The organism is Microcoleus sp. D2_18a_D3 (genome assembly GCF_036702455.1).
Lineage (GTDB): Bacteria > Cyanobacteriota > Cyanobacteriia > Cyanobacteriales > Microcoleaceae > Microcoleus.
The window spans coordinates 28,723-86,393 of the sequence record NZ_JAUBTK010000014.1 but is presented as its reverse complement, the minus strand read 5'-3'; the positions used below and the strand labels follow the sequence as shown (position 1 = coordinate 86,393).

Below are 57,671 nucleotides of genomic sequence, written 5' to 3'. Positions count from 1 at the left end.
AACTACCTGATGCTTTTCCAAAGTCAAGCGAGACTGCGACGAACCAGACAATCTTTTCAACAATTTCGGTGTCGGATCGTACAGCAAATAAATAATTCGATCGCCTGCTTGCCAAATCTGGGTTGCCGACACTACTTGCAAATACCCCTGCCTTTCCAGCAGCAGCGGCGCCAACTCCCCGGCTTGAACCAAAGCTTGCAAGTGAGCAATCTGAAACTGCAATCCCTCACTTTTTAACTCAGTTTCCCCCAATTTTACTTCGCCGTCGCTTAAATATTCGTTCCAATCCTTCAGCGACAAATCGGAGACAAAAGCTTGATTGATTTTAGTCGGGTTTGCAGGCGTATTTGCTTGCGGATCTTTGGGGAATATTGCCAAAACCCTCGGCGGTGCAAACTCTTCGGCCGCTCGCTGAGCTAACACTAAGTTTACCTCGCCGTTGTTAGTCATTGCCAGAAAAGTTCCCATCGACTCCAGTCCGGCTTCTTCTAACACGCTGTGATCCAGAGCACTGCTTAAAAACACCCGCAAACCCTCTCGTTCTGCTTGTTCGCAAGCTTCGGGATTTGTGTCGATAATTGCCACCGATTCTCCGCGTTCTTGAAACAAGCGAGCAATTAATCTGCTCAAAGGATTTGACCCGACAATTGCAGCACCGGTTGCGGATTTTGAGGTGATGCCCAACAGTTGAGCGATCCGTCCGGCCGTTAGTCCCTGGACGAAAACTGTCATAATAATTGTTAGGAAAACTAAGGCTTTAATCGAGTCGCCGCCGTTGATTCCCCGCTGGGTGAGCAAAATTGCAAATAAAGATGCGATCGACGCTGAGACAATTCCCCTCGGCGCTACCCAACAAACAAATAATTTCTGCCGCCAATTCAGTCCGCTGTTCCAAGTACACAGCCAAACGTTGATCGGCCGCACTACCCACATTAAAGCTAAAACTGTAAACAAACTTCCCCAACCGAGGGCGACCACACTAGCGAGGGATAAATCGGCCGCCAGCAGCACGAACAGCATGGAAATAGCCAGGACTGTGAGTTGACCTTTAAACCTCCTCAGCAGCCTTTCTTCCGGCACAGCAGCGGCTCTGAGGACGATGCCGGATAGGACTGTTGCCATCAGTCCGGATTCGCTGCGGATTTCTTCTGCTAAGCCAAAAAATCCCCACAAACCGGCTAAAACTACTAAGTTTTTGAGGTCTTCGGAGAGAAATTGCGATCGCTTGAGAATGAATCCCAGCAGCCAACCTCCTGCAACTCCGATGACTGCGCCAACGAAGAGTCGGACGATTAAATCTCGGAACACAACCAGCAAATCAGCATTGCCGTTCAAAATAATATTCAGCACCAATACTGCCAGAATGGCCCCGACAGGATCGATTAAAACGCCTTCTGCTTCTAGCAAGGCGGCAACTTTTTTGTCAACGGATACTTGTTTGAGCAAAGGGCCGATTACTGTCGGGCCTGTGACGACTACTAGAGAAGCATACAAAAATGCGATCGGCCAGGGAAATTCCCCCAACCAGTGTGCGGCCATTCCGCCGCCAATTAGCGTAATTAAAGTGCCTACGGTAACTAAATTGCGGATGCTGCCGGAAACTTTGCCTAAGTCTCGCAATTCCAAATTCAAGCCGCCTTCAAACAGAATTAAGGCTACGCAAAGGGATACCATAACTTCCAAACCGCTGCCCAGCAGATTGGGGTGCAGCACTCCCAAGCAGTCTGGGCCGGCTAAAATGCCAAACAACAGCAAAAAGACGATCGCCGGAACTTTCAGATAAGCGGCGAGAACTTGAGCGCTGATGCCACAGAGGACGGTCATGACCATCAACTGGGTGATGTTAAAGGGGATTTCCATAGATATAATTGTTACAGGCTGCCCGCTTAGTTTTAAATGTTCGATCGCGGGTAATTGGAGTGCAGGCGCTATTTTCGGCGCAGCTTACAAACTCGGCACGGCCCTGGATTTTTCCCAATAAGATTAAAAAACCTTGATAGTCGCTATAACTTTATCAGATAATTCTCTTGGCGTCAAAGATGGCAGCTAGCTGTAGCTAAGCGAGAGATGGTCTGTTATGTTCGAGAGTATGTTAGAGAGTTCGATGGGATGCGGGCACAGAGGGAGAGGATTTGACGAATTTTGATGGGGAGTCAATCTCAAATCTCAAATAGCAAGATTTGCCAGCTTTTCCATTATAGAGCCTTTCAACCCCAGATTCATCTGTGGAGTCAATCTCCAATCAAAAAGCTCACATCTCAAATCGATCGCCCTCAGACTCATCTTTAGAGTAGATTTCCCATCTAAAATCAATCTAAAATCCCAAGATTCATCTGTAGAGTCCATCTAAAATCTAAAATCTAAAATCTATAATCTATAATCGATTGGCATTCTGCCACCTGCGAAGAAACTCCGATAGAATTGCCGGCGAAACTCGCCCTTCCAGCCAATCTAAAGCCTGGTTTTGCTGGGGTGCGGCCCGATAAAATTTGCACGCATCTATCAGCCGAATCGGAGAATTAGTGACAATAGATTGAGAGCGCCATTTTTGTGCAAACTCGGTAATAATAGCCGGAGAAAGTTGTTTTTGCAGCCAATCTAAAGCTTGGTCTTGTTCTGCTAAACCGCGATAAAATTTGCCGACATCTATCAATCGCAAATTAGTGTCTTGAGGTAAGGTAGTTGCCCGCCATTTTTGAGCAAATTCCCCTAAAACAGAGGTAGAAACTTGACTTTGCAGCCAAATTAAGGCAGTATCTTGGCTAGCCTTAGCTTGATAAGACGAGAATACCTGAGTCAGCCGCACGCCTGATATGGGAGCGGGTGTCGGAGCGGGTGTCGGAGTGGGTGTCGGCCGCGGAGTGGGAGTCGGGGTTGGAGGGGGGACAACTACTTTGGGAGATTTTCGCATCAAAGCGGCCCAGGTTTTGAGCCCTGCAATGCCATCTGCATTCAAACCTTGAGATTTCTGAAACGAGATGAGCGCCGCTGTGGTGGTGGCTCCAAATTTACCGTCCATCGCGCCTTGATAGAAACCTTTAATTCTTAATTCCTTCTGGATGTCTGCAACTTTATAACTTACGGCGCCTTCTCGGACGCTTTCATAAATATTGGTGTCTACATTGCCCGATACGCCGGAGACGCTGCCGCTGTCGCTGTACTGCCAAAAAGTCCAAGTTTTCCAGCCGCCGGGAACCCAAGGTTCCTCAGCAGTGGTATAGTGAGCAATCCACAGCGGGTAATCGGCAAACCGTGTTGTCCCCAGGTTGTCCCAGAAACCGGGGTAAGTGTAGATAATTGGCCGCATCAAGGTGGCTTTTTCGACTGCTTCTAACCAAATTGCGGCTCGATCGCACAATTGATCCACACTCAAACCGCCTGTAGTTTCGATATCCAAGACTGCGGGCAAATCCCCCGCTTCGAGTTTTACAGTTTTCAAGAACAAATCTATTTGTCCTTGAATGCTGCTTGCAGGTCGAAAAAAGTGGTAAGCACCGCGTTGAATCCCCGCCGCTTTCATGGCCGCCCAATTGCGGGCGAAACTTTGGGCAACGAACGTTGCACCCTCGGTCGATTTGACAAAACTGAAGGTAATACCATCCCTGGCAACTGCTTGCCAATTGACATTGGGCTGGTAGTCGGAAACATCTATACCGCGAATACTCATATTGCGAAGAGTTGAAAAAAGCTGGTTTGCTCTGAAGCTGCGACTCGATTAAGGGTACATTAAATTGTAATGCTAAGTCGCTAAGTGTTTTTTTTGCAGGGGAGATTGTGCAAATGAACTTCGATCGAATAGAGCCCGGCCCTGGTCAAGAGTCTGTTTGGGATTACCCACGTCCCCCTCGGCTTGAGGAATCGACCAAACACGTACAGATAATTTTTAATGGAGTGACGATCGCCGACACGCGCCGTCCTCAGCGGGTATTGGAGACCAGTCACCCTCCTGCCTACTATATCTGCCCCGATGACATCAAAATGGAATATTTGCACAAAACTTTACGAGGCTCTTGGTGCGAGTGGAAGGGACAAGCGGGTTATTACAGTGTGACGGTAGAGTCGAAAGAAGTAGTAAATGCTGCTTGGTTTTATCCCAATCCTAATCAGGTTTTTGCAGCTATTAAAGATTATGTGGCTTTTTATCCGAGCAAGATGGATGCCTGTTATGTGGACGGGGAATTAGTGCAATCTCAACCAGGGGATTTTTACGGCGGCTGGATTACCAAAGATATTGTCGGCCCGTTTAAGGGAGGGGAAGGAACTTGGGGGTGGTGAGGGAATGTTGAGTTTTGAATTTTGAGTTGAGGACAGGGGCAGACACCGCTTTGTTTTACGCAAAACCTCGTTACAGCCTCGACCTCGGTTTCAAAACCAGGTTTCTTGAGTTTGTGTACACCGTCAATCGATTTTAGATTTTAGATTTTAGATTTTAGATTGAAGCATTGACCCCAGGGATAAATTCGGGGGACTTGTTTATCGGATACAGGTTTTTTATTTCTGGACGGATGAGTACGGGGGCTTGTATCCTAGATGCTTTCGGTCAATGAGTTGAGGAATGGCGCCGAAATCGTTTTTTTTACGCCGTAAAAAGCCCCTAGTCAACAATCGAGGAAAAAATCTAGAATAATTCAATAAATCTGTAATTTAGTGAGCATGAATCAATACAATGCAGCTACGGCAAAAACTCAGGCAGCAGATTCCATTATTTAAAAATAGTGTAGTAAATAATACAACCAATGGTAAGAAATAAATAATTATATAATTTAAGAGCTGACACTAGCTTTGTTGCTGGTTTATTGTTTATTCGGATCTGCGCTGTGTCTGTTGAATTTATTGAGCCGTCTAACTCGCCAGAAAACTCACCCCAAAATTTATCTTTAGAGTCTACCCTTAAGGATCTGGCTCTATTCAATTTTCAGGTTGACTCCTCATATCTAGCCAAAGAAGTAGCTCGGTTGTTTCAATCTCACCCGCTGCTTCCGGGAGTTATCTTGACCGTAAATGGGGAATTTTTAGGGATGATATCGCGTCGGCGATTTATGGAACGCATGAGCCGCCCTTACGGAGTAGATATATTTGCTTGCAGGCCGATTATAGCCTTCTATCAAATAGCTCAAACCGATATTTTAATTTTACCAGGAGTAGCCTTAATTGTCATGGCAGCTCAGCGCTCCGTGCAGCGACCGCCGGAACTGCTTTACGAGCCGATTGTTGTGCAGTTAGAACCTCAAGTTTACCGACTTTTAGACGTGCACCAACTCTGGGTAGCTTTATCCCAAATTCACCAACAAGCTACTTGGTCTATGAGCGAACTTTATTACAATTTATCGCTCACGCAATCCGAGTTAGAAGCAGCTAATTCTCAATTAAAAGCAGCTAATTCCGAATTGTATCGCCTTGCCAACTTAGATGGCTTAACTCAGATTGCCAACCGCCACTGTTTTAACGAATACTTAGAGAAAAAATGGCAAGAATTGGGAGAAGCAGCAGCAGAACTATCTTTGATTTTATGCGATGTTGACTTTTTTAAGACATACAACGATACTTATGGACATCAGGCGGGAGATGCTTGCTTGCAGCAGGTAGCCAAAACTATTGTTGAGGCTGTACATTACTCAGCAGGCGCAGTTTCGGGGGAGACTCTGGTAGCTCGTTACGGAGGTGAAGAATTTGCGGTAATTTTACCCCGCACTTCGTCTGAAATAGCTGTTTGGATTGCAGAGCAAATTCGAGTGGGCGTAAAAGAACTAGAAATCGAACACCTTAATTCAGCGGTGTGTTCTTTCGTGACGCTGAGTTTGGGGGTAGCGAGCACGTTTCCTCAGCCCGCAACTTCCCAGGAAAACCTCCTTGCAGCGGCAGACCGTTCGCTTTATCAAGCTAAAGACAAAGGGCGCGATCGAGTAATTTTAGATGCCGATGGATTTTAGATTTTAGATGGGAGAAAGCGACCCCACGGATTTATCAGGGGCTTGTTTAATGGTTTCCATCATAGATTGTCTGGCAAGTCGCCGATCGACCTGCCAATGCTAGCCAGCAATTTCTCCAAAGCTTTCATCTGCTTGACGGTGAACGTCGGCACATTCTTCCCCAACTCCCAACGACTGATGGTTTGCGACGAAACGCCAAGCTCTCGCGCCAAATCTTCCTGGCTCATCTCCAGTTCTTCCCTGAGCTTCTTCAAATGCGACTCTTCATTTTCTGGTCGCGGAACGGGCTTTTTCGGCATAATCTCGATCGCACATTTTTTATATAAGATGCTTAAGCATCTTACTTCCTTCCTCGGAGAAGATTATCTACTTCTGATTCTTCCTGACTCTTCCTTGGCGTTTTTCGCGTCTTCGCGGTTCAATCATACTAATTTTTTCGACCCGAAAACAGTAATTAAACAACAAACAGATCGTGCAACGGTAAGGCGCATAGCTGGAAAGGCGCGATCGCTCCTATTCTCATTTGAAATATTATCGGGCGATCGTCCCGTGCCTACAAAGACTCGCACCAAGCACGCTCCGCCGTCCAGTGTCTGTCCGAAGATTCATAAATCCTCAACCCATCCAACCCGGCATTTTGGATCATCTCCTCAACTTCATCCAGCGTAAATGCTGCTTGCAACGAATCGCTGAATAACTGTTTCTGATGCGAGTTGCAATCTCCCGCATACATCTCGACTAAATGAGTCCTCATTGCCTCATCCATAGGCCGCAGCAAATCCCGCAAAAAAATTGCTCCGTTCGGTTTTAAGACTCGCTTGACTTCGCGCAAAAATGGCAGCGGATCTGGCAAATGGTGGATAATGCTGTTGGAAATCACCATGTCAAAATAATTGTCAGGGTAAGGCATTGCCTTAGCATCAATTAATTCGAGACTGATTTGCGATCGCACGCCCGCCTTTTCCACATTTTGGGCCCCGACTTTCAGCATATTTGGCGACAAATCAATGCAAGTCAATTTCCATGCTGGCCGGAGTTGACAAAGGGCGATCGGAATTCTCGCCGTACCCGTCCCCGCATCCAAAACGTTTCCAAAAACCGGCCCCAATGCCGCAGCACTCTGAGCAAAAGCAGCATTAACCTCAGTAAAGTCCATCGAATCGTATTCGATCGCCTCTTCCAAGGAATCCATCACTTCGGGTTCCAAAACTCGCTGCATAAAATTTATCTCGTTCTCTGAAATTTCCATATAGGGATTGAGTTTCGCCTGCAAAAGCTCGACTAACTCCGGTTCCATATATTCGTAATTGTCCGGGATTTGCAGGCAAATAACTTTCTTGCCTTCGAGACTTTCGGGAAATTTGCTGCGAAGGCGATCGCCATGCTTCTTCTCCATCACAAATATCACATCCGCCCAACCGACAAGACCCTCAGTTACTCTAATTCTTGCACCTTTTTCAGTTCCAGCCGATCGTACGCTGTAGCCACTAACCTTCTCGCATATCTTCTGGGCAGTCAAACTTCTCCACTTATTCTGACTGCACACAAACAATATCTTGGTTTTCTCCACAAGTTTAAAAAGCAAAATTCGATCTTATCTGCGTTAATCCGCGTTAATCTGCCCCCATCTGCGGTTAAAATTTTTAATCCAATTTCCCCCCGATCGCACCTTACATACCACAAATACTGTACTTTGTCAAATTTGACCAAATCTCCGTTACAATTCTTAAACCATAAATTGCGGATTTTGCATAAAAAATTGTACTTCTTACATTTGCAGAGTTCGTTAATTTTACGATTTTAAAAGCTTGCAGCGGCAAAAACTTAAATTAGTCATAATCCCCCTGGGTTGTGAAAATCGTACCACAAGCCTCAAAGCAAGTAAATAGGTAAAATAATTGAGAATGAAGTCAATAATTTGAGTCGTATTTAGATTTTCTTAAGATTTGAGGGGTCAAAATAGATCGAACATTTAAAACTAAATCGACTTTTAGATTGTTTTTGCTTATTAAAGTAGCTGGAATTGTCCCGAAGACCGATCGACCCTCAAAAATAGATAGAGATGCTCGATCGCCCAATGGCATCCAACCAAACTCGATCGAACTCTGCTAGAATTAGTAAAACGAAGTCGTTATGAGTTTAAGTAAATAGCTATGACCAACGAAACCGTAGAAAACCTAGTAATTATCGGCTCAGGGCCGGCAGGCTACACCGCAGCCATCTACGCCGGGAGGGCAAACCTGAAACCCGTAGTCTTTGAAGGCTACCAAGCCGGAGGCGTCCCCGGCGGTCAATTGATGACCACCACAGAAGTAGAAAACTTCCCCGGCTTTCCCGAAGGCATCACCGGGCCGGAACTCATGGATCGGATGAAAGCTCAAGCAGTGCGCTGGGGTGCCGAATTATACACAGAAGATGTAATTTCGGTGGATTTGAGCCAGCGTCCGTTTACAGTGCGATCGGAAGACAGAGAAATTAAAACCCACACGATAGTAATCGCTACAGGCGCGACGGCGAAAAGGCTGGGGCTGCCTAGCGAACACGTATTTTGGAGTCACGGCATTTCTGCCTGTGCCATTTGCGACGGCGCTACCCCAATTTTTAAAGGAGTAGATTTAGCTGTCATCGGCGCGGGTGACACCGCAGCGGAAGAATCTATTTATTTGACAAAATACGGCTCTCACGTACATATGCTGGTGCGGCGCGATCAAATGCGCGCCAGCAAAGCCATGCAAGACCGAGTGCTGAGCAATCCCAAAATTACCGTGCACTGGAACACCGAAGCACTGGATATTTTGGGAGAGCCCGGCGGCAAAATGGACGGGGTGAGACTTAGAAATATCGTGACAGGCGCTGAGAGCGATTTGCTGGTGAAAGGATTGTTTTACGCGATCGGTCACACTCCCAACACTCAACTGTTCCAAGGTCAGCTAGAACTCGACGAAGTAGGCTATATCGTTACCAAACACGGTTCGGTAGAAACCAGCGTTGAGGGAGTTTACGCCGTCGGCGACGTGCAAGACCACGAGTTTCGCCAAGCCATCACCGCCGCCGGTAGCGGTTGTATGGGGGCGATGCTGGCAGAAAGGTGGCTGTCGTCCAATGGTTTAGCTCAGGAATTCCGCCAAACCGAGGAATCCGAGCAACCCGTCGCAGCGCCGGAAGCTCAAAAAGTACGCAAAACCAGCGCGAACTTTGATATCCAAGACACGCGCCACGAAGGAGGTTATGCTTTGCGGAAGTTGTTCCACGATAGCGATCGACTGATTGTGGTCAAATATGCCTCTCCAAGTTGTGGGCCTTGCCACAGTCTCAAGCCGATTTTGAGCAAAGTAGTAGATGAGTTCGAGGGCAAAATCCACTACGTGGAAATTGACATCGAAGAAGATCCAGAAATTGCTGAAAATGCTGGCGTGATTGGTACGCCGACGATTCAGTATTTCAAAGACAAAGATTTGGTAGCTGAGCTCAAAGGAGTTAAGCCGAAAAGCCAGTACCGCGAGTTAATTGCCAGTAATTTGTAGGAATTTGATCGATTTTAGATTTGAGTGTGCCAAGAGAGATTTAACCTAAACTCAACTTGCGTCGCACCTGCCAAAAACCCGGTTTCTCCCCTGCACGGGACTTGCGCGCAGGGGAGAAACCGATTTTTTTTTAGCCGCATCCCCCGAAAAAACCCGGTTTGTCGCGAGTGTTTGGCGAATGAGAAAGAGGATTTTTGACCAGGAATTTCAAAGGTGGTACCCGCCACGTGATTTATCCGTGGAATCAATCCCAAATCGAAAATCGAAAATCAGAAGAGCCCCCGCATTTATCCGTGGGGTCGCCTCTAAAATCTAAAATCTAAAATCTAAAATCGATTGACTGTTCCGGGTTTTTGCGCCTGAGTGCTACTAAAATCGAAAAGTCTTATATAGGTCGATCGTCATTATGGCTCAAAGCCGCCTCCGACTGCCGCGATTTCTCAACAGTGCCTCACCGTCAAGCCTGTCAATGAAAATGATGTGGGCAGGTTTGACAATAACTGCCGTGTTTATATTGGTAGCCACCTTGTCTCCAGCTATGCAAGCTTGGGGATGGCTGCAAAATCCTACCGAGGCTTTGAGTAACCCCATCCACGAACCGCCGTCGGCGAATTATTGGTTTGGTACTAGCCGCAGTGGCTACGATGTGTTTTCCCGCACGCTGTTTGCTTCTCGGGCTGCTTGGCAAGTGGTAATTTTAGCCACTGCTTTGAGTTTGTTTATCGGTGTGCCGCTGGGTTTGGTTAGCGGTTATTTGGGCGGTAAGCTCGATCGAGTGTTGTTATTTTTAATGGATACAATTTATACTTTGCCGGGGCTGCTACTTTCTTTGACGCTAGCGTTTGTAGTGGGAAAAGGAGTTTTGAATGCTGCGATCGCCCTGAGCATTTCCTACATCCCTCAATACTACCGCGTCGTCAGGAATCACACCGTCAGCGTCAAAACCGAATTGTTTGTCGAAGCCGCGCGAGCAATGGGTGCTGACACTTGGACAGTGCTTTCGCGCTACCTGTTTCTGAATGTGATTCAGAGCGTACCGGTGCTGTTTGCGCTCAACGCGGCCGATGCAATTTTAACATTAGGAGGTTTGGGATTTCTCGGATTAGGACTTCCCGAAGCAACTCCCGAATGGGGACACGACTTGCGTTTAGCTTTAGATGCGCTACCTACGGGCATTTGGTGGACGGCTTTGTTTCCCGGTTTGGCAATGACTTTAATGGTGGTGGGACTGTCTTTGGTGGGGGAAGGATTAAACGAGTTTGTTAACCCTCGCCTGCGGAATCAGCAGTAATCGGTCTCGCGGTTAAATTAAGTTCGCAGTCAGGACTTTAGTGCTTATTCAGCAATATAAAAAAAACTGAAGCCCTGACTACAAACACGCGCTATAAAGAGATGGTAATATTGACCCGATTAATTACTAAATCTTTCTCTCAATAAGTTTAATTCTTTCTAGTAAACCTTCGTTGGGTTGTCAATATAGACACGGAGCGGAAATTTTTCTTGATAGCTTCATCCCCTAACGGTCAAGCCACATAACTTAAACCTGAGTAGAGGATAAAGTGCGACTCTGTGCTTTCTGATGACACGCTGTAAATAATAACAAAATTTTGAGCATCGCACCAGCGTCCTACCGCTCCACATCTTTAAGCGCATCCTGCTGTTTAGGCATTCTCTCACAATAGCAAGCACATCGCTAACTGGGTAAATTTTTCTTCCCTGGCGGAGTTATTATCTGCAGGTAGTTGCAGCAACGTCCGCTGGGGATTTTTTTGCGTCTGCTTGAAATTCTCAAGACAATTCGGGAATGCTTTCTAAATTTAATTAAAGGGATTTATGGAATCTTCACACTGTCACGATATATTTAAAGGAATCGTGAAGTTATACTTCCGGGAGATGTCGAATTGTATGGTTTGTGAGAGTGTGCGATCGCGCAAGTGCGAACCGAAAGCCAAAAAAATTTAGAGAAGTTCGCAGCCCAGAGTTGCGTGGCGGGTTAACTCTCAGTAGAATTTATCCGGGTGGTTTTTGCCACTGACGCGACAAACTCGTGTCGAACTGCTTAAATAAGAATGTGACGTTAAGAACTTAATGTGATTTAACGTGAAAATTAAACCCAATTTCTGAGATTTGAGCTAACTTAACAATTAAAGCCCCTGTTGCACTACTCAACCCGCAACGCTTCATTTGGGGTCAGAGTCGGTCTCTAATCCAGAGTTGCCGACTTAAAACTAAAGCTACGAGCTTTATTCAATCGCAGATTGCGTATGATTCAATTCAGGGAAACAGGGTAATGATGGGTGTATCTACACGGATGGTATTGGTTCCAATTTGGGCAACTCAAAAATTGTCTGCTAACTGTCTGGCCAACTACGCCGCAGCCGTTCACCCAGATATACGCAGAAAACAGCGCCGTTCGATCGTGCCAAAGTTTTTGCGGGCCGTTCTCAGGATTTAGCAGAGCCGGACATGAGTTAGTATTGTCAAGCTAAGCTGACAGAGTTTTCCTAGTTCTTGACAAACAATGGAAAACAACTTCCATTTTTTGTGAGAAAGGCTACAATCGGAAAGGTCTTGGCAAGATCCGATTCTCCCCGTTTGGTGCTTCAACCCTCTGCTGTTGCATTTGAGGCAGCAGACTGACATCCAAGGTGGCGAAAATTTGCCGTGCAACTGTCATGTCTGACAACCAGAGTGAAAGCAAGGCGAATCAAAAGTTCGACACCTCCAATACAAAAGTTAGAGGGTTCCGTGCAGGAAAACTTGTACGGGTAAAAGCTCGAAGTACCGAGTAAAAAAGCCAGTATTTTTGGAAGTGCGATCGATCGCACTTCATGGTTTGCTTCTCTGGGCAAGGTATCGCAGATGATGTGGTAACTCGCTCCGAAAGAAAAAGCCGCTAGCTCAATTTAAGGTCGCGATGTTAAAATCGGCGATCAATTGAATCCGCTGCCTGCTTCAAACCCGAACTAGAACTTTGACTCATAAAACAGGTGCAGTTTCAGTAACAGATTCAGCTAGCAGACCGAAAATCCCACTATTTTTTCCTGCGGGAATGTCAATACTGGCTAACTTGTCTAAACTACAAACAGACACTATTCCACTGTTATTTATTCTTTAATTCAGGAGCATGAGGAAGACGGCATGATCCAGGCTAACACCGTACTCGCAACCACAATTACACCGGAAATGGAAACACTCGAGTTGCTTCGGGGCGCCGAAAGCGTTCTACCTGAGAGCGAGTTAGAGCTCTTTATCGACGAAGAAGACGATCGAGAAGAATTCTTAGACTCTCAATCTGAGGACGACACTAAATCTGGCAAAGGCGCCAAAGCCCGCCGTCGGGCACAGGCAAAGAAAAAGCATTATACTGAAGACTCTATTCGTCTTTACCTGCAAGAAATCGGTCGGATTCGACTGCTGCGAGCTGACGAAGAGATTGAACTAGCGCGCAAGATTGCAGATTTGCTGGAATTAGAGCGAGTTCGAGAACAACTGCTCGAAGAGTATAACCGCGAACCCAAAGACAGCGAATGGGCTAATGCTGTAGATATGGCACTTCCTGCATTCCGTCACCGACTCCACGTCGGCCGTCGGGCAAAGGAAAAAATGGTGCAATCAAACCTGCGTTTGGTTGTATCGATCGCCAAAAAATACATGAATCGCGGTTTGTCTTTCCAAGATTTGATTCAGGAAGGCTCTTTGGGTCTGATCCGGGCCGCTGAAAAATTCGATCACGAAAAAGGCTACAAGTTTTCTACCTACGCAACTTGGTGGATACGTCAAGCCATCACCAGGGCAATCGCCGACCAATCCCGCACTATCCGCCTACCGGTTCACCTTTACGAAACCATCTCGCGGATCAAGAAAACTACCAAACTCCTGTCTCAGGAAATGGGTCGCAAGCCTACGGAAGAAGAAATTGCTACCCGCATGGAGATGACGATCGAGAAGTTGCGCTTCATTGCTAAGTCCGCACAGTTGCCCATCTCTCTAGAAACTCCGATCGGCAAAGAGGAAGATTCGCGTCTGGGAGACTTTATTGAATCAGACGGGGAAACACCAGAAGATCAAGTCTCGAAAAACTTGCTCAGGGAAGACTTAGAAAGCGTTTTGGATACTCTCAGCCCCCGAGAACGGGATGTACTGCGGCTGCGTTACGGCTTAGATGACGGACGGATGAAGACCTTGGAGGAAATTGGTCAAATCTTTAACGTCACCCGTGAGCGGATTCGCCAAATCGAGGCTAAAGCTCTGCGGAAGTTGCGCCATCCCAACCGGAACAGCATCTTGAAAGAATATATCCGCTAGAGTAATTTGCTAGCATCACCCGAAAGAGTGATAATCACTCTTTTGGGGGGGGGAACCCCCCGACCCGGTTTGAGCTATAGCTGTTAAATTTTGTGCTGCTAACTGCAGGGAGCAATTGGCTATTTGTGGCCCAAATCGCGCTGTCAAAATTTTGGGAGTCCGTAACGGAACTCCCAAGCTTTGCATTGGCACAAAAATCTTAACTAGAAAATTACATCACGCCCCAAAAGTGAAGCAGACCTTGACCGGAAACCAATTCGATGATGACAGCGGCAGAAAAGCCAATCATAGCAAAACGACCGTTCCAATTTTCGGCTCCTTCGCTGAAGCCCCAGTTCCAAGCGTTGCGTTTTTGTTCTTGCATAGTGCGAACTCCTTTCGTTAACTTGTGTAAGGCTTATGTAAATAAATATAACATTCCTTGATAAAAATGCAAGGTTGTGATTAGTGATATCGGTCACAACGGTCGATCGACCTTGAGGATTTTGCCTAACGAGGAAAAATAGCCAACTCGGTATCAGGGTCAAACAAGTGAATCTTGTCATGGGCGATGGCCAACCAAAGCTCCTCGCCAACTCGGATCGATCGCTCAGGAGGAACCCGCACTTGCATCCGCACCGCCGGAGCATCCGTCAAACAAACTCCCAAATAAGTTTCGTGTCCCAAAGCCTCTACAATTTCCACTTGTACCGAAATATTTTTGGTAGCCGGAGGGTTAATGCTCAGATGTTCCGGCCGAATGCCCAAAATTAGCCCTCGCCCGTCATATTGTTGTAGACTTTTTGCCCAAATATCGGGTAAAGTAAAGCGAAATTGCGGATGAGAAATCAACAACGGGGCACTAAATTCCACCAGCAAGAAATTCATCGGCGGAGAACCGATAAACTCAGCAACAAACAGATTAGCCGGCTTGTTGTAAAGCTCTAGAGGTTGAGCTACTTGCTGAATCTGGCCGACCTTCATAATAGCAATCCGATCGCCCATAGTCATCGCCTCAGTTTGGTCGTGAGTTACATAAATAGTTGTAGTTCCCAACTGTCGCTGCAACTGCACAATTTGCGATCTCGTTTGGGCCCTCAATTTCGCATCCAGATTCGATAACGGTTCGTCCATCAAAAAAACTTCAGGATTTCGAGCCATCGCCCTACCCAAAGCTACCCGCTGCTTTTGCCCTCCCGAAAGTTGTTTCGGCAAGCGATTTAAAAGAGATTCTATTTGCAATAATTCAGCTACCTCTCGCACTCGTTTTCCTACAGCCTTTTCCCGTTCCGACAAATAGCGCAAACCCGGAGGCAACTTGCGAGTCGCTCCTACTAAAAAATCCTCCCATAAAGTATATATTCGCTCGTTGTTTAAAGTATTAGAAGCTAAATAATTAACAACCTCTTTTACCTGATTTATGATTCTTTCTGCCTTCTCCCTGCTTCTTTTTTCTTGGTCTTTCTCTTCTCCAAAATCCCCGCTAACTTCTAGCTGCTCCCTTCTAGCTTTTCCCTTTTCCCGTGTCTCTTTTACCTTCTTCTTTCTATCCGTTACATCCGTTACATAATCCGTTGCCGAACTTCTTTCGTCTTTCTCCCTTTCCGAGCGGCGCAATCCAAAGGCGAGATTATCGTAAACTGTTAAGTGAGGATAGAGAGCATAATTTTGAAATACCATCGCGATATTTCGGTCTTTAGGAGGCAAATCGTTAAGGAGCCGATCGCCAACCCAAATATTGCCCGCAGTCAGAACTTCCAAACCAGCGATCGATCGCAGCAAAGTGCTTTTTCCGCAGCCCGAAGGCCCCACCAGCACCATGAATTCCCCGTCTTCGACAGTCAGGTTAATGCGTCGCAAAACGCTGTTAGACGAAGACTGATCGGCCACAGGCGAGACACTTTCTGCGACGCTGTTTGCTTCTTTTTCCTGTTCTCCTTGGCGGAGCGGAAAACTTTTGTAGATATTTTCTAATACAACTTGCGCCATTAAACAATTTTAGATTTTAGATTTTAGATTTTAGATTGGGCATTGGGCATTGGGCATTGGGCATTGGGCATTGGTAATTGAGATATTCAAGGAAGGAGGAAGTTCGGGAACGAGCAGTGTACAGGATTTAAATGATTTAACGGATGGATGTTGAAGTCAGAAGTCAGAGGTCACAAATCAGATTAATGCCCCATGCCCCATGCCCCATGCCCCATGCCCCATGCCCCATGCCCCATGCCCCATGCCCCATGACTATTGACTGCTGATAACTTTGATGATTCTTTCACCTGGATTGAGGTCAAAAACCCGATCGCCCGCAGCATCTTTCCCCCAAAAAGCTATAGCATCAATAGTCGATCGCAGCAGGCGGCCAGAATTAGTAAAAAGTTTGACATCCGTACCCGGAACAGCCTGCAGCAAGCCAACTAAAGCATCTTTAGGCTCTGAGAAACGAAAAGCTTGAGTGCCAATTTCGCCCCGGTTAGTAAGTCTGACAGAACCTGCAGGCATTCGTTTTGCCCAACCCAACTCGGAAAATAGCACCAGACTGTCGTTCGCGTCGAGAGTGATGCAACCCACCAACTCTTCCTGCTTCCGCAACCTGGTTACTTGAGATCCCTGGGCCGCACGGCCCATTGGCGGCAGTTGTTCATCATCAATCTCAAACCGAAGGACTCGGCCTCCTGAAGTTGCGATCGCCACTTGCTCGCCGACTTTAGCCAGACTCGCACAGCGCAGCCGATCGTCCTCCTTGAGTTTAACAACAGTAACGCCACGATTAGTCAAATCAGCAAACTCCTGCATCGGCAAGCGCTTAATTTTCCCTTGCTGAGTCAGAGTTACTAAATCTGCCGCTTCCGAATTTTCCGGCAAAATAAAGTGTGCAACTGTGATTTCCGACAAAGCGCGACCGGCACTTTCTTTAGTAGCACTCGGCGACAACAAACTAACGATCGGCGTTCCCCGGTCTTTGGCGCTACTACTAGGAATATCGGCCACTTTCAGGGGGTAAGCTTTGCCGTTAGGAGTTAAGATGACCAAAGTGCGATCGGTTTTCGTCAGATTTGCCGTCACAATAAAATCTTCATTTTTTTCTAAAGCTGAAACCGATTTTTCGCGACTTTTCGAGCGTGGTTTTTCCCCAGGCGGCAAGCGCCGCACGTACTGCTTGTGCGAAAATTCAACTATAGTTTCCTCTGCCTCTAGAACGGGCAATAAGTTCGGCTGAATCGTTGCCGGCGACAACTGCTTCACCCCAGAATTTTTCTTGCCAGAAAATTGTGATTCGGCGTTTGCTGCGCGTGCAGTTCCATTGGCGAATTTAGTGCGGCGGGGGTCAGCGTACTTGCGTTTGAGCGATCGAAATTCCTTCTTTAAAGCCTTCAAAAGTTCGCGTCGGTCGCTCAACAACCGCTGCAATTCTTGAATATTAGCCATCAACTCATCAAACTCAGACTGCAAATTTTGCCTTTCCAAACCAGTCAGCCTACGCATAGGCATTGCCAAAATCGCATCAGCTTGACTTTCGCTCAAATTGAGGCGAACTTGTAAAGTTTGCTTAGCAGTAGAGCCGTCAGGAGAATTTCTGAGAATGTCGATCGCTGTATCGAGATTTGTCAAAGCCAACATTAAGCCTTGGACAATGTGACATCGGCGTTCTGCAGCCTGCAACTCGTAATTGTAGCGGCGGGTAAGAGTCACTTCCCGGAAATCCAGAAATTCCTGCAACAATTGTCTCAGTGTCAACTGTCGCGGTTGACCGTTGACAATTGCCAGCAAAATCGCGCCAAAATTTGTTTGTAGGTCAGTTTGTTGGTAAAGACGAGCCAGAACCGCTTCAGGGGTAAATTCCCGCTTGAGTTCAATCACCACTCGAATGCCTTCGCGATCGCTCTCGTCACGCAAATCAGAAATACCGTCGAGGCGGCCAGCATTAACCAACTCCGCCACCTTTTCAATCCAAGCCGCCTTATTTACCTGAAACGGAAACTCCGTCACCACGATCGCCGTTTTAGTACGCACCTTGCGATTACCTGGCACCTCTTCCACCCCGGCCACACCCCTGACCGCAATGCTGCCTCGACCCTTAGTGTAGGCGTCAACAATGCCCTCTGTAGCGACGATTTCCCCTCCGGTTGGAAAATCCGGGCCCGGAATCAGTTCTATCAACTTCTCGTCCGATAGCTCCGGGTTTTCAATCAAAGCAATTAAACCGTCTACCACCTCCCCCAAATTGTGCGGCGGGATATTAGTTGCCATCCCCACAGCAATGCCGGTACAGCCGTTGAGTAACAGAAACGGCAACTGAGCAGGCAGTGCCGTCGGTTCCTGCTGCGAATTGTCAAAGTTACCAGTAAAATCAACAGTTGCGTCGCCGACTTGGGTTAGCATAGCTTCGTGGGCGATCGGTGCCAGCCTCGTTTCCGTATAGCGCATAGCAGCCGCCGGATCATTGTCCACCGAACCGAAATTGCCGTGACCCGCCAGTAAAGGATAGCGGCTCGAAAACTCCTGAACCATGCGTACCAGAGCGTCGTAAACCGATTGGTCGCCGTGGGGGTGATATTTTCCCAAAACATCTCCAACTACCCGGGCGCACTTACGGTAAGGTCGGTCTGGCGTCAGACCTAGTTCGTGCATCGCATATAAAATTCGACGGTGAACAGGTTTTAAACCGTCGCGGACATCAGGCAAAGCTCGCCCGACGATCACACTCATGGCATATTCGAGGTACGATTGCTGCATCTCGGCGTGCAGAGGCGTAGAAATTACTTGCCCGGAAAGTAGGTTGAGTTGTTTAGCCATGAGTCCTTGTGTCCGTTAATTCCTGAGTGAAAACAGCCTCTGTCAATAATGCCGAGGTTCCCTGTCTCGATTGAAAAGCCTTTGCCGCAGGCGAACCTAAAGTTCGACCCAACCGCCCAGTTGAAGAATAAAAATAAACTTAACTTGTGAAAGCAGAATCAGAGTCCCGAAGACGGGCAACACTTGCCTCTTACTCTCCACTCTTACCCTAACCTCTATGTTGCCTTCATTTGTGCCTACCTGTCTATTTACCTTCTGCCGTGAGAAGGTTGATTCACAGCAGAACACGGAATGCCCGAAACTCCGAACCTAGTGAGGCTTTAGCTTTTCCTAGGAAAGCGTCACGAGGGACTTGAGTCCCCGTCAATCCATGATAGAATTTAATTGCAATTAGGAATAACCATCTACACGAAGAAATATTATATTCAGGAGAAACCCCAGATTGATCTCCTCTCGGTACAGCCGTAGCGTGGATCAAGCAGCAATTGTAGACGATCGAGCTTACCGTATTTTGGCAAGCGTGATGGACTCCGAAACTATTAAAAAAGAAAAGTAAGCGGAATTGGAATACCTCTGGTACTGGTACTTGTTCTGATCGTGTAGAGGCGACTGGACTATGAGTGAAGTCCAAGTTTTGGGCTTATTCAACCATAGAGCGTGGCCCTGACTCGCTGAGAGTGTCAAAAATGCCGATATTGATGAATTGCATCAGTTAAAAGCTCTCCTGGCGATATCTCCTAGTCTGACATCCCCTTGATGAACGCAAGCGTCGATATTTTCAGCCGTTTTGAGGGGTTAAAACTGAGTATTAGGAATCTCCAACAATCCCCGCTATATTCGCTACTTCAAAGGCTGTGGCGACGGGAGTATGTGAATAAACATGGCTTGATTCTAATGAGAAGGAAGGAAAATAATTATCACACATTCCCGAATCTAATACCAGTTCAAAAAATAATGCAACTGTAGGCCCGTGTTCCAAACGGATATCCAGTCAATCAGTTCCCATCTAAAATCTAAAATCTAAAATCTAAAATCTAAAATCTAAAATCTAAAATGGTAGAAGCCGAAGGCTTGACCGAAACAGAGGGTACTATAAGTCCAGGACGCACGGGTAGTCAGAAACCGGGTTTTTTCATAGCAAGAGTTCGTTATAGCCCGCCGAAACGATCAAAAACCCGGTTTCGAGGCGTCGTCCATCCGTCCTGGATTGTACTAGAAACCTGCTACCTGAGAATCAGGAGACTCTCACCAGTTCCAGGTCTAGTTATAAAAAAGAACTAAACTGTCTGTGTGTAGTAGTCTAAATGATGGTACTGGATGCTTCTAAGCATCTGTAAACCCTCTCACAGCTAGTGGCTCAAGGATATACATACGGGTTTTGCAGGGTTCCCGGCTGATGGCGCTAAAAACTCTGCATTTTTGACGGGGATGTAGTCCCTGTGCCGTGTTCCTCTTTGGACTAAAGTCACAAAGTTTCTATACTTCCCATATTTATTTATGAAAACCGTTCTGATTGTAGAGGACGATTTGGTTAATGCTCGGGTTTTTTCCAAAATTCTGACTAAGCGGGGGGGCTTAGCCGTGAAGCACACGGAAAATGTTGAAGAGGTGATGCAGATTGCTGCCAACGGCGAAGCTGATTTGATTTTAATGGATGTGTCTCTTTCGCGCAGCGTGTACCAGGGCAAATCTGTTGACGGCATTAAGATTACTCAACTGCTCAAAGCTGACCCGCAAACGGCCTCGCTGCCGATTATTTTGGTGACTGCTCACGCGATGGCTGGTGATAAAGAAACATTTCTGGATCAAAGCGGTGCCGACGGTTACATCTCTAAACCTGTGGTAGACCATCAAGAGTTTGTTAATCAAATCAAGGCTTTGCTGCCTGATTGAGTGAACCATATATGCAGAAGGAATAAGAAGGAAGAAGGAAAAAGGAAGAAGGAAGAAAGAATTGTTTGTTGGAACCACCAAACAATTAAAACTCTTGAATTACAAAGTTTTCTTGAATTCTGACTCTTCCTTCTTCCTTTGGATGTCCCCTCGCACAATGTTATGAGTTCTGACTTTTAATTAGGGCTTGCTGAATAAGTTAAGAAAACTCGCTATCGCAATTAATGGGTGATTCCAGCTCGGCGAAACATAATTTTTTGTTGACTATAACTTGCCCAGTTATAGCTTTTAGTAATAATTAACCCGTAAACAGGTGTGATTTTTGGTTTTTGACATAAAAACACACAAAAAAACCCGTCTTAACCAGGTAGAAAGGTTCATTACTAAAAAAGTAATAGCAATAGCTGTTTGAGAAGTATTATCAAGTTTGGCCCTCACGCGATTCAAGCTGAATCTTCGTTTACCTTGTCCGAACTTGCCCTCAATAGAGTTACGAATTCTCTCATCTTCCCAGGCTTGTTTCTTTGTTTCCTTACTCACAATTGCTGGTGGTCTTCCTAACGGAGGCCCACTAATTCTAATTCCTCTTTCTTTACACCAAGCTCGGTTTTCCCTTGTTCGATAAATGCGATCAGCATGGACTGATTCTGGATAGTATCCTGTGTAACTTTTAAATGCTTCTAAAGAGTGCTTTTAAGTCTCCTGATTCGTTAAAATTATCCCAGCTTATTCGCTCTAAAAACACATACCCCTCAAAGCAACTCGCGCTCCTGTTTAGCTCCCAACTCTACTGGTTTTCCTGCTTTACCTCTAATAATGGGACGGATGTGGGGTTGGCTTAAACTTACTATTCTGTCCTCTATGCTCTGTTTCTTATTTTCAAATAACCAGAGTTGTTGCCGATATACTTCTGTGAGGACTAGCAAGGTCTTATACTGCTTTTGGCTCAGACTTTGTAGGGTGGCACCTGACTCGATTAGTTGTTCAATATGAGCGAGGTTTCTTTTGATATATTGCAGTTATTTTTTAATTGCTTGGATTTTTTTGTTTCGTTTAGGTCGTCGTTGTTTGGCTACTGCTAAATAGTTTTTTCTGGCAATATTACGGTAGGTTCTGGGTTTTTTATGAATTTTTACTTTGAGAGAATTATAGAGAATGTCGATGGTTTTTTCGGTGTGAACTCTGGCTCGGTTTAATAGTCCTAAGTCCGCCGGATAGCTAATATCCGCTGGAGCACAGGTCGCATCTACGATTAATTTTCCTTGATTGGGTGATTCATTTTTTGCGTCCGAATCCTTTTTTTTTTCGGGTTGGACTGGGATGGTTTCGCGCATTTTTTCCACCAGGCGTTGGTTCACTTTATTAATTAGATTCGCACTAATTCGTTGCCGAAAGTGAACTAATAGCGACGGGTCAAATGGGAACTCGTTGCTGTAGAGTGATTGACCGATAAAGTATTGTAGATACGGGTTTTCACGGATTTGTTCTACTGTTTCTCGCTGAGCTAATTCCCAGTTTTTCTTTGATGATTAATGCCCCCAATGCCATCCGAAATGATTTGGCCCTTAAGCCCATTTCGGTCTGGAAATTTTCAGCATATTCTGCTTCAAATTCATCCCACGGGATAAGGTCGGCCATCTTTACCCAACGGTTATCTCCTGACAACCTTCCTTCAAAGGGTAGTTTAAAGTCGGATGGGGGGCTTGGGGCAAGCTCAGCTTTTCTGTACACGATCGCAGGTGGTGATGCACGGGTTTTGAGTCATTATACCTGTTTTTCTTGTACCCTTCCACCTTTTTAGGGTAACACAACTCATACAGTGTTTACTTTTGCAACTGCTTCAGCAAACCCTAATTAGTGAGGAAAAACTAGAAACCTGCTACCTGAGAATCAGGAGACTCTCGCCAGTGTCAGGTCTAGTTATAAAAAACAACTAAACTGTCTGTGTGTAGTAGTCTAAATGATGATGGTACTGGATGCTTCTAGGCATCTGTACACCCTCTCAGACCTAGTGGCTCAAGTATATACATACGGGTTTTGCAGGGTTCCCGGTTAATGGCGCTAAAAACTCTGCATTTTTGACGGGGAATGTAATCCCCGTGCCGTGTTCCTCTTTGGACTAAAGTCACAAAGTTTCTATACTTCCCATATTTATTTATGAAAACCATTCTGATTGTAGAAAACGATTTGGGTCTTCCTCCGATTTTATCCAGAAAGCTGACTCAGCGGGAGGGCATAGCGGTGAAGCACACGGACAATGTTGAAGAGGTGATGCAGATTGCTGCCAACGGCGAAGCTGATTTGATTTTAATAGATGTGTCACTTTTGGACAGGGTGTACCAGGGCAACTATGTTGGCGGCATTGAGATTATTCGACTCCTTAAAGCTGACCCGCAAACGGCCTCGCTGCCGATTATTGTGGTGGCTCCCGGCTGGGTCGGTGATAAAGAAAGATTGCTGGCTCAAAGCGGTGCCGACGGTTACCTGTCTAAACCTCTGAACTATCAAGAGGTTGTCAATCAGATCAAGGCTTTGCTGCCTGATTGAGTGAACCATACATGAAGAAGGAATAAGAAGGAAGAAGGAAAAAGGAAGAAGGAAGAAAGAATTGTTTGTTTGAACCAACAAACAATTAAAACTCTAGAATTACAAAGTTTTCTTGAACTCTGAATCTTCCTTCTTCCTTCTTCCTTTCGATGTCCGCTCGCACAATGCTATGAGTTCGGACTTGTAATTTCTGAGGAAAAATTTGAGATTTTTCAACTCATGAAATCGAAGTGTGCGTTGCGGCGAGGAACCAAATTATCCTCAGCGATCGCAACGCTGTTCACTCATTCATGCAATCTCAAAACTATGATTAGTCTTCGTCCTCATCGAAGTCAAAACCGATATCATCATCATCGTCAACATCAGGTCCCAAGGCATCATCCTCAGTCTCAGCGACAAACTCGTCCTCATCAACCTCAACTTCCTCAAAATCCTCATCAGGCTCAAGATCAGACGCGCGCCCGATCTCAAAACCGCTCTCGATCGTATAAGCACGGCGCGCAGTGCGATCATCCAAAACCACATCCTCCTGTAAATCGTGGATGTCGTCATCAAACACAGCACCATCAAAACCCGCATCCTGGACCCCAGCATCCTCATAGGCATTGAACCCAGTACCCGCAGGAATCAGGCGGCCGATAATCACATTTTCCTTCAGCCCCCGCAGCCAGTCAGACTTACCTTCGATCGCAGCCTCAGTCAACACCCGCGTAGTCTCCTGGAACGAAGCAGCGGAAATAAAGCTATCAGTATTCAGCGAAGCCTTAGTAATCCCCAGCAACACCGGAGTATAATCCGCCGGCGCTCCACCAGTAATTGACATCGCCTCATTCACCTGCTCAACCTGCCGCAATTCTACCAACTCGCCGGGGAGCATAGTAGTATCGCCGCCATCTTCCATCCTGACTTTGTTGGTCATCTGGCGGACAATCACCTCGATGTGCTTATCAGAAATATCCACGCCCTGAGACTGATAAACCGACTGCACCTCATTCACCAAAAACGTCTGCACCTGTTGGAAACTCTCCAAGGCAGCCTCAAAAGTAGACTGCCGCTCCTTGAGCACGTGGAAGAACACCTCCAGAATTTCGTGAGGGTTAGCAGGCCCGTCGGTCAAAGCTTCGGCGACGCCTACGCGCTGTCCGTCGGAAACGATCGGGTTTTGACCAGGCAACAAAGGATACTCCTCAATCCGGCCATCATCCTCAATCACCGCAAGTTCCACCACATCGTCATCCGTAACCACACGAGCCGTCCCCGGCCGCTTGGCTAAAATACAAGCTTCCTTCGGCTTCCGCCCTTCAAGAAGTTCCTCAATCCGTGGCAAACCCTGAATGATATCCCCAGTCTTTGCCCGCTCAAACACCAGAATCACCAAATTGTCACCCCGCTGCACCAAGTCGCCGTCGTCTACGTGCAGCACCGCACCGGCCGAAACCCGATAAGGACGAGCCACCCTGAGCAAGAGTTTCGCCGATTCTGTCTCCGACGCCGGTACAACCTTCACAACTTGGCCGGACTCTTCGAGAACAACCCCCGGAGCTATTTCGGTACCAGCCACCAGCAGTTGACCCGGACTCACATCCGGCGTACCGGCCACAGAGATCGAAATAGAATCCGCATCTCGCATCACCAACAGTCGGCGCACTGGTTCGCCATGCCCCTCACGGATGCCCCGCACGATACCCGCTTCTTTGCAGAGAATCTCCGTGCGGGCGACTACTGCCCCGGGCGCGATCGACTGCCCATCTTCGACCAAGAGCCGCGTGTGGGTGCTGCCCTGAGTCGGATCAGCAGAAACGTCCCGCCGAATCACCAGCGATTCCAAAATCACTAACTGCAAGCGGAAAGTCTTGGAAACTCGATCGCCCCCATCAGCCAGAGGCATCGCCAACTCTTGCGACGCACTAACATCTTCAGGCGAACCCCAAGCCGGCCCAGAACCATCCGCCCCAAAAGCCGTAGCATCCTCCTCATCCGGCAACAGCTCGATATCCGCCGCCAGTTGCGGAGCTCCCGAACCAATTTCCAAAATAAGCTGAGTCCGCAGTAGTTCCAATCCCTCGACAGATTTGACGCGCTCTCCATCCTTATAAGGAAGTCGCTGCACTGCTTTCAAAGAAATCGACTCGTTCAGCGCCGTCTGAGAAGGCACGGGAGGCTTATCCGGCACTGGAAACTCCACGACAGGCCGCAGCAACAAAGCGGGGCCTTCGGGAGTTTCGATATACTCGGCATAGCCCAACTCTTCGGCAATCAAGCCTGGGAAAATCTCCTGACCCGCGTTGACGATTTGACCTTCCCCCAAAGTTAGCGGCGGGCGGTCAACCACATGGAGCGTCCCCGGCTTAATCACAATTTCCCGCAGAATGTCATTTTTCTGAGTGATTTCCACAGCCCCGCTGGTTTGGCAGAAAATATCCTTAACGACTTCTGTACCGGCCTCAACGTACTGACCATCTTCCACCAGCAGCAGAGAAATATCCTTGTTCACCTCGTGGCACTCTTCCGGTATCCACAGCAGGGTGCCGCCCTTGACGACTTCGTAGCCAAGTTTAGCTTTGCCGCGCTTGTGGACTTCGACTCCGCCATACTTGACAATGCCCCCTGTAGCTGTGCGGTAACTGTCGTCGAGCAGTTCGGCGACGACTTCTCCGTTAATCACTTTGCTTCCAGGAGCCGTCTTCAGGGAAAACCGCTGCTTGGAAGATGTTTCGATCGTGTAGTGGTCGCGGCCGCCTGCACTTTCGGCCCGCACGACTGCTTGGTCGAGCAGGACTTGGGCGGTGATAATTTCAATTTCTCTGGGGTCAGCGATGCGGACTACGCCACCGTGTTCGGAGATGAGTTTAGTTTCGGCAATCACGCTTTCGGCCGGAATGCGATCGCCATTTTTCACTGCAGGTTCGGCACCAGGGGGCAAGTTGTAGACCTCTCCTGAGAGAATCCAAATCAGTCCGCCTTTGCTGGCTGTGCGGGTTGTGTTCCCTTGGCGGTCGGTTTTTTCTTCAGGCACCAAATCAGCAAATTTGGCTTCTCCGGCTAAGTCGGAAGCCACGTCTGTAGTCACTTTTTCCGTAGTTTTGCGCGCAGCCCGACCGACGATCGGCACTTCTGCCAAAACTTGACCGGGAATCGCGCGCTGTCCGTCTTTGACCATCAGAGTAGAACCCTGGACGATCGCCAACTCAATTTTCAGTTTTTGATTCTTAGCCCCGGATTTCCCTTCTTCAAATCCGTCGCCCTCAAATACAAGTTTGCCGTTGTTTTCTGCCACCAGTGCTTCTTCGCCGTGTCTGGTGCGGAAGGAGCGAGTACGCAAGTTCTTGAATTTCACTACGCCGGGGAAGGGGGCGCGTTCTTGTTTGGCGACTTCTCCGGTGAATACCCCCCCAGTGTGGAAGGTACGCATCGTCAGTTGGGTTCCCGGTTCCCCGATCGACTGGGCGGCAATAATCCCGATCGCTTCTCCCATGTCCACCATTTTCAAGTGGGCGAGACTCCAGCCATAGCAGTGCTGACAAACCGATCGCGTAGATTCGCAAGTCAGGGGCGATCGTAAATACACCTCCCCCACCCCAGAATTACCAATTTCCGTCGCCAACTCCTCGGTAATTGGCTGGTTTCGGACGGCTTTTTCGTCGCCGTAGGCCACGATTTCCCCGGTTTTGGGGTGCACCACATCCCTGGCGAACACGCGCCCTAGCAGCCTGTCCTTCAGCGGAATCAGCACCGTTGCCCCGTCTGTCATCGGCCGTACTCGAATTCCCCGCTGAGTGCCGCAGTCCACTTCCCGGACAATTACATCTTGGGACACATCCACTAAGCGACGTGTAAGATAGCCTGAGTCTGCCGTCCGCAACGCCGTATCTACCAAGCCTTTGCGCGCTCCGTAGGAAGAGATGATGTATTCCGTAACAGTCAGTCCCTCGCGGAAGTTGGTTTTAATTGGCAAGTCGATGATTTCTCCTTGGGGGTCAGCCATCAATCCGCGCATTCCGACTAGCTGCCGCACTTGAGAAATGTTTCCCCGCGCCCCGGAGAATGCCATCATGTAGACCGAGTTTAGGGGGTCTGTGGCTCTGAAGTTTTTGACTACTTCGTCTTTGAGGTCTTCTGATGTGCTGTTCCAGGTATCAATTACTTTTTGGAAGCGTTCGACTTCGGTGATTTCGCCTCTGGTGTATTTTTGTTCGGTGATGCGGATTTCTTCTTCGGCGGCATCGAGGAGCGATCGTTTTGACGGGGGCACTTGCAGGTCGTCTACGCTAATCGAAACTCCCGCTCGTGTCGCAAAGCGGAAACCCAAGTCTTTGAGTTTATCGGCCATTTGCGCTGTACGGGCCGTTCCGTAGTGCATGAAAGACCAAGAGATTAATTTTTTGAGCTGACCTTTGTCAACAACTCGATTGCGAAAAACAATTTCTTTATTTTCTGTCATTTTTCTGAGTAGTGGTAATTGGTAACTTTTACTGCCGTTCGACTTCGGCTCCCCTGAGCTAAGCCCAAGGTTTCAGAACGTAGCCGAAGTATTGGTAATTGGTAATTGGTAATTGGTAATTGGTAATTGATAAGTACAGCGGCGGGAAAAACCAACGAGCCTTTTGTAAGGGCTGGTTTAGCGTATAAGGAAGAGAGCTAAGCTAGGAGATAAATTCACTCACCTGCCCTTCCCATAATAAAGTTTATTGGCACCTACCTACTTAATTGGTAATTGGTAACTTTTTCTACCCTTAGACTTTGCTCAGTCACCGCGTCGCTGAAAGTATTTGTAAGTAGTAATGGGTAAATTTTCTGGTTTTAATCACTATTATTTATTAGCGATTATTTATCAGTTATTACCCATTACCTCTTACCCATTACCTCTTACCCTTACCCATTTCTAATTGTTAATTACCGATTCGATGGTTTGGTGATAGATAATCCGGCCCGGGGTAGTGCGAATGAACTGATTGAGAACCTTGCCCTCTCCGTCTTCCCGAACCCGGCGGAACTTGTATTCTTTCGTCACTATACCGTCGGTAGAGCGTTCCACCTTCAGCGGTTCGCCCTCCGGTTCAGTGTTTTCGATAGCGCCTTGAAACCTCACCCACACATAAGAGTGCAAATCAACAACTCCTTGTTCGTAAGCTACAACCGCGTCGGTGAGGTTGGAGAAATAGTGACCGGCTCCTTTTTGAGCGTCAGGATTTTCGGCTGTCAAGTAATAGCAACCGAGCACCATATCTTGAGAAGGAGTAACGATCGGTCTCCCAGTAGCCGGCGACATAATGTTATTAGAAGCCAGCATCAGCAACCGCGCCTCCGCCTGAGATTCCAGAGACAAAGGCACGTGCACCGCCATTTGGTCGCCGTCAAAGTCAGCGTTAAAAGCCGGACAGACTAGCGGGTGAAGCTGAATTGCCCTCCCGTCCACCAAAATCGGCTCAAAGGCTTGAATCCCCAAACGGTGAAGCGTCGGCGCCCGGTTCAGCATTACCGGGTGTCCTTCAATCACCTCCTGAAGCACGTCCCAAACGCTGGGATCGTTGCGCTGAATCAGTTTTTTGGCAGCTTTGATGTTGTTGACTAATCCTTGGCGGATCAAGCGGTGGATGACGAAAGGCTGGAAAAGTTCGATCGCCATTTCTCTCGGCAAACCGCACTGATGAATCTTCAGTTTCGGCCCCACCACAATCACCGAACGCCCGGAGTAGTCAACCCGTTTCCCCAGCAAGTTTTGCCGGAACCGACCTTGTTTCCCTTCAATGATGTCCGACAGCGACTTCAGCGGCCGATTATTTGCCCCCACCACTGTCCGGCCCCGGCGACCGTTGTCAATCAGCGCATCCACAGCTTCTTGCAGCATCCGCTTTTCGTTGCGGATGATAATCTCCGGCGCCAGAATTTCTTGGAGTCTAGCCAAGCGGTTATTGCGGTTGATGACTCTTCGGTAAAGGTCGTTGAGGTCGCTCGTTGCAAAACGCCCGCCGTCTAACTGCACCATCGGCCGCAAGTCGGGGGGAATCACCGGAATCACATTGAGCACCATCCAATCGGGTTGAGATCCCGTAGCGATGAAGTTGTCAATTACCCGCAAACGTTTAATTAACTTCGCCCGTTTTTGACCTTTAGCATTGGCAATATCTTCCCGCAACTTTTCCGCTTCACTTTCTAGCGGAATATTTTGCAGCAAAACTTGCAAAGCTTCAGCACCAATCCCCACTTCTACACCTGTGAGTGTGGAATCTTCGCTGTAAAGTTCGTCTTCTATTTCCAACCAAGCATCTTCCGTGAGCAATTGCTTGTATTGCAGCTTTTCGGCATTACCGGGATTGAGAACAACATAGGCATTGAAATAGACGATTTGTTCGACATCTCGCAGCGGCATATCTAACAGAATTGCCATGTAACTCGGGATGCCTTTGAGATACCAAACGTGAGCTACTGGAGCTGCTAATTTGATAAATCCCATGCGATGGCGGCGGACGCGAGATTCAGTGACTTCTACACCGCATCTTTCGCAAACAATGCCTCTATGGCGAACTCGTTTGTACTTGCCACAATGACATTCCCAATCTTTTGCAGGCCCAAAAATGCGCTCGCAAAACAAGCCATCCATTTCTGGTTTTAATGTCCTATAATTAATTGTTTCGGGTTTTGTCACCTCGCCGGTTATCTGACCGTTGGGTAAAGTTCTCTCTCCCCACTGTCGAATTCTTTCTGGTGAAGCTAACCCGATCTTGACGTAATCAAAGCGTTGTTCTATTTTAGCCATTCTTGACTCCAATTGATGATTTACAGTCGATTATTTCTGGTAATTTATCTTTTTTGTTGGCTTTTTTTGCGGCTTAAATCAATTTAATTCTCCTCTATATGTGACATTCCTTTTGATATCAGAAATGACATTTCTGGAGACCCCAAATTCCTGAGCAATTTTAGCAATGGATTCTCCGGCTTGAATTCGTTCTCTGATTTCAAAAGCTTGAGCAAAACTAAATTTGCGATCGAGATGTCCACCCATGCGAGGAAGTGGAACCTGTTGACCTGCTTCCTTCCAAGTGACGTGATATTTAATATCGTGTATGGTTTTGCGGCCGACACTGTATTCCTGTGCTACATCCTTCATCCTCTGTCCTGCTGCTAGCTTTTGTCGAATTTCTCGCACCTTTTCCCAATCTAATTTGGCATTGGAAAGAGGATGACTTTTTCCTTGAGTGCGTCCTTTCTTAGAAGCATCTAACAAATTTTGAGTGCGAGTACCAGCCCAAAGGTGTTCTGGATTGATGCAACTGGGATTGTCGCAGGTATGACAAGCATCCATCGAAGTCGGAAGTTCATATCCTAATTTATCGGCTAAAACAGCACGGGTAACTGATTTTAATTTCCCATTTTTCCAGTATCTGCCATAACCTTGACCATCCTTTCCACCTAGGAAAATAATGCAGCCGCTGTCTTGAATTTCTCCTAAAAACTTGGGTGAAACTGTAGTGAAGTTATCCGGAATATTTGTCTGAAGTATCTTAGTAATAGTTTCATGTTGTACTCCATACTCTTTTGCTAGGTGGTTCTTGATGGTTCCAGATAAATATTTAGTCTGAATTTCCCGTAGTTGTGCGATCGACAATATGCCAATACCGGGAATACTTTTGCGTCTGGGAGTTTTGCGATCGCGCCCAATCATCTGCCCCGTATTCTCAGCAGCAGTACCTACTACCAGATGTGCCGGGTTGATGCAGCTTCGATTGTCGCAGGTATGGCACCCAAAATAACCGGAACCGAGGAACCCTGCTATTTTCGATTCGAGGACTAATCGATGGACTAATACCGTTTTGCCATCGAGCCACTTGCGCGCATAACCGTTGCCAAACTTGCTCCCTTGCCAGTTAATACAGCCAGTCTTCAGGTCAAATTCTCCTTCTATTCCTGGGACAACTGTTACAATAGTCATGTCAGCGTCTCTCCTCTTAAGAGCGTTGATTCGCCTCACCAGTGTTCGTACCACTGCTGAGGCATTTTAATTGGCACTTCTCGATTTTAGATTTTAGATGTGAGATGTAAGATTGAATGCTGTCACACAATTCTTCAATCTAAAATCTAAAATCTAAAATCTAAAATCCCTAATCCTCGTCAAGTTCGTCACGAGAAAGCGATTCGTAAGTAGGCCGGGAGGGCGATCGCTTGCCCCCAGCATCTGCCATCAAATCAACCTCAACGTGCTCGCTGCCCTCGTCGGATGTATTCACCTTGTGCACGGCAATATCCAAGCACAAAGATTGCAACTCCCGCATCAGCACCTTGAAAGATTCCGGCGTACCTGGCCGCGGAATTGCTTTGCCTTTGACTATCGCATTCAGCGCTTCATTCCGCCCCTGCATATCGTCCGACTTCACAGTCAGCAACTCTTGCAAAGTATAAGCGGCGCCGAACGCTTCCAGCGCCCAGACTTCCATTTCTCCGAACCGCTGACCCCCTTGCTGCGCTTTGCCGCCCAAAGGCTGCTGCGTTACCAGCGAGTAAGGGCCTGTGCTGCGGGCGTGGATCTTATCGTCTACCAAGTGAACCAGCTTCAGCATATAGGCGATGCCGACTGTGATCGGGCGATCGAACGGTTCCCCAGTGCGGCCATCGTAGACAATAGTCTTGCCGGGGTGTTTTTCATTAAACACCCAAGGCTTGCCGGTTTTTTCGCGTGCCTCCTGTAGCTTGCCGTGTACGGTTTCGCGCGACTTTTCAGCGCCGTGCATTTCATCAAAAGGCACCATCTTGAACCGCATCGACAGATTTTCGCCCGCCCATCCCAGCAAGCACTCAAAAATCTGACCTACGTTCATCCGCGACGGTACGCCCAAGGGATTGAGCACTATGTCAACCGGAGTCCCGTCGGGCAAATAAGGCATATCCTCCATCGGCAGAATCCGGGACACAATACCCTTATTTCCGTGGCGGCCGGCCATTTTGTCGCCGACTTGAATCTTCCGCTTTTGAGCCACGTAGACGCGGACGACCATGTTGGCGCCGGGGGGCAGTTCGTCGCCCTGTTCGCGGGTAAACACCCGCACGTCCACCACGCGGCCTTTTTCGCCGTTAGGGACGCGGAGGGAATTGTCGCGCACGTCGCGGGCTTTTTCGCCGAAGATTGCCCTCAGCAGTTTTTCTTCCGGCGGTTGGTCGGATTCGCCTTTGGGGGTGACTTTGCCGACTAGGATGTCGCTGGCTTCTACCCAAGCACCTTTGCGGATAATTCCTTGTTCGTCTAGCTGGCGCAGCGCGTCTTCGCCGACGTTAGGAATTTCACGGGTGATTTCTTCGGGGCCGAGTTTAGTTTGACGGGCTTCGATTTCGTATTTTTCAATGTGGATCGAAGTGTAGACATCTTCGTACACCAAACGCTCGCTAATTAGCATCGCGTCTTCGTAGTTGTAGCCTTCCCAAGGCATATAGGCTACGAGGATGTTGTGGCCCAGAGCGAGTTCTGCCCCTTCGGTGGAGGAACCGTCGGCGAGCACTTGACCTGCTACGACGCGATCGCCCTCATAAATCAAAGGACGCTGATTTAAGCAAGTATCCTGGTTAGAACGCTGATATTTTTGCAGTTCGTGTTCGATGCAGCCAGCATATTTTTGCTTCCAAACCGAGGGCTGTTTGACTTTGAGATCGTCGTATTCCTTAATCAGGAAATGTTCTTCGCTGGAATTCGATTCGGCATCTACAGCCAGGGGTTTGACAATAATCCGGGTAGCGTCGATGTAAATCACCTCGCCGTCGATCCGGGAAACCACAACCATCCCGGAATCTCGCGCCGCCTGAGCTTCCAAGCCCGTACCGACGAGGGGCCGTTCTGGTTTCAGTAGCGGCACAGCTTGCCGCTGCATATTCGATCCCATCAGAGCTCGGTTGGCGTCGTCGTGTTCCAGGAACGGAATCAACGATGTCGCGACGGAAACGATTTGCACGGGCGAAATCGCCATGTAGTCCACCTGCATCGGAGTGGTGGTAGTGAATTCTTGGCGGTAGCGGACGGCTACTGTTTCGCCCAAGAGGTTGTTGTTTTCGTCGAGGCTGATGTCTCCGGGGGCGACGCGCAAATCGTCTTCTTCGTCGGCTGTCATGTAAACAGGGGCTTTGTCGCGCAGCACCCGTCCTTTTTCTACTGGATAAAAAGGAGTTTCGATGAAGCCGTAGGGGTTGACGCGGGCGTGGGTTGCCAAGGAACCGATCAGACCGGCGTTGGGGCCTTCTGGTGTTTCGATCGGGCAAATCCGGCCGTAGTGGGACGGGTGAATGTCCCGTACTGCAAACCCGGCGCGTTCCCGAGTCAGGCCTCCAGGGCCCAAGGCGGAAAGCCGACGTTTGTGAGTCAGTTCTGCCAGAGGGTTGGTTTGATCCATGAACTGCGATAGCTGGGAGGAACCGAAGAATTCCTTGATTGCTGCTACCAGCGGTTTGGGGTTTACCAGAGAAGCGGGGCTGAGGGAGTCGGCATCCGAGACGGTCATTCTTTCGCGGATGATCCGTTCTAAGCGGTTGAGTCCGACGCGGACTTGGTTTTGCAGCAGTTCTCCGACACTGCGGACGCGACGGTTGCCTAAGTGGTCGATGTCGTCGGTGGAGCCGATGTCGAATTCGAGGTTAATTAAGTAGTCGATCGCCGTCAAGATATCTTGCGATGTCAGCACCCGCGTGGTATCGGGGACTGTCAAGCGCAATTTTTTGTTGAGTTTGTAGCGGCCGACTCGGCCCAAATCGTAGCGTTTGGGGTCGAAAAAGCGCGAGTTGAGGAGCTGTTCGCCGCCCGCCACGGTGGGGGGTTCACCGGGACGGAGTTTGCGGTAGAGCTCCATCAAAGCTTCTTCTTCGCCGAATTGTCCTTCTTTCTCGATCGTCTTTTGGAAGTATTCCGGGTGCCGCAGGGAGTCGTAGATTTCCCCGTCTGTAAGTCCGAGGGCTTTGAGCAGCACCTGAGCCGATAGTTTGCGGGTTTTGTCGATTCTGACCCAGACTAAATCGTTTTTGTCTGTCTCGAACTTGAGCCACGCGCCACGGTTAGGGATGAGCGAGGCGTTATAGGAACGGCGACCGTTTTTGTCGGTTTCCGATTTGTAGTACACGCCGGGGGAACGCACGATTTGGTTAACAATCACCCGTTCGGCGCCGTTGATAATGAAAGTGCCGCGCTCGGTCATCAGGGGCAAGTCGCCGATGAAGACTTCTTGTTCTTTGATTTCCCCTGTTTCTTTGTTAATTAGGCGGGTGGGGACGTACATTTGCACCGAGTAGGTGCTGTCCCTGCGCTTTGCTTCGTCCACATCATATTTGGGGCGCTTGAGTTTGAAGTCTTTGCCCATGAAGTGGAGTTCCAGCTTGCCCGTGTAGTCTGTAATCGGGGAGAAGCTGTCGAGTTCTTCGATCAGCCCGGCTTCTAGAAACCAGCGAAAACTTGCCCGCTGGATTTCGATCAAATCGGGCAAGGTGAAGGCGAATTCTGTGTAATCTTTAGTGGTCATGGGTGTCCTTTTTCCGCAGTGGCTCTAGCTTTTTACATGGCGCCAAGGCTGGGCTTTTTTACCTTGTTGCGTTTTTTTGATGGATTGTGTGAGAGAATTTATATGATGTTTTCGATCGCCTGCCAACTGTTGCAACGGTTATTTTTGCTGGTTGCTCGCAGTATTTTTGTGCGGATTTTAGTTTCGATCGAGATGCTTTTAGCTCTGATCTCGTGGTATCCCTGGGTGAATTCCCTACACTTTTGACTCCTAAAATTGACTTGACAGCTATTGCCAAATTGCTGAGGTTCCAAGTTTCTTCTGATGTGTAAGTTTGAGTGTGTAAGTTTGAGGTATTGCGTGAAGTTTTGACCGATCCCGAAGGTTAGCGTACTCGCATTGTGTTGGTAGTTTCCGGGCGACATCGCAGTCGCGGAGACTAAGCCAACGCCCGATCGGTCGGTTCTTTTTATTATAGGACGCAAATCCGATCGCAACAGGCAACGCCAAAAGAATCTCCAATAAAGGATGAATCCGGTTTTTCTGGCAGGATAGAAATGGGATTGTCCCGATCGCTGGCTCCTAAATCAACCTGTTTTCCTCGTTTCTCTGTTCTGCTATAACTAAACAGAAAAGCCGAATAGCTGACAGGCATTTTCGGTTGTCTGCTGGGACAAAGTTAAGAGAGAAACTCCTCTCAATTTAGCAACTTGCTCGGCTACGTAGTAGACGTAGGCTGGTTCGTTGCGTTTTCCCCGCTGGGGTACGGGGGCGAGAAAAGGGCAATCTGTCTCGACTAGGATGCGATCGCTATTTACCATACAAGCTGATTCTTGTATTTGCAAGGCTTTTTTAAAGGTGACTGTTCCGCTAAAACTAATGTAGAAACCCAGGTCTAAAAACCACTGGGTTTCTTCGGGCGTGCCTCCCCAACAGTGCATGACCCCGCGCACTGGCCCGCGTGTTTGCCAAAAGTTCCTCAGCATTTCGGCCATTGGGGCGGCGGCGTCGCGACAGTGGATAATGACTGGTTTGTCAAGTTCCTGGGCGATTTCAAGCTGTGCCTCAAACACTTTAAACTGGTGTTCTCGATCGTCAGCTTTATAAAAGTCCAGTCCGGTTTCGCCGATCGCCACTACCCTAGAGTCCGAACTTGCTAATTCCCTAATCTGGCTGGCAGTCTCGTCTTTCCACTTGTCCGCATCTAGGGGGTGGAGTCCAACCGCAAAGGACACTTCTGCAAACTGGTTGGCGATTGCTTGAATGCCGGCAAACTCTTCTGGCTCTACACAAGAATGAACCAGCCGAACTACACCAGCTTCGCGCCAGCGTTCTCGAATGGCTTCTAACTCAGATTTGTAGATTTCAAAGTTGATATGAACGTGAGTGTCGATGAGCTGCATGGGGGAAGCAGATTAGAGGTGATACGGGAGAGTCCTAGTGGGATAGGGCGAGGGGGGAGTGAAAGAGTCTGGGAGTGGGAGTGGCAGAGAGTGTGCCGGAAAAATCTTCCGTCTTCTTTCTTCCTTCTTCCTTCTTCACGCTTGACTTCTTCACGCTTGACTTCTTCCCTCAACATCCATCCCTTCAATCTTGTACACTGCTTCGTTGCCGAACTTTCTGCTTCCTTAAGATGCTACCGAGGATGTTTCGTGTGGCTTGAGGGTTCTTGCCAAGCGGGACTTTTTACGAGCGCCGTTGTTGCGGTGGAGTACACCTTTTTTGACAGCTTTGTCAATTTTGCTGTAGGCCTCAGACATTCGCTGCTGGACTTCTTGCATTAATTCCGGGCTCGGAGCTGCGGCGTACTTGTCTACGGCAGCGAAATACTTCTTCATCAAAGTTTTGACCGCTGACTTGTAAGATTTGTTGTACAAGCGGTTACGTTCGGCGATTTTGACTCGTTTGACGGCGGACTTAATATTTGCCATAGTTCAGTTGCTGGAAGTAGGTATTCATTGATACACCCTAGTCTCAAGACAGTCCCAAGACACGGGGATTTTGAAGGACAACCTTTTCGGGAGCGATCCGCAAAAAGCTTGATTTTTAATGGCCGAGTGAGACAGCCACTTTCCATTCGCTCAGATTGAGATTCAGATTGAGCTGAGTCTGTGGCTACTTTTGGGCGACGCCCGCGCAATAATTTTTTATTGACTCATTTAACTGCCTGTTCTTGACCCCTGACAATACCCAAAGGTATGACACGGGTTTTACAGAGGCGTTTTGCGGTGTTTCCACCGTCACGAGTTAAAGTCACGGTTTCTTGCGCGCAATTTTCAAGTATACAATAATTTGGCGTTTTTTTATAAAAAAATTATCAGGTGTTGGAAAAACTAATATAGCACCTATTTTGCTTAAAATCCAATTCTCTGAAAAATCCAAGTTAAGCTATAACAAAGAATACGGGTTATTTGGGCTTCGGCAAGAAGCACTTACCGAAGGTAGAAGGTAAAAAGCTGAAGGTAGAAGGTAGAAGGTAGAAGACAGCCGGATCAGAAGGTAGAAGGTAGAAGGCAGAATCAAAATTCTCCCCATCGAACACTCTCCCTCTCGGATATGATCGGGGTCGGACACTCTCCCCCTCTGCGTTCCCACCCTCTCCCTCCGCAACCGGTTCTCTGGCAGGCAATTCAAGAGAGAAGGTTGTGACTTGTCCTCAGTGTTGCAAAATCCTCGACAGAGATTTAAACGCTGCACTGAAGCCTTGGAAAATGCCGCGACTATCGCGGTTTAAGCTTGTGGACTGGTGGTGGCCTACTTCTCTAGGAGATCCCCACAAAAATCCCCAATTGTCAAGCAAATGTTAGTGAAGTTATAGACGGCATTCCTAATCTCCATGCTGCGAATCATTACTCAGTGGGTTGAGGCACAAGCTGAACTGCGACGGATCTGCGATCGCACCCATGACGAACTTGTCGTTCACAAAGAAGCCACCGTGCGGGAGGTGCTGCAAGCTGTAAGGCGCAGAGGCGATCAGGCTGTGCTGCACTATACTGCTGAATTTGACCGCATGACCCTAAATGTGGAAGATTTACGGGTGACAGGCGCCGAATTGGATGCTGCTTACCAGCAGGTGTCGAAAGAATTATTAAATGCAATTCGGCTGGCTTGCAAACAGGTAGAGGCGTTTCACCGACAGCGCGTACCCAAGTCTTGGGTGCAGTTTGGTGATGACGAGATTGTTTTGGGCAAGCGCTACACGCCGGTCGATCGAGCGGGAATCTACATTCCTGGCGGTCAGGCGTCCTATCCAAGCTCGGTGATCATGAATGCGGTTCCTGCGAAGGTCGCCAAGGTGCCGAGACTGGTGATGTGTACTCCCCCCGGACAGGAGAAGAAAATGAATCCTGCGGTGCTGGTAGCGGCTCAGGAAGCGGGAGTTGATGAGATTTATCGCGTAGGCGGGGCGCAGGCGATCGCAGCTTTGGCCTACGGTACGGAAACTATTCCGAAGGTGGATTTAATTACTGGGCCGGGGAATATTTACGTCACCCTGGCTAAAAAGCTGGTTTACGGGACTGTGGGGATCGATTCTCTGGCTGGCCCGTCGGAAGTGTTGATTATTGCGGATGGTTCGGCGAATCCTGTGCACGTGGCTGCGGATATGTTGGCTCAAGCTGAGCACGATTCGATGGCGTCGGCAATTTTGCTGACGCCGGATTCGGTGCTGGCTAGGAAGGTGGTGGCTGAGGTAGACAGACAGTTGGCAAATCACCCGCGCCGAACTTTAACAGAAAAGGCGATCGCCAACTATGGTTTAGTCGTAGTAGTTGACTCGATCAAAGCGGCGGCGGAACTCTCTAATGAGTTTGCGCCCGAACACTTGGAATTGCAAGTTGCAGATCCCTGGGCTTTGCTCGATCAAATTCGCCACGCTGGGGCGATTTTCTTGGGCTGCTCGACGCCGGAAGCTGTAGGTGATTATTTGGCTGGCCCGAATCACACTTTGCCGACTTCTGGGGCTCCGCGCTATGCGTCGCCACTGGGTGTCGAAACTTTTATGAAGCATTCGAGTTTGATTCAATATTCGCCGGCTGCACTTAAGAAGGTGAGTAGGGCGATTAATGTTTTGGCCGAAGCAGAGGGGCTTCCTTCTCACGCTGATTCGGTGCGGCTGCGGAGTGAAAATGAGGGAAAGGGTGAGTTTTAGATGGTAAATTTGAGATGGGCGATCGGCAAAATACATAGGTAGTCCAAAACAAGTGAAATGCAATGAAAGGAAGCAATTCTCTTGCGATTATGGTAGCTTTACATTCTGTGAGAAGCGGCCCAGTTTATTTGCACCTACCGAGTTACGCACTGCGGGCTTAAGAAACCCGGTTTCTTCAAGTATCTTGCTGAAATGACGCAATTATTTTAAGAAACCGGGTTTCGGGGTAGGTAATAATGATGTTGGTGGGAAGCGCGAAATTGTCGAAAGTAGGCGACAATCAACGAAAAATTTAAAGTCTAAATATCTGAAATTTAAAGGTGCATGGTATTGAATACTGTTTTGGTAGCGATCGACAATTCAGAGTTAGCGACTCAGGTATTGCAAGTTGTAGGACAATTTCAGCTAGAACCGACGGCAAAGGTGATTCTAGTTCATGTTGTGAGTCCGGGTACGTCGGATTTTGAGACGGTGGTCGATCGACCTCACCCTCATGGAAATGAGGTTCCTTACCGAGAGGTGGAGAAGTTGCTGCAATCTTATCAGGAAAAGTTGCCTTGCCAGAGCGAATTGGAGATTGTTTCGGGACAACCGGCAGAAGAAATTGTCCGTTTGGCTAATATTTATAAGGCGGATTTAATTGCGATCGGCTGTCGGGGTTTGACTGGTTTAAAGCGAATTTTGGAGGGTTCAGTGAGTGCTGAGGTTGTCGCTGAGGCTCCTTGTTCGGTGTTGGTTGTGCGGGCTAAGTAAGGGGAATTGAAGCGCAGGGATTCACAGGCGGGAGGCTTGTTTCACAGAGGAAGATAGCTATAAAACAGGCTCTCCTTTGGTTTGAAGATTCTGCTGTTGTTCAATCTGCTGGTCTGCTTTATCCTTTTTCTACAAAAAAAATTGTCTTGAAAGCTATAAACTGCGGGAATAACCCCAACAAAGCCAACTAAGAGCGCTGCAATAGCAACAATTCGGTCAAATTTTTGTCCTGTCATAATGTTAATTGTTGTACAATATAAATTTTTGCTCAATCCAATTTAAAGTACCGGTTCCTGTGTTGGGGTCACAGTTGGCTGCGGATATGGTTGTATTCTGAGAAAGTGAGGAAAATTTTGGACTACAAAGATAACGGTAAGAGTCACAAATCCTAAGCCAACTAAACCTATTAACATTTTTGGTATCTTTGATAAATTGAGTGAAGGCAAACGGGGAGCAGGGGAAGCCACTGTCGGAGATACTGAAGATAGTGCTAGAGGTTTAATAGCTTGTAATGCTTGATCTGCTGACTGGTAGCGCTGTTGCCATTGGTATCGCACCATTTTATCTAAAATACCTGCTAATTGCGGGCTGACTGATACTCGTTCTCTCCAGATAACTTCCAGGGTCTGCGAGTCTTTTGGCAACTCGTGAGGAAATATGCCAGTCAGTGCTTGAATACCCACCATTCCTACTGCATAGATATCGCTGCACAATTTGGGATGCCCCTTTTCCTGTTCGCTGGGTACATATCCGGGAGTGCCGATCGGAACTGTCTGCGGTTGTCCTGTAGAATAGTTTGATTGGCTGTAGATCTCTTTGACTGCTCCGAAGTCAATCAAAACAATTCTACTATCCGAATCGCGCCTCATTAAATTGGAAGGCTTGATATCCCGGTGGATGATATTTTGTTGGTGAACCGATCGCAATATTTCTAAAATATCATATAGCAATTGAATTACTTCTTTTTCACTAAACTGAACTGCCTGTGCTCCCCTTTGGTGAGGGGGATTGAATTCTTCACTCAAATCATGTCCCTCAATCAACTCTTGGACGAGATAGAATTCTTGGTTTTCCTCGATGTCAGCCAATAGCTGCGGAATGCGATCGTGCTTACCTAAGTTGTACAGGTATTCAGACTCCCGTTTAAACAGGCGTTTGGCTGTTTCCAAAACAAATGGTTCATTAGACTGCGGCTGGAGTCTCTTGACAACACAGCGCGGATGATTGGGTAGATCTCGATCTTCGGCTAGATATGTCTCGCCAAATCCACCTTGACCCAATAAACTGATGATGTGATAGCGTCCCTTGATAGTTAGTCCTACAATCATTTTATATCACCATATTTTTTATCATCTTCACACGCTCAGATGCAATTCCGATATAATTAGTAGAGTTATTGAAACCGCTCAAAAAATCCTTTTCATTAAAAGTCACGAAGTGCCAAATATATGATTACAAAAACATATCGGTTGATTCCGGAAATTATGGCTGCTATTTTCATTTTGTTTGGGGCGTCGTCTTGTTCGACGAATATACCTCCTGATTCGACTACCCAAACTCAAAGCGAGCCACCGACCATCTTTAAGTGCGTTCGGCAAGGGAGCGGCTGGGCAACAATAGCTCAAAAAGGTACTTTCGTTGTTTCTCCGCTGATTACCTGGAATACCACAGAATTTGGTTCAGAATATACACCTGAAGAACGCTGCAACATAGTGTCGCCAAAACTCACGAAAGCTGTTGCTGATAATGGGGGTAAGTTGGGCTATTTGAAATTAACTGTTGGTTCGGTTAACAATCAGAAAGTTGTCTGCGTCCTCAGTCATGGACAAACAAGCTGTAATTCAGAGAATTTGTTGTTTACCCTCAATCAAAACAACTCTCAAAAATCTGAAGAAGTTGTGGCAAAAATATTTAACGTGAGTCGGGGTAATGCTAGTAGTAATATCATTGAAGAAAATGGTGGTTCTGCTTCGATTTTGCTGGAAAATTTAATTGAGCCAAAATTGTAGCTTTTAAATTTGAAGCATTTGGGAAAATAGTTCGGCACTTACGCAGGATATATATGTAGTGTTTTGTAGGAGCAATTCCCGCGATCGCCCCTACAAAATCTCATATATAGATCGGATTTTCATGTCAATCGCGCTACAGCAGTATTTTTCGCTTATAAAATGACCAAACCCATGCTCAGCATGGGTTTTAATATAATTCTCAGTCAAAATAGCATCCTGAGTAAGGAAGATCCGGATTATTACATAAGTCCTAAGAAATAGATTGTTAGGAACCGGGCTTGTTGCTCGATCGGGACTTACCAAAACTATCTATATATGGTGTCTTGTAGGGGCAATCCTCTTTTGAAAAGTCCCTATCCCTGGATGTATTGTGTAATCCCAAATCTGGGTATTATACCAAATCCGGGTATCGTACCCCCTTTATAATTCCAATCTCGTAGGGTGCGTCGCTTAGAACAACTCTTGCTATAAACCAAGATTAAACGAGCGACGCACCATACCACTTACAAAGGGGGTGAATAACCCGGACTTAGTATTATACCCCTTTGATGATTTCCTAAAAGTAGGGTGCGTCGCCACGAACAATTCTGGCTATTTATCAAGATACCAGAGCGACGCACCTTACCATCATACGACAGACAAACAATAATACAACGATTGGGCAGGGATAAATATGATTGCGTTGCATAGATTATCGGTTGTTGCGGTTTTTGGATTAGGAATTGTTGGATGTGAAAGTTTAACTAGCTCTGAAAAATCCCCAGAACAATTAGCTAAAACAGCAGAAGAAATAACTGTTACAATTGATGGATGCAGTACAGCGGGATCGGGAGTAATTTTCAATAAAGATGGCAATACTTACTCGGTTCTCACTGCTTATCATGTGGTTAAGCAAGCAGAAGGAAGTTGTTTGATTTTGACATCAGATGGTAACGAATACAGATTTTTAGCATCGGACGCAACCGTACCTGTAGCTGGTATAGATTTGGCAGTGTTGACTTTTGAGAGTAACAAAACTTACAAGTTAGCGAAGTTAGGAAACTCAGACAGAGTTACTAAGGGTACTAGCGTTTCTGTTGCTGGGCTACCTGCAGTTAGCGAACAACTCAAACAACGCACGATGCTGGTAATTCCTGGTACTGTTATCGGTTTAAACCCAACATCTTCGGAGTTTCAAGGATATGGCTTGGTTTATAATAACAATACTAGCCGCGGGATGAGTGGCGGTCCCGTGCTAAATCAACAAGGGGAAGTGATTGGCATTCACGGGAGTAAAGATATTCAAGAAGGGATAGATACGGGACATAAACTGGGAATTCCGATTAACATTTTTTTAAAGCCTGAGAGTGTATCACCGGGTAATCTCCCTAATGATGCTAATGACTATTTCAATCAAGGACTTGCTCGTGTAAATCAAGGAGATTTTAAGGGTGCTATAGCTGATTTTTCTAAGTCGATCGAGCTTAATCCCAATAATGCTGGTGTCTACTTCGGTCGAGGTAATGCCTACTATAACTTAGGAGATAAACAAAAGGCGATCGCTGATTACGACCAGACTATTAAGATTGATTCCAACTATGCTTTTGCCTACAACAATCGAGGTAATGTCTACGATGACTTAGGAGACAAACCCAAGGCACTCTCTGATTATAACCAGGCTATTAAGATTGATTCCAACAATGCCGCTCCCTACTACAATCGGGGTATAGTCAAGTACGCTCTAGGGAAACAAGAAGAAGCGATTGCCGATTATAATGAGGCAATTCGGATTGATTTAAACTATGCTGATGCCTACAGGAATCGGGGTATAATTAAGTATGAGCTAGGGAAAAAAGAAGAGGCGCTCCTCGATTATAACCAGGCAATTCGGCTGAATTCCAAAGATGCTATTGCCTATAACAATCGAGGTTTAGCTAACTATGACATAGGAAAAAAAGAAGAGGCGATCGCAGATTATGATGATGCAATTCGGCTGAATCCCAAATATGATGTGGCCTACGTCGGTCGGGGTGATGCGAAGTATGATTTGGGAAAAAAAGAAGAGGCGATCGTCGATTACACCGAGGCTATTCGGCTCAACCCCAAATATGCTTATGCCTATGCTAGTCGGGGTTTAGCCAAGTATGACCTCACGAACAAAGAAGAGGCGATCGCTGATTATAACGAGGCAATTCTGATTAATCCCCAATATGCTTTTGCCTACTTCGGTCGTGGTAATGCCAAGTCTGACCAAGGGAAAAAAGAAGAGGCGATTGTCGATTATACCGAGGCAATTCGCCTTAATCCCAAATATGAGGTTGCCTACTTCGGTCGGGGCTTAGCCAAGTCGGCGCTAGGGAAAAAAGATGAGGCGATTGTCGATTATACCGAGGCAATTCGCCTCGATCCCAAATATGATTATGCTTACAACAATCGGGGTATAGCAAAATACGACCAAGGGAAAAAAGATGAGGCGATCGCCGATTACAACCAGGCTATTAAGATTAATCCCAACAATCCCGATGCCTACTACAATCGAGGTAATGTCAAGTCTGACTTAGGAGATACGCAGAATGCGATCGTGGATTATCAAAAAGCCGCTGACTTGTACAAAAAACAAGGAAGAACAAATGATTACCAAGATGCTATCAACCAAATTAAAAAATTATCACCGCAGTAGCGAACGCCCGAGATAAAACTTGCGCAAAAAAACCCGGTTTCTCAAAGCAAATATGAATTTAGCAGCGAAAAACCTAAAAAGAAACCGGGTTCTATATCTTGATAATTCACCCGCTCAAAAGTCCCGATCGGAATCGCCCAACTCAAAGCTTCCATCTGCTGAAAAACCGCTTGAGAAGGCAAACTCCCATCCGCAAATCTAAAAACCTCAATTCCACCCAAAGGATATTTCGATCGACCATTAATACCCACCAACTTACCATCATTATTTAATACTGGCCCGCCGCTCATGCCATCAACAATATCATTACTATAACCCAGTTGATATCCATTACCTAGCGATCGATCGGGCAACATTTCTACTTGACCACTCGTGAACTGAAAAGCTTTTCTCCCCCAATTCCGAGTATTTTCTATCGAATTTGACTTAATCCAATGCCAATTGGGAAAACCCGTCGCAAAAACAGCACTTCCAATCGATAGCTGATGCGAGTTTCCGATTTCTGCAACTCGATAGGATTGATAACTGGTAAATTGTACTAAAGCTAAATCTAAATTTCCCAACTGATACGAAGGCAGCAACTTAGCAATATGCGTCTTTCCGTCAGCAGTCAATACTCTATAGTTATGTTCTTTACGATCGACTACCACATGATCGTTTGTCAATACAGTATAAGCTTGTCCTTGATGCTGAATAATTACCCCAGAACCCGACGCAGACTCAGAAAAAATTCTGACAGTGACAAGATTAGCAATTTCATAAACTGGCTGGTTAACTTGTTCGGATATATTAGGAGATGCTGCTGAAAGTTTTTCCGTTGTTTCTCGCGCTAAACCGTTCAATATGCCAGTCAGTAACAGTGAGATTGCTAATATTTTCCAGTGCTTCACAGATTTTAGCGAGTGAATTTTTCTCTGGCCAGTATAGTGTGAAAATAGCTTCATATTATTTGACTGTTTAACTTTCCAATATCCAGGAGCTATCAATTATGATACAGCTACCACAGAAAGTATCCGGATCGATATCGTAGAAAATGGCAATCTCGAACCTCGATTTGCCAACAACAATTTTTTCGACAAATACCTAGACCTGATGGCAGTTATAATATTCCCCTGGCGACTATCCGCACCACTATTTTGGAGAAGGAAGCATGACAATTATTCAAAATAATTTCGATAAACTTTATACGATCGCCAGCGATTTCGATCCGCCGATCGCCCTTGATGATAAAATGGTGATTCCGACAGGCAATCTCGGCGTTATTCCAGGACATCCGCTCAATCCCTCGCCGCAGGAAACCATCTTTATCCCCAAATGCCGCTTAGTCTTCGAGAAAGTCAAAAAATCGGTTCGCGAACTGTGGCATTATGTTGCTGAACCCCCTGAATCGGGTCACTTCAAAGCTGTGGAACCTTCAATTTCGAGCGTCGATGGCCCGTTTCCCGATATCACCGAATCAGTAGAGTCTTTTTTCATAGAAGGAGTAATGCTGGTTCCCCATGCTTGGGTTAGTTGGGAGATTGAAAGTGTGTCGTTTTATCTGGAATTGGATAGTACAAATCAAGCTGATTCAATTGAAAAAGAGTTGATTCAGGTGAATTAGAGCGAAAATCGATCGATTCATCAATTCCCATGCTTAAATGTAATAGGACTTACGCAAAAAACCCGGTTTCTGGAAAAATCCTCGCTCCGAGAGATATTGTTGCAGAAACCGGGTTTTTGGATTTCCATGCTTAAATGTAACTTATTTCACTGCGATCGATCGCCCGATTTTATCAAAGTCCGTATTGCTGCAATCCCTTACTGTGCAAATTCTCCTCGATGTGGTGCATTTCCTTCATATCCTCACCCGCAACTATCCCGTAAATTTCCGTGTAGATTTTCCCGTATTTAACCTTCTCTAAAGCCGACAAGATTATCAAGTCCTTGCGATCGAGTTCTGGTTTCAGCGTGACAAGAATCGATTCCAAAGTCCCATCCATTCGCCAGCTACTGGAATATTGAGCCACCTCCTTTCCCAGCCCCAGTAAGGTATGGCGCTGCACACAAAGCGGAGTCGAGCCATTAACTCGGAAATTGGCATCTATGGCATACAACTCTCCCTCAGAGTCTTCCAGCACGTCGAAGCCAATAACGCCGAAATAACCCTGTTGGTGAGCATATTTACCAATAGCGGCAATCATCTCAAAAAACCTACTCATGTCGGTTTCGCGGTAGTGAATTAGTCCCCCTAAATAGCTACCTTCTGGGGTGACAAGTTGACTGGTAGTGCCGATGAGCGTGATATTTCCGGTTTTGCTTACATAGAACTGCACGCAAAAGTTCTGCACTTCATTCTTGACGAATTCCGAGACAATAATCGTATCCAGCAACTTGATATCGAGATATTTCCTCACTTCCTGCAAGCAGTAGTTCAAATCGCTGGCACTTTTGATAATATAAGTGCCTTCTCCAGAAAGTCCGTGGGATGTTTTAATCAAGTAGGGGAATTGCTCTGGTAACTGAATGCTTTCGAGATTGACTTCGTGCAGATTGTAGGTTTGGTATTTCGGACATTGCACGCCTAATTCTGCTAGCGTGGCTTTGCTGAGTAAGTGGTAGTGGATGTCAGGATGGACGGCGTGTTTTTCTGGTTTGAGATTGTCGAAGGGAAATAGACTCAGGAGTTTGTCAAAGCGATCGCTTACGCTGAGATCTTCGAGATAAGTTGAGCAGTCTATCATCTCCATACTGCTGTAGCTGAAGCCAAAATGCTCCCGCCAATAGTCCATCAGCGAGTTCGGCGGCTGATTAATCACAATCCCTGGGATGGCATCGCCTAACACAGCCAGATTTTTCCAAGGTTCCTTCTGACCAATCTTGTCGAAAGAAGTTTTGGTGGCTTCACTGCTGCCGTCTTGAATAAAGTATTTTTTCCTGTTGGGGTAAGCAGCCCAACTCGCAGTTGCAGGGTAATTTAGGATGAACGCATAACGTGCATCTGTGATGTCTGCAGCAAATAAATCGGAAAGAGAATTACCCTGAAAGTAAGGAAAGTCGTATGTTGAGTTCATAATAAACCTTCAAGTAGAGTTTGAATTGAACTGTTTTGCCCGCCACTAAGTAGCTCGACATAATTAAAAGTAGGGTGGGCAATGCCCGCCCTACAAATTGAAAAAATGTTTATTGATGTCCAGCTACTTAATACCTAGGAAACAAGATATTAGTTGCGGAATTTTAACACTCTCCAACTAGAGAGAATGCAGCCTCAATAATTTCAATGATGGACGAGTTGTTTTTTCTTAGTGAACACAGCCACCTTGTCCATTCCTGAGGTTATATAAGCACAAGCCATGTCGGTTGAGTTATGCGCCCAGCCAACCCGCCCTTGAGGGTCAATGAGGATGCACCCAGCTTCTCCGGCCACCTTAGATGCCAGAGTCTCAATTGCCATCTGCGCTGCATCGTCTGGGTGCTTGCCGGACGCGAGAATGTCGATCGCCGTCTTAGCCAGAACTACTGGTATAATCGACTCGCCATCGCCTGTGGTCGAGCAAGCGCCCTGTTCATTTTCAGCAAACAAGCCTGAGCCGATAATGGCGCTGTCGCCGACGCGACCGGCGGGCTTATTCATAGTGCCGCCTGTTGAGGTACCGGCAACTAAGATGCCGCTGCTGTCCAAAGCTACACAACCAACGGTATTGGGGCGGTCAATAACTTCTTTTTCCTCCTCCCACTCTTCCTGTTGCTCATCAGCGATTAAGTCTTCTTTTTTACACATCTCGGCTCCATTTTCGGCCGCAAAATGTTCTGCGTGATCCGCTACTAAGAACATGGGTTTTTTATCCATAATCTTTCGCGCCACGGAGATGGGATGGCGCACCCCTTTAACATTTGCGAGGGCTCCCCAAGCTAAGGAACCGCCTTCCATCATCGCTGCGTCTAGCTCTACCTCTCCCTTGCTGTTGAGAACCGATCCAAAGCCTGCGTTAAATGTCTGGTCAGCTTCCAGAACCCGGATAGCTGCCTCAACAGCTTCTGCTGCGGTACCCCCGCTTGTGAGCACTGCCCAACCAGCTTCTGCTGCTGCGGTACAGCCTGCATTGTTGGCTGCAACCTTCTCTTCTGAGATGGTTTTTGCTCCACCGTGAACAATAATACTCAGTACCATAAATTTCCTTTTTTTTATCTGGAACTCTACTTAAAAATTCCTTATATCAATCAACTTATTCTAAGCAATTTTTAAGTATTTTATTTGATGCTAGTTATATAGGCTAGCGGTGTTGAATTTAGGATTCGTCTATCTTCAGATATAATTATTATTGTCGAAATTGGTATTCCTCCCGACCGAGATATTTACGAATTATTAATATATATGTTGCCCAAGTTATGTCAAAAGTTTGAGCACATTTAGCTTCGAGTTAGTTAATGAAATTGAAAGAGTGTGGGAGTAAAGACGAGGTAAAACTTAAGGGGATGCACTACACCTTAACAGGCAAAATCGGTGAACGTGAAGAAGGAGACTTTGAGAGACAATAAGTGCGATCAACCTTCACATCACTCTGAGCCTTTCTGCTTACCCGCCAAAAACCCGCGCAGCCGCAACAAACTAGCGGTTTTCCCCAGATTCAGTGGCAGCCGCGACACTTCCTGGAACCGAGACTGCACTCAACCGTCGCCCCAATACCACTCGTGAAAAATAAAAATGAGATCCCCCTCCAACAATGTAGCGATCGAACTTTGGACTTTTATCATTGATCTAAATTGTGTAGCCGGTCTTTAATTTTTGTGCTGCGACTCATCAATTCAGACTGACAGCGTTCCCAGTAAATTTTAGAGACGCGATCGCCCTGATTCTGACGCCAACACTCGGCAAACAGCCGCGCCGCTTCAAATAACTTCCCTTCCGAGTAAATCGCCAAAGCTTCTGCAAACAATTCCAGCGTAGCTAACTTGCCCGCTTTGATTTCTGGGGTATCAGCATCAAAAACGCGATCGAGCTCACATAACAGCCATTCCATCAATCATAGCTGACGCAATAATTGTATAAGCCTGTACCCAAGCTTTTTCAGTTTCCGGTGTCCACTCTAAACCCATCTGCGCCTTCAAGGCTTGAATGAGTGCATTAGCGACAACAGGAAAATGTTCTACTACCACGCCATATTTGGCATGAGTTGCACCTAATCCTTTAGCAAAAACATTAATTAACTTAGGTTTCCGTAAATTTTCAATTATTATTTCTAAGCTTTGCCAAAGCTTTTCTTTTTGCTGCCCCATGTTTGTATTACTAAAAAGAGTTTTAATCTGAGAAGAACTCTCAAAAAGTATTTCATAAAAGTTACTGACAAATTCATCAGAGTGAGGTTTAACTAATGCTAAAGTTCTCTCTAAGAGCTCGACGTTTAAAGTGATAGTTTTTTGTTCACACCAGTCAAAATAAATTTGAGCAACCTGATCCGAAGGGCAGAGGTTTAAACATTGAGCAAATAATTCTGTGGCTTGGATAAATTTCTGTTGTCGATATAAGCTCACCCCTTGCTCGAATAAATCTTTTGTGGCTAATTTACCTCGCTTTGTTTCAGGAATATCGGCCTCAAAAACTTCATAAATTGTAGATAAGTTTACTTTTCCCTTAACACTAACTTGAGCAATCATTCGCATAGCATAATTGCTAGGATTAGCTAATTTATTAAAAGTCTGCTGTGTAATCAGTAAAGCAACACCATAATTTTTTGTTAATCCTTCCACACGAGAAGCTAAATTCACCGCATCACTAATTACCGTCGTATCCATGCGATTTTGCCCGCCCACCGTGCCTAACATTAAATTCCCAGTATTAATGCCAATGCCAATCTTAATCGGGGCATAACCAGAATTAACCCGCTCTTGATTGTATACTTGAAGTTGATGCAGCATGGCAATACTGGCGTTTACTGCATTATCAGCATTACCGCTAAATAGCGCCATAATCGCATCACCAATATATTTATCAATAAAGCCATTATTTTCAATAATCGCCGATTCCATCCGAGATAAATAAGCATTAATAAAATGAAAGTTTTCCTCCGGCGTCATACTTTCCGAAAGCGTAGTAAAGTCCCGAATATCGGAAAATAGCACCGACATTTCTAACTGCACTTGGTCGCCCAATTCCACATCAATGATACTTGCTTTCTCTAAAAACTGGAGGAATTGATTGGGAACGAAACGCTCGTAAGCTTTGTTGATTTGGAACAATTTATCGGTAAATCTGATTCGCTCTGTTTCGGCTTTTTTGCGCTCTGTGATATCTTGAAAGGCTACCATTGCATAAGAAATATTGTCGTTTTCATCATAAATTGGTGTACCCCAAGCTTCGATCGGAATAATCTTGTTGCCTTGGTGAATTTCCATATCATCTACAGTGGCACTTTCGCCACTCAACGCCCGCGTAGTTGGCAATTCGGCAGAGGGATATTCCTCCTCTGTTCCAGCTTGATAAATTTGATAAACGTCTGGTATTTGCTCGGTGGTGACTTCAGGAATAACTCCTTTACCCAATAATTGAATAGCAGCGCGATTACTATAGTAAAGTTTGCCATCCGCATCCAGCACTGACACCCCCACTGGAATTGCTTCTAAAAATTGAGCGAGTCGGTTCTCACTTTCGCGGACTTCTGTATAAAGCTTAGAATTTTGGATCGAGATCGCCGCTTGTCCAGATAACACTTTTAATAGTTCCACTCTTTCTGGGGTAAAAGCTCCGGCTGTCAGATTATTTTCTAGGTAAACAATACTAATGATTTGAGCTTGGTTAATCAGCGGCACGCATAAAATTGATTTGGGCTGATGCTTTTGGATGTAGGGGTCGTTGGTAAATTGTCCCGATCGCACAGCATCATCTAGTACCACGCTTTCTTGAGTGCGGGCCACATAATTGACAATCGCTTTGGAAAGTTCCTGACAATCTTCAACGGGGAGTGAGTGCAAGACGGTGACTTGTTCAAAATTTATTGTCCCTTCAGCTTCAATTAACAGCGTTCCTTGGCTGTACAAAATCAGATAGCCTCGTTGCGCCCCTGCATTTTCAATCAAAATTTTCATCAAACTAGACAGTAGTTTATCTAGCATTATTTCACCGTAAATCGCCTGAGAAGCTTTCATCACCGTGGTGATATCTAAGTTGTTACCCGAACCAATTGCCGTCACTGATGCGGTAGTTTTAGTGTTTTTTCTTCCCGATTGAGTTGCCCCCAATAACTGGCGATATCGCGTTTCTAAATCTGTTACCTTCGCAGTAGCTCCCCATTGGACATAACAATAGTACGCCTCAATCATGTAGGTTTGAGCAATTTTTTCTTTGCCCCATTCTAGATAAAACTTGGCAGCTAGTTCGTTGGCTAGTGCTTCTTCATTGAGGAATAGATTTTGTTTAGCTCCAGCAATGGCGCGATCGTACAAGTCTATTGCCTCAGCTTTATTGCCCAAGACTCGATGTTTTTCTGCCTCCACTAAATACCATTTATGCAGATAATTCATGGGAGCATTTTGCGCCCACTGTTGTAAAGTGGTTTGATGTGTTTGTACCTGAGCGATAATTTCTACTTGCTCAATTTCTAGCTGTGTGGGAAATAGCGCCAAGTGTGTTAGGGCGGCATAGAAATGGAAAATGAGAAAATAAACACTTCCCGATACTGCCATCAAATACGACTTAACTTGGGTAATGTGGTATATGGCAGCCGAATAGTTGCCAAACGAGTAAGCAAGAAGTAGTTTGTTGATGTAGATAAAAACGATCGATGTGAATTGATTGTTCTGATAGCGCTTAGGAATCATTACAGTTTCATCGTATGCAGTTCCTATTAAGCAATCCGGTTGACTGACACATTCCGTCAAGTTTTGCACCGTCTGCCGCATCAAATTCAAAGAATCCTGACCAGAATAGTGCTTTACCAGATCTAAGGCAGTGCTGTAATCTGCTAGTTCGGGTTCCCAAGTATCTAGTTCTACCCCACCAAAAAAGTTGGCAGAAAAGTAAATACTTATGTTGTAGCCAGCCCATAGAAAGTCGCCAGTTTCTCTGCCCGCCGTGTAGCCATCTTTTAGCGTTGTTACCGTTGCTAAGAGAGATTCTTGGTGATGCTGAATCCAAGCACCAAACACAAACAGAATCATGGACTTGAATTCCGGCACATTGAACCGATCCAGCAATGAAAGTGCTAATTTACCAAAGCCATAGCCCGTTTCTACATCTCCCAAAAAGGCACACAACACCATGCCGTGCATCACATACCCCACCGTCGATGCGGGTGCATTCCCAAAGGAGAGCGATAAACTCACCATAGTAGAGCTAACTAGCGGCGTTAGACTCGGCATTGTTTGAAAAATGGGTGCAAATAACATTCTGAAGAGTTGCATAGCTGCCCGAGTCTGTGGATTTGTCATCAAAGGCAAGTCAACCAGTTGCTTGATCTGTCTGTCCTGAAGTTGGCTAGCCAGGGCTTGCAACGCTTTACCAATCGTGGCTTTGTCAGGTTCGCTGGGGAAATCGATTCCCAATAGTCGCAGGGCCTCTCTACCGACTGCGATGGCCTCCAACATCTTGCCCTGAGCTGTCTGGGTGGCAATTAAAATTTCGTAAATTTTGATTTTGTCTAAAATTGTCTGAGCATTCTGCAATACCTGTGCTGCCCGCTGTTCCATAACCTCAAGGTTAGCATTCAAATAGGCGGCTTCGGTAGCAGCAACATAAAGATTCAGGGTCAACTCATACTGAGTTTGCCAGCAGTTAGCTGTCAGTAGATCAATCCCTGTTTGCAGATAGATATTTGCCGCAGCGTAGGCGGTAGAACTTCTTGCCTTACCTCCGGCTTTTAAGTTAAGTTGGGCTAAAAATTCCCGTTCGCTTGGCTGGCTGATTAATTCTTGCCCTAAATTCAAATGCCCGACAATATCAAACAGTTTTTCCTCTTTTTGCTTTTCTGAGTAATTTTGCTGAAGTAACTGTCCGATTTTGAGATGGGTGGCTTGTTTTTGGTCGTCAGAAATCAATGAATAAGCTGCTTGCTGAACGCGATCGTGCAGGAACTTATAAGTGGGATTAGCAACAGACTGATTCGGGGATTGAGCATCTGTTTGAATGAAGTTATAGCCTTCTGTAATCTGCAAAATAAGTCCTTCTTGCAAGGCTTTCCACAATACTGATGCCGTTGGGTCGGGTAATTCTTCGCTGACGACTGCCAATGTCTCTAAATCAAACTGCGCCCCAATGCAAGCCGCCAATTTTAGAATATCCTGAGTTTTGGCTGGCAATTTCTGCAATTGCACCGCCATAAACTCCACCACATCCGAGGCGTGGGTAAGTCTAGCTTGAGCAATATCGCACTGCCAATGCCGTACATCCCAGTCAAAGATAATTTGGCCATCTTCATGCAATGCCTTGAGGAATTGAGTAGAGAAAAAGGGATTACCTTGGGTTTTTTGATAAACCAATCCTGTCAAGGGTTGAGCAAAAGATAAATCGCTAATCAGCGTATCTGCTACCAACTGATTCAGATCTGCTAAACGCAAAGCTTGCAGCGTAATTGTATTCACCGCTGCCCCAGACTTCACAATCTCATCCACCGTCAACATAAACGGATGAGTAGGGGACACTTCATTATCACGATAAGCACCTAATACTAACAGATGCCCCCTATCCTGTATTAACAGTTGTAATAACTTCAAAGATGCGCCATCCGCCCACTGCAAATCGTCCAAAAATATCACTAACGGATGTTCGGCGGTGGTAAATACTTGCATAAATTTCTGCATCAGCAAATTAAACCGATTTTGGGCTGCACTCCCCGACAATTCTAGTGCAGGACTTTGAGCGCCAATGATGCGTTCTAATTCAGGAATTACATCAATCAATACTTGCCCACTCTCGCCTACTGCGGTGAGAATTAGGGTTTGCCATCTGTGTAACTGAGCGTCACTTTCTGATAATAATTGTCCCATCAATTCCCGAAATGCTTGCACAAATGCACTGAAGGGGATATTGCGCTGGAATTGGTCGTATTTGCCTTTAATAAAATAGCCACGCTGTCGCGCGATCGACTTATGGACTTCGTTCACGACTGCGGTTTTACCAATGCCAGAAAAGCCAGCCACCAGCATCATTTCGGCGCTACCTATACTAACTCGTTCAAATGTGGCTAATAGATGAGAAATTTCAGTTTCCCTACCGTATAACTTTTCGGGAATCAGAAAATGGTCTGTAATATCCTGCGTTCCCAAGTTAAATTCTGCTATGCTATCGGTTTCTTGTAATTGAACCAGACACATTTCTAAGTCGTGTTTTATTCCCAAGGCAGTTTGATAGCGATTTTCGGCGTTCTTCGCCATCAGTTTACTGACAATTTGAGACACTATTAGGGGAATTACTGGCTCAATTTCGTGCGTGGGTACTGGCTGTCTGGCAATATGGCAGTGAACCAATTCTAAAGCGTCCTCTGTCTCAAAAGGCAGTTTTCCTGTGAGTAATTCATAAAAAGTAACGCCAAGGGAGTAAAAATCCGTTCGGTAATCGAGAGTACGATTCATCCTGCCAGTTTGTTCCGGCGATAAGTAAGCGAGGGTACCTTCTAAAATGTTGGGGTTTTTCAGTATCGGTGTTTCTCTGGTTAACTGAGTGGAAATGCCAAAATCAATAATTTTTAATTGTTCCGTTTCCGGGTTGTAAACAATATTTGAGGGGTTGATATCTTTGTGGATGATGTTGGCGCTGTGAATTTGCCCTAAAGTTTCAGTTGTGGCAATAGCGAGGAGCAAAAATTCTTCAAGAGTAAACGAGCGCTGCTGCATCCAAATTGTCAAGGACTCGCCGCCAAAGTCCTCTACAAACATCACGAGGCTGTTTTGGTATTTTTGCAAGTCATAGACTCGCACGACTCCCGCCTCTTTTAGCTCTTGGGTGATGCGGTATTCGGTGCGGTAGCGCACCAATTATTGAGGTGTGGGGTAGCTTTCTTTGAGAAGTTTGAGGATAATCGGCAGGTTATCTGCTTCCCGAATGGCCCGGTAAACTAGAGAGTTGGCGCTTTCATAGAGAAGTTTCACAACGGTAACGCCTGGAATCGAGAGCATATTGATGTTTTTGCTAAAAATTAACGCTAAGTCAAAACGCACCAGCTTTGTGTATAGATTAGCACGTTAGAAAGGACAAAATGCGGTTTGTTAACAAAGGTTGAGTTTTTGGGCTAACAGCCTGCAAATACTTTGTGGTAGCCCCGATTTCGATCGCCTAGTGCATAGGATGCCTCAACAGTCGATCGTACTTTTGCTTTGATTTTCAGCCCACATTACGCAGCCTGGAGTGTGACACAGCATAATTACGCAGAAAACTCTATTTTAAAAATAATAAATTATGGCTTTAAAAGGTTTTTTATCAGTTAATGTACGGTATAAAACTACAAATTATAGCTTTATTGCTGGCTAAAAATAAGTAAAAACCGCTCGTGACAGTTGAGGGTGCAGAATTTGGGTTTCAGGTAAAGCAACCGCCCTGATGGTGACGAGGTTCTTAATCGCTAAGTTTACGCCGCAGTTGACCGCACTGAGCAGCCAATACCTTAAACTTATAATTGTCAGATACGTGCTCTGCCAGCTCAAAGCTAATGAAACCAGCCTTCTTTTCTATACATGGTGCTGCAATGCTAGCGATCGCAGCCACTATTTTGAGTACATCGGTGGTACAAGGACAACCCATTGTTCCCGCACCCGATCGCACTGGCACTACTGTCACACCTAGCGGCGATCGCTTGAATATCACAGGCGGCCAAACTTCTAGAGATGGAGCGAATCTTTTCCACAGTTTCCAACAGTTTGGACTTACCGAAGGGCAGATTGCTAATTTTATCTCTAATCCCGCTATTCGGAACATCTTAGGACGGGTAGTAGGCGGCAATCCTTCTATTATTAACGGTTTAATTCAAGTAAGTGGCGGCAATTCTAACCTGTTTTTAATAAATCCTTCGGGCATTATCTTTGGCCCTAATGCTAGCTTGAATCTTCCGGCAGCCTTTACAGCTACTACGGCTACTAACATCGGTTTTGATTCCGGTTTGTTCAATGTTGCCGGAGCGAACGATTACAGTACGCTGATAGGAACTCCGAACAGTTTTTACTTTGATCTCAGCAAACCTGGAAGTATCATCAATGCAGGTAATTTAGCAGTTATGCCGGGACAAAGTATAACTTTAATTGGCGGCACAGTTGTCAACACTGGTTCCCTCAATGCTCCCCAAGGTAATATTATTGTCGCTGCTGTTCCGGGTGAGAATGCTGTTCGTATTAGTCAAGAAGGGCATTTATTAAGTTTAGAAATAGCGGTTGTTGACGGGGGAGTGTTGGCACAGAATGGGCAATTCTCTCTGCCTTTGTCTCTTCCGCAATTGCTTGCGGGCGCAGGTAGGAACTCTGCTACTGGTATCTCCGTTAACGGTGCAGGAGAAGTGGTTTTGACGGCGGGTTTGAAGGTGGAAAGCGGAGATGTGGCGATCGCTAGTTCTACTGTTAATAGTCAGAATGCTACACTCTCGGCAGCACGTAATCTCACTTTGGTAGAAAGCCAGCTACTTACTGAGAACAACTTGTATCTGTTGGCAGGAGATACGGTGCGGGTGCGGGATGGAAATAACGCTTTCAGGGCGATCGCAGGCGGCAATCTTACTGTACAAGGCAATCAAAATATTGATATCTTCGCGCTAAATTACCCTAACCCTGCATTCCAATCCGCAGGGGATATCACATTATTGAGCAATGGCAATGTTTCGGGCGATGCTCACTTCGCTGCGGGAGGTAATGTAAGTATTCTCACATTGTCTGGCAACGGTGGCAGTTTTTTGAGTTTGTACGACCCGATTATTAGCTCCGAGGGAGATGTGAGATTTGGTGATTATACTGGAACCTCACTTAAGGTAGAAGCAAAAGGCGCGATCGCGGCGGGAGATATTAGTATCATTGGGCCAGATACTACTTTGTCAGGTTCCGCCGATCCAGATGCGGCGGTGCTTTCAGGTAGTGCAGCTTTAATTCTGCGATCGGGCGTTTCGACTCTGGCGAATCCTGCCAATGTGCCGCCGAATGTCACCGCAGGGGAGACATTTTTTGCTTCGCCCGGTGTTGCTTCGGGCAATAGCATTGGAGTGGGAGCGATTTCGACAGCAGGCGGGCCTGTGATTTTGGAATCAGCAGGGGACATTGCGCTGGATGCGATCGCGACTTCTGGCGGTAATATTACTCTCAATGCTGGTAGCGACATCGCCGTTACAGGCACTCTTCAGTCTACTGGCGGCAGTATTGACCTCACGGCTGGCAATCTTCTCACAGTCAGCGGCACTTTTACAGATAGTAACGGTGTAAATGTGAGCATTTCTAGCGCTAATGGCACAAGTGGCGGCGCAATTACTATTCGCCACGCGGGGAGCACTACTACACCTTTTATTGTCGGCGATGCGACAACGAATGGGACGGCGGGAGCCATTACATCAGGTTCCGAGACAATTTCGCCACAGTTTGCGGTGCCCGTGCCACCTAGCACTTACACTCAGGGCAATATTGCGATCAGTTCTTCTGCGCTATCTCCAACACCAAATACTCCAACACCAACACCAAATACTCCAACACCAACACCAAATACTCCAACACCAACACCAAATAC

The 57,671-nt window shown here is 46.5% G+C and carries 38 protein-coding genes and 1 pseudogene (1 of these 39 running past the window's edge); 15 read left to right on the top strand and 24 right to left on the bottom strand.

Annotated elements, in window-relative coordinates; genetic code table 11:
- A protein-coding gene (locus tag QUB06_RS09390; protein WP_333435062.1) for a cation:proton antiporter domain-containing protein crosses the window boundary here: on the bottom strand, positions 1-1,860 show its 5' portion. The gene continues 99 nt to the left of window position 1, outside the view; 1,860 of the gene's 1,959 nt are visible here — the first part of the coding sequence; its start codon is at positions 1,858-1,860; the stop codon falls past the left edge of the window.
- A gap of 514 nt (positions 1,861-2,374) precedes the next feature.
- Positions 2,375-3,667 (bottom strand): GH25 family lysozyme, encoded by a 1,293-nt coding sequence (locus tag QUB06_RS09385; protein ID WP_333435061.1) that lies wholly within the window; start codon positions 3,665-3,667, stop codon positions 2,375-2,377.
- Positions 3,668-3,780: 113 nt separating this feature from the next.
- On the opposite strand from QUB06_RS09385, the gene QUB06_RS09380 reads away from it, so the two are divergent.
- Positions 3,781-4,275, top strand: a complete 495-nt coding sequence (locus tag QUB06_RS09380) for a DUF427 domain-containing protein (protein WP_333435060.1) — start codon at positions 3,781-3,783, stop codon at positions 4,273-4,275.
- 542 nt (positions 4,276-4,817) lie between these two features.
- Entirely contained in the window at positions 4,818-5,930 is a 1,113-nt protein-coding gene (locus QUB06_RS09375; protein ID WP_333435059.1) for a diguanylate cyclase domain-containing protein, read from the top strand.
- A gap of 59 nt (positions 5,931-5,989) precedes the next feature.
- Here the strand turns inward: QUB06_RS09375 and QUB06_RS09370 are convergent, their stop codons facing one another.
- Positions 5,990-6,229, bottom strand: coding sequence for a helix-turn-helix domain-containing protein (locus tag QUB06_RS09370; protein ID WP_190735342.1), 240 nt, complete (start codon positions 6,227-6,229; stop codon positions 5,990-5,992).
- Between the two features lie 254 nt (positions 6,230-6,483).
- On the bottom strand, positions 6,484-7,476 hold the full coding sequence (locus tag QUB06_RS09365) for a methyltransferase domain-containing protein (protein ID WP_333435058.1): 993 nt from the start codon (positions 7,474-7,476) through the stop codon (positions 6,484-6,486).
- A gap of 607 nt (positions 7,477-8,083) precedes the next feature.
- Between QUB06_RS09365 and trxB the strand changes: the two genes are divergently transcribed.
- The 3 genes from trxB to QUB06_RS09350 all read left to right on the top strand — a co-directional run bounded on the left by trxB (position 8,084) and on the right by QUB06_RS09350 (position 11,909).
- Complete coding sequence (gene trxB / locus QUB06_RS09360; RefSeq protein ID WP_333435057.1) at positions 8,084-9,454, top strand: thioredoxin-disulfide reductase; 1,371 nt, start codon at positions 8,084-8,086, stop codon at positions 9,452-9,454.
- Positions 9,455-9,860: 406 nt separating this feature from the next.
- Complete coding sequence (locus QUB06_RS09355; protein WP_333054802.1) at positions 9,861-10,745, top strand: ABC transporter permease; 885 nt, start codon at positions 9,861-9,863, stop codon at positions 10,743-10,745.
- A 999-nt stretch (positions 10,746-11,744) separates the two neighbouring features.
- The gene (locus tag QUB06_RS09350) at positions 11,745-11,909 is read left to right on the top strand and encodes a hypothetical protein (RefSeq protein ID WP_333054806.1); all 165 of its coding nucleotides are present in this window, start codon (positions 11,745-11,747) and stop codon (positions 11,907-11,909) included.
- 148 nt (positions 11,910-12,057) lie between these two features.
- Here the strand turns inward: QUB06_RS09350 and QUB06_RS09345 are convergent, their stop codons facing one another.
- On the bottom strand, positions 12,058-12,306 hold the full coding sequence (locus QUB06_RS09345; RefSeq protein ID WP_333435056.1) for a hypothetical protein: 249 nt from the start codon (positions 12,304-12,306) through the stop codon (positions 12,058-12,060).
- Positions 12,307-12,595: 289 nt separating this feature from the next.
- Here QUB06_RS09345 and rpoD point away from each other — a divergent pair, with 289 nt between their 5' ends.
- On the top strand, positions 12,596-13,762 hold the full coding sequence (gene rpoD, locus QUB06_RS09340) for an RNA polymerase sigma factor RpoD (protein WP_333316272.1): 1,167 nt from the start codon (positions 12,596-12,598) through the stop codon (positions 13,760-13,762).
- A gap of 211 nt (positions 13,763-13,973) precedes the next feature.
- Here the strand turns inward: rpoD and QUB06_RS09335 are convergent, their stop codons facing one another.
- The 3 genes from QUB06_RS09335 to QUB06_RS09325 all read right to left on the bottom strand — a co-directional run bounded on the left by QUB06_RS09335 (position 13,974) and on the right by QUB06_RS09325 (position 18,535).
- On the bottom strand, positions 13,974-14,126 hold the full coding sequence (locus QUB06_RS09335; RefSeq protein ID WP_190735352.1) for a chlorophyll A-B binding protein: 153 nt from the start codon (positions 14,124-14,126) through the stop codon (positions 13,974-13,976).
- A gap of 125 nt (positions 14,127-14,251) precedes the next feature.
- On the bottom strand, positions 14,252-15,730 hold the full coding sequence (locus tag QUB06_RS09330; protein WP_333435055.1) for an ATP-binding cassette domain-containing protein: 1,479 nt from the start codon (positions 15,728-15,730) through the stop codon (positions 14,252-14,254).
- A gap of 252 nt (positions 15,731-15,982) precedes the next feature.
- Positions 15,983-18,535, bottom strand: a complete 2,553-nt coding sequence (locus QUB06_RS09325; RefSeq protein WP_333435054.1) for a DNA topoisomerase (ATP-hydrolyzing) — start codon at positions 18,533-18,535, stop codon at positions 15,983-15,985.
- A 1,497-nt stretch (positions 18,536-20,032) separates the two neighbouring features.
- On the opposite strand from QUB06_RS09325, the gene QUB06_RS09320 reads away from it, so the two are divergent.
- On the top strand, positions 20,033-20,428 hold the full coding sequence (locus tag QUB06_RS09320) for a response regulator (RefSeq protein ID WP_006632892.1): 396 nt from the start codon (positions 20,033-20,035) through the stop codon (positions 20,426-20,428).
- Positions 20,429-20,716: 288 nt separating this feature from the next.
- Here QUB06_RS09320 and QUB06_RS09315 read toward each other — a convergent pair.
- Positions 20,717-22,159: pseudogene (locus QUB06_RS09315) on the bottom strand (IS5 family transposase).
- Positions 22,160-22,585: 426 nt separating this feature from the next.
- Here QUB06_RS09315 and QUB06_RS09310 point away from each other — a divergent pair.
- Complete coding sequence (locus tag QUB06_RS09310) at positions 22,586-22,975, top strand: response regulator (RefSeq protein ID WP_333435053.1); 390 nt, start codon at positions 22,586-22,588, stop codon at positions 22,973-22,975.
- A gap of 310 nt (positions 22,976-23,285) precedes the next feature.
- Here QUB06_RS09310 and QUB06_RS09305 read toward each other — a convergent pair whose 3' ends face one another.
- From QUB06_RS09305 to rpoB, 4 genes are all read right to left on the bottom strand, one after another.
- Positions 23,286-27,416 carry a DNA-directed RNA polymerase subunit beta'' gene (locus QUB06_RS09305; RefSeq protein WP_333435052.1) on the bottom strand — a complete coding sequence of 1,377 codons (4,131 nt, stop codon included), beginning with the start codon at positions 27,414-27,416 and terminating at the stop codon, positions 23,286-23,288.
- 441 nt (positions 27,417-27,857) lie between these two features.
- Positions 27,858-29,732, bottom strand: a complete 1,875-nt coding sequence (locus QUB06_RS09300; RefSeq protein ID WP_333435051.1) for a DNA-directed RNA polymerase subunit gamma — start codon at positions 29,730-29,732, stop codon at positions 27,858-27,860.
- 78 nt (positions 29,733-29,810) lie between these two features.
- Entirely contained in the window at positions 29,811-30,905 is a 1,095-nt protein-coding gene (locus QUB06_RS09295; RefSeq protein ID WP_333435050.1) for an HNH endonuclease, read from the bottom strand.
- 169 nt (positions 30,906-31,074) lie between these two features.
- Positions 31,075-34,461, bottom strand: coding sequence for a DNA-directed RNA polymerase subunit beta (gene rpoB, locus QUB06_RS09290; protein ID WP_333054817.1), 3,387 nt, complete (start codon positions 34,459-34,461; stop codon positions 31,075-31,077).
- A 102-nt stretch (positions 34,462-34,563) separates the two neighbouring features.
- Here rpoB and QUB06_RS09285 point away from each other — a divergent pair, with 102 nt between their 5' ends.
- Complete coding sequence (locus QUB06_RS09285; RefSeq protein WP_333435049.1) at positions 34,564-34,707, top strand: hypothetical protein; 144 nt, start codon at positions 34,564-34,566, stop codon at positions 34,705-34,707.
- 205 nt (positions 34,708-34,912) lie between these two features.
- Here QUB06_RS09285 and QUB06_RS09280 read toward each other — a convergent pair whose 3' ends face one another.
- The 3 genes from QUB06_RS09280 to rpsT form a co-directional block, all read right to left on the bottom strand.
- Entirely contained in the window at positions 34,913-35,095 is a 183-nt protein-coding gene (locus tag QUB06_RS09280; protein WP_333435048.1) for a hypothetical protein, read from the bottom strand.
- Positions 35,064-35,843, bottom strand: coding sequence for a TatD family hydrolase (locus QUB06_RS09275; protein ID WP_333244503.1), 780 nt, complete (start codon positions 35,841-35,843; stop codon positions 35,064-35,066). Before QUB06_RS09275 ends, QUB06_RS09280 begins: the two co-directional genes overlap by 32 nt.
- A 225-nt stretch (positions 35,844-36,068) precedes the next feature.
- On the bottom strand, positions 36,069-36,371 hold the full coding sequence (gene rpsT / locus QUB06_RS09270; RefSeq protein ID WP_333066838.1) for a 30S ribosomal protein S20: 303 nt from the start codon (positions 36,369-36,371) through the stop codon (positions 36,069-36,071).
- 905 nt (positions 36,372-37,276) lie between these two features.
- Between rpsT and hisD the strand changes: the two genes are divergently transcribed.
- Positions 37,277-38,590, top strand: coding sequence for a histidinol dehydrogenase (hisD, locus tag QUB06_RS09265; protein ID WP_333435047.1), 1,314 nt, complete (start codon positions 37,277-37,279; stop codon positions 38,588-38,590).
- A 324-nt stretch (positions 38,591-38,914) separates the two neighbouring features.
- The gene (locus tag QUB06_RS09260; protein WP_333435046.1) at positions 38,915-39,343 is read left to right on the top strand and encodes a universal stress protein; all 429 of its coding nucleotides are present in this window, start codon (positions 38,915-38,917) and stop codon (positions 39,341-39,343) included.
- Between the two features lie 41 nt (positions 39,344-39,384).
- Here QUB06_RS09260 and QUB06_RS09255 read toward each other — a convergent pair whose 3' ends face one another.
- Positions 39,385-39,579, bottom strand: a complete 195-nt coding sequence (locus tag QUB06_RS09255; RefSeq protein ID WP_333435045.1) for a hypothetical protein — start codon at positions 39,577-39,579, stop codon at positions 39,385-39,387.
- 42 nt (positions 39,580-39,621) lie between these two features.
- Positions 39,622-40,671 (bottom strand): serine/threonine-protein kinase, encoded by a 1,050-nt coding sequence (locus QUB06_RS09250; RefSeq protein ID WP_333435044.1) that lies wholly within the window; start codon positions 40,669-40,671, stop codon positions 39,622-39,624.
- A 120-nt stretch (positions 40,672-40,791) separates the two neighbouring features.
- On the opposite strand from QUB06_RS09250, the gene QUB06_RS09245 reads away from it, so the two are divergent.
- Entirely contained in the window at positions 40,792-41,352 is a 561-nt protein-coding gene (locus QUB06_RS09245) for a COP23 domain-containing protein (protein ID WP_333435043.1), read from the top strand.
- Between the two features lie 673 nt (positions 41,353-42,025).
- Positions 42,026-44,011: a tetratricopeptide repeat protein gene (locus tag QUB06_RS09240; protein WP_333435042.1), complete on the top strand. Its 1,986-nt coding sequence runs from the start codon at positions 42,026-42,028 to the stop codon at positions 44,009-44,011.
- Between the two features lie 41 nt (positions 44,012-44,052).
- Here the strand turns inward: QUB06_RS09240 and QUB06_RS09235 are convergent, their stop codons facing one another.
- The gene (locus QUB06_RS09235) at positions 44,053-44,955 is read right to left on the bottom strand and encodes a serine protease (RefSeq protein WP_333435041.1); all 903 of its coding nucleotides are present in this window, start codon (positions 44,953-44,955) and stop codon (positions 44,053-44,055) included.
- A 206-nt stretch (positions 44,956-45,161) separates the two neighbouring features.
- Between QUB06_RS09235 and QUB06_RS09230 the strand changes: the two genes are divergently transcribed.
- Positions 45,162-45,614: a hypothetical protein gene (locus tag QUB06_RS09230; RefSeq protein WP_333435040.1), complete on the top strand. Its 453-nt coding sequence runs from the start codon at positions 45,162-45,164 to the stop codon at positions 45,612-45,614.
- A 172-nt stretch (positions 45,615-45,786) separates the two neighbouring features.
- Here the strand turns inward: QUB06_RS09230 and QUB06_RS09225 are convergent, their stop codons facing one another.
- From QUB06_RS09225 to QUB06_RS34675, 5 genes are all read right to left on the bottom strand, one after another.
- Positions 45,787-47,064, bottom strand: a complete 1,278-nt coding sequence (locus QUB06_RS09225) for a carbamoylphosphate synthase large subunit (RefSeq protein ID WP_333435039.1) — start codon at positions 47,062-47,064, stop codon at positions 45,787-45,789.
- A 203-nt stretch (positions 47,065-47,267) separates the two neighbouring features.
- Entirely contained in the window at positions 47,268-48,161 is an 894-nt protein-coding gene (locus QUB06_RS09220; protein WP_333435038.1) for an isoaspartyl peptidase/L-asparaginase family protein, read from the bottom strand.
- Between the two features lie 580 nt (positions 48,162-48,741).
- A complete protein-coding gene (locus tag QUB06_RS09215; RefSeq protein WP_333435037.1) occupies positions 48,742-49,011 on the bottom strand; it encodes a hypothetical protein in 270 nt (89 codons plus the stop codon).
- Positions 48,992-54,952, bottom strand: coding sequence for an AAA family ATPase (locus QUB06_RS09205; RefSeq protein WP_445251368.1), 5,961 nt, complete (start codon positions 54,950-54,952; stop codon positions 48,992-48,994). Before QUB06_RS09205 ends, QUB06_RS09215 begins: the two co-directional genes overlap by 20 nt.
- A 3-nt stretch (positions 54,953-54,955) precedes the next feature.
- Positions 54,956-55,096, bottom strand: a complete 141-nt coding sequence (locus tag QUB06_RS34675; RefSeq protein WP_445251366.1) for a hypothetical protein — start codon at positions 55,094-55,096, stop codon at positions 54,956-54,958.
- A 566-nt stretch (positions 55,097-55,662) separates the two neighbouring features.
- Between QUB06_RS34675 and QUB06_RS09200 the strand changes: the two genes are divergently transcribed.
- Positions 55,663-57,671 (top strand): two-partner secretion domain-containing protein (locus tag QUB06_RS09200; RefSeq protein WP_445251367.1); only part of this gene is annotated, 2,009 nt, incomplete at its 3' end.

What these genes read in the sequence shown, in the direction of transcription:
- QUB06_RS09385 (WP_333435061.1), bottom strand. Translation starts at nt 3,667, where the DNA reads ATGAGTATTCGCGGTATAGATGTTTCCGACTACCAGCCCAATGTCAAT.
- QUB06_RS09380 (WP_333435060.1), top strand. Translation starts at nt 3,781, where the DNA reads ATGAACTTCGATCGAATAGAGCCCGGCCCTGGTCAAGAGTCTGTTTGG.
- QUB06_RS09370 (WP_190735342.1), bottom strand. Translation starts at nt 6,229, where the DNA reads ATGCCGAAAAAGCCCGTTCCGCGACCAGAAAATGAAGAGTCGCATTTG.
- trxB (WP_333435057.1), top strand. Translation starts at nt 8,084, where the DNA reads ATGACCAACGAAACCGTAGAAAACCTAGTAATTATCGGCTCAGGGCCG.
- QUB06_RS09355 (WP_333054802.1), top strand. Translation starts at nt 9,861, where the DNA reads ATGGCTCAAAGCCGCCTCCGACTGCCGCGATTTCTCAACAGTGCCTCA.
- QUB06_RS09350 (WP_333054806.1), top strand. Translation starts at nt 11,745, where the DNA reads ATGATGGGTGTATCTACACGGATGGTATTGGTTCCAATTTGGGCAACT.
- rpoD (WP_333316272.1), top strand. Translation starts at nt 12,596, where the DNA reads ATGATCCAGGCTAACACCGTACTCGCAACCACAATTACACCGGAAATG.
- QUB06_RS09335 (WP_190735352.1), bottom strand. Translation starts at nt 14,126, where the DNA reads ATGCAAGAACAAAAACGCAACGCTTGGAACTGGGGCTTCAGCGAAGGA.
- QUB06_RS09330 (WP_333435055.1), bottom strand. Translation starts at nt 15,730, where the DNA reads ATGGCGCAAGTTGTATTAGAAAATATCTACAAAAGTTTTCCGCTCCGC.
- QUB06_RS09325 (WP_333435054.1), bottom strand. Translation starts at nt 18,535, where the DNA reads ATGGCTAAACAACTCAACCTACTTTCCGGGCAAGTAATTTCTACGCCT.
- QUB06_RS09320 (WP_006632892.1), top strand. Translation starts at nt 20,033, where the DNA reads ATGAAAACCGTTCTGATTGTAGAGGACGATTTGGTTAATGCTCGGGTT.
- QUB06_RS09310 (WP_333435053.1), top strand. Translation starts at nt 22,586, where the DNA reads ATGAAAACCATTCTGATTGTAGAAAACGATTTGGGTCTTCCTCCGATT.
- QUB06_RS09305 (WP_333435052.1), bottom strand. Translation starts at nt 27,416, where the DNA reads ATGACAGAAAATAAAGAAATTGTTTTTCGCAATCGAGTTGTTGACAAA.
- QUB06_RS09300 (WP_333435051.1), bottom strand. Translation starts at nt 29,732, where the DNA reads ATGGCTAAAATAGAACAACGCTTTGATTACGTCAAGATCGGGTTAGCT.
- QUB06_RS09295 (WP_333435050.1), bottom strand. Translation starts at nt 30,905, where the DNA reads ATGACTATTGTAACAGTTGTCCCAGGAATAGAAGGAGAATTTGACCTG.
- rpoB (WP_333054817.1), bottom strand. Translation starts at nt 34,461, where the DNA reads ATGACCACTAAAGATTACACAGAATTCGCCTTCACCTTGCCCGATTTG.
- QUB06_RS09285 (WP_333435049.1), top strand. Translation starts at nt 34,564, where the DNA reads ATGATGTTTTCGATCGCCTGCCAACTGTTGCAACGGTTATTTTTGCTG.
- QUB06_RS09280 (WP_333435048.1), bottom strand. Translation starts at nt 35,095, where the DNA reads ATGCCTGTCAGCTATTCGGCTTTTCTGTTTAGTTATAGCAGAACAGAG.
- QUB06_RS09275 (WP_333244503.1), bottom strand. Translation starts at nt 35,843, where the DNA reads ATGCAGCTCATCGACACTCACGTTCATATCAACTTTGAAATCTACAAA.
- rpsT (WP_333066838.1), bottom strand. Translation starts at nt 36,371, where the DNA reads ATGGCAAATATTAAGTCCGCCGTCAAACGAGTCAAAATCGCCGAACGT.
- hisD (WP_333435047.1), top strand. Translation starts at nt 37,277, where the DNA reads ATGCTGCGAATCATTACTCAGTGGGTTGAGGCACAAGCTGAACTGCGA.
- QUB06_RS09260 (WP_333435046.1), top strand. Translation starts at nt 38,915, where the DNA reads ATGGTATTGAATACTGTTTTGGTAGCGATCGACAATTCAGAGTTAGCG.
- QUB06_RS09255 (WP_333435045.1), bottom strand. Translation starts at nt 39,579, where the DNA reads ATGACAGGACAAAAATTTGACCGAATTGTTGCTATTGCAGCGCTCTTA.
- QUB06_RS09250 (WP_333435044.1), bottom strand. Translation starts at nt 40,671, where the DNA reads ATGATTGTAGGACTAACTATCAAGGGACGCTATCACATCATCAGTTTA.
- QUB06_RS09245 (WP_333435043.1), top strand. Translation starts at nt 40,792, where the DNA reads ATGATTACAAAAACATATCGGTTGATTCCGGAAATTATGGCTGCTATT.
- QUB06_RS09240 (WP_333435042.1), top strand. Translation starts at nt 42,026, where the DNA reads ATGATTGCGTTGCATAGATTATCGGTTGTTGCGGTTTTTGGATTAGGA.
- QUB06_RS09235 (WP_333435041.1), bottom strand. Translation starts at nt 44,955, where the DNA reads ATGAAGCTATTTTCACACTATACTGGCCAGAGAAAAATTCACTCGCTA.
- QUB06_RS09230 (WP_333435040.1), top strand. Translation starts at nt 45,162, where the DNA reads ATGACAATTATTCAAAATAATTTCGATAAACTTTATACGATCGCCAGC.
- QUB06_RS09225 (WP_333435039.1), bottom strand. Translation starts at nt 47,064, where the DNA reads ATGAACTCAACATACGACTTTCCTTACTTTCAGGGTAATTCTCTTTCC.
- QUB06_RS09220 (WP_333435038.1), bottom strand. Translation starts at nt 48,161, where the DNA reads ATGGTACTGAGTATTATTGTTCACGGTGGAGCAAAAACCATCTCAGAA.
- QUB06_RS09215 (WP_333435037.1), bottom strand. Translation starts at nt 49,011, where the DNA reads ATGGAATGGCTGTTATGTGAGCTCGATCGCGTTTTTGATGCTGATACC.
- QUB06_RS34675 (WP_445251366.1), bottom strand. Translation starts at nt 55,096, where the DNA reads ATGCTCTCGATTCCAGGCGTTACCGTTGTGAAACTTCTCTATGAAAGC.